Below are 57671 nucleotides of genomic sequence, written 5' to 3'. Positions count from 1 at the left end.
GTTCGCGGTGTAGCATTTATCACACTACTCAGTGTAATCGCACTCACACTGGGAAATTATGTGGGTGGATTGAGCCCGGTTGTTTGGGGATTAATCCTCGGGATGATAGGCGGAAATCTCGCGGTTCATCCGGATCTCGAGAATCTGAAGCCCGGTATTAAATTCGGTGAGAAAACAATTCTTGCCTATGCCATTATTCTCATGGGGATACCTACCGGCAAGAGCTTGAACTCTTCAGCTCCGTGGGATAGCGCTCTGATTGTCTTGTTGGTTATGGTAGTAACCATCTTCTCTGCCCTACTTCTCTATCGCCTCTTCAAATTGAATCGAGAGGATGGCCTCCTCATCGGTATAGGAAATGCCGTGTGTGGCGCATCTGCCATCGCCGCTATTTCCGGAATTACCAAGGCCGACGCAAAGTCTACCGGGATGGGAATCGCCGTAATAAACATACTCGGAATCATTGGTCTGTTCGCCGTGCCTCCCATTGTATTGGCATTGGATATGGATACTATTCCTGGCGCTTTGATGACCGGCGGAACGCTTCAAGCACTCGGACAGGCCGTTGCGGCGGGCGAGGCCGTGAATCCCGAAACTGGTCTATGGGCTACCACCATCAAGTTGTTCAGAGTATCCATGCTACTTCCAATCGCCATTGTTGTTGCGCTCTCCGTGGGACGCAAAAACGGCAATAAGCCGAGTTTGAAGCTGATTCCCACATTCTTATGGCTCTTTGTTCTTACCGCCGTTGTAGGCTACATCGAAGTTCTGCCCACAAACATCACCTCGGTTCTTCACGATATTGAGAAGTACCTTTTGACCATTGCCATGGTTGCAATAGGTTGGCAAATCCAATTCGGGAAGCTTAAAAATGAAGGGCCACGTCGACTCCTCTTCGGAACGCTTATCTTTATCATCCAACTCGTTGTGATGTATGGACTGATCAGTGTAATCCAACCGACTCTTGAAGCCTAATCCGAAAATTCTGCATCTCGCCAAATGGTATCCAAACGCACTGGATCCACAAAACGGCGTGTTTATTCAACAACAGATTCGAATTTGTAAGTCCTTCGCCCAACACGCTGTCCTGTACTGGGGCACCGATGAAGAGCATCATTGGACTTTCGACCGCGAAGAGGATATCCCGGTGATGAGAGCGTACTTCCCCAAGGGTAAGCGCATCCAAAACGTCAACAGGAAATGGGCCTCCATTCGGAAAATTATCGATGAAGCCTTTGCAGGCGAAAAGCCCGACTTGATTCACCTTCACATTGCCGACAACGACCAGTGGGTTATCGTTGAATATGCCGCAGCTCAGGGAATTCCATTCATTCTCACCGAACATTGGTCTGGCTATCTCGACGGACGATTCGACGCCAAAGGAGCCATCGCCAAGTCACTTTCTACAGCGCTTATCAAAAAGGCGAAAGCCGTAACGGCAGTAAGCGGATTCCTTGCAGATGCCATCATCCATACCACGGGACGTAAAGATGTCCATGTGATTTCAAATTCTGTGGATTTGGAAGGCATCGCCATGAGTACACCGAAGAACGATGCTTCCCATTTCGGAGTTCTGGCTGATTTAGACGATAAAATCAAGAATATCAGTGGAGTTTTGAAAGCCTTCAGAACCTTTTACGAAGAATCTCCAGGTTCGAAGCTTACGATTGTAGGAGGTGGAAAAGATGAAGAAAAGCTCAAGGGACTGGCCACCGAGTTCGGGCTACATGAATCCGTTCACTTTGCTGGGAGATTCGAGCATGCAGAGTCTCTCCGTCAATTATCGGCTGTCGATACGATGATTGTTAACAGCCGACGTGAAACCTTCTCCATAGTCTGCCTAGAAGCGGTAGCCCTGGGCAAGCACCTTATCTGCACGAAATGCGGTGGACCCGAAACCTTCATGCGCGATTCACTCGTACGCTGGACGAATGTAGATGACGATATTGATTTGCTGCACGCCATGCGCGAGGCAAAAGCAACACCCTACCCTTCCGCAGAACAAGTCATGTTGCAGATTGAACCTTTCCTACCAGAAGTTATCGCCTCGCAATGGCAGGAGTTGTATCGCGAAGTGATTAAATAAAGTCGGTGATTTCGTTTACCCCGATAGTGCGGTCAACGATAAACCCTTCGGCGTGATCTACTCCGATGATTCGGCCCCACTCTACCATTCGTCCCGTTATCGAATCGTGGAACTGTTTGGAGCTGATGACCGTTTTTGGTTCGTCAGAATTGGGGTCGTAAAACTGAGAAGCATGCGCGTGGATAGATTCCATCTTCTTCTCCACATACCCAGTTACATCTACACTAAAATCTGCTGGAAGATCTAGAAACTGAATGTAGTGGTACACCTTTTTTGGCCTCCATGCTTCCTGCTCCTCGCCATTTTCTTGCGTAGAAATCATTCTGAGCCCAGCGTAGAAGTTGCTTTCCACAACCAGTTCTGAAGCTCTACCGTGATCGGGGTGACGGTCCTTTGGTGCATTACAAATAACAACCTCTGGACGGTATTTTCGGATCATTCGAATGACCTCTCGTTGGTGCTCTTCGTCATTTTTGAAGAAGCCATCGCGGAATCCCAAATTCTCGCGAACATGAACACCCAAAACTGCTGCCGCATTCTGCGCTTCGACAAGGCGAATCTCAGGCGTACCGCGTGTACCGAGGTCGCCTTTTGTCAGGTCGACAATTCCAACCTTCTTACCACGGTCTACTGCCTTTGCGAGCGTGCCGCCAGCTCCGAGTTCAACATCGTCGGGATGCGCGCCAAATGCGAGAATATCAAGCTTCATGTCTTCGAATAAAAAAATTCCCAGCCGCAAAGGTGGGAATTCTTTTTAAAATAGATGTTCTAACATCGAGGATTACTCCCCTTTCGCGAATGAGGTAATCTTTTCGTCGAGTGGAGTTACACTAGAAGGATGGGATGCCACCCAATTGCCGTTTTCATCGATGAGAAACTTGTGGAAATTCCATTGAACGGTTGCATCGCTCACTCCATTCATATCTGATTGAGTAAGCCATTGATACACCTGGTGCATGTCGTCACCCTTCACTGAGATCTTGCTCATCATTGGAAAAGACACACCGTAGTTCTTGCTACAGAAGGATCTGATTTCGGCATCACTTCCAGGCTCTTGCCCGCCGAAGTTATTGGCTGGGAAACCAACAATGGTAAAGGATTCACCACCATACTCTTCGTACAACTCTTGAAGCTGCGCATACTGTGGCGTATAGCCACATTCACTTGCTGTGTTTACAATGAGGACACGTTTCCCTTTGAGTGATTCGAAATTGAAGGATTCGCCTTCGAGGTCAGTAACCTCAAAATCGTAAAAGCTCATAGTTGGAGTTTCTGGAGTTGATTCTGTGGTGGTATTCTCTGCAATCTGGGTCGATTGTTCACTTTGATTCGAGCATGCTACTGTAGCAGCAAGAAAGATGGGTACCAGGTATTTCATTGAATTGTTTTTACTGATAACCCCAAAGGTAGAAAATCGTTCACCTCAACATTCAGAATCGATAGCGCATACCAAACGACACTGGTATCTGAGCCTGACTCCATGCGGCCTTGCCGTATAGTGTGTTGGCTGTGGCATTCGTGCGATAAGAAGCTCTACCAAACAGGTCAAAATGATCCGTAATCCTGTATCCAACCTCGGCTCTAACAAGAAGATCCGTTCCAAATTCCGTGTAATTCGTTTGGAAAGATTCATTTGTGAAGAGGGTGGCACTGCGGAAGGTGAAAACCGGTCCAGCATGGATTCCCGTCGTAAAACGGCCAATATCCCATCGCTTACCAACTAATAGAGGAGCTGAGAGGCGGTATCCTGCCCAGCGGTAATTCGTTTGTGACGTAGTTGTCGTTTGAGAATACTGAAGGCGTTCATTCAACTCGTGGTTGATTACATTTCGAACCGTGGTATCCACCTGCCAATATCCCTGGTTGATTCCTTGAATAACCCATGTAGAATCAATGATGGTCACTTGTTGTGTATCTGCCTCATACCAATAGGCGGCACTGCGGTTCGTATCTAGGGAGAATGAGCTCGCACTATACGTCGCTGCCTCATCGTGATACATCACTCCGGAGCTTGCCGTCCACCCTTTCCAACTTGCCTCAACTTCGATTCCGTAGCCCAATGGCGCATTCCATTCGTAGCTTCTACCATTCTCGTTGGATTGCTCGCCGCCACCTAGGTCGTATGTTCCATAGGCAGCTAAAGAGAACTCAATTGCGTTTTCACTGCGCATGGAGCGAATCACTGGCGCTGCACTCGACGATTCTGGCTGTGCAGAATTGCTTTCCTCATTTGCAATTGCTGGTGTGCTGCTAGTTCCTTCATCCGGTGATTCATCCTCTGAAACCTCGGCGATAGATTCACTGCCTGTCTCGTTAGAAGATCCTTCTCTACCTTCACTTCCAACTGCATTCGAATTGCCTCCTGCTGAAGGGATTGTGGTATTTGACGACCCTGTATTTCCTCTATCTGACTGTGTTACAGGCGCCGAAGCCTCAGATGAAGTATTCATCTCGGTCCCAGAAACCATAGCAATACCTCCCACGGATGTACTACCATTGCTACCCGCTTCATCAGAGTTATTTGAATCAGACTCCGGTATATCGAAACTCGAGGATTGTGGTGCAGAAGTTGAGTTTTCCGCAACCGTAGACTCCTGCGAAACCTCGGGTGAAGTTTCAGTCACATCAGTCGGCACGACTTCCCTCAAGCCTTCAGTATTTTGAGTTGAAACGAGTGAAGTTGAGCTGCTATTCACAATGCTCGTATTCGATTCATCAAGATTACCTCCTGATGGATTATCTTCTTGGGTAGTGCCTTCTCCTATGTTCGCATCTGCAACAACTGACTCATCGGCTGGTGATGCTCCACGTGATGTTGAAGGGCTTGAAGGGCTTGAAGATGGTATCTGTGGTGTGAAAGCTTCTGAAGCCTGATCACTCGAAGTCGAACTCACATCTTCAATTTGAGGCTCCTCGTATACTTCGGCCGGAGCGTCATTTACGATGCTATTTTCGAGTGTCGGTACCATGTCGGATTCCTCCACAGGGAACATCACCCAAGTGGTCAAACCGATGAGGATAGCTGCCGCGGTAATCAGTCCGCCAATGCCGAGGTTTGTCTTATACCATGGCTTAGGTGCTGCTGCAAAGGAAGGATGTGCATTGAGCATTTCCTCCATGTTGGCCCAATCGGCCGAGGTTGCGCGATCATTGATTTGATCGAGCTTCCCTTTCATCCATGTGGCTAGGTTACTTCTCATCAAATCACGTCTTTAAGGTCATACCTGCGGATCAACATCTGGCGGAGGGTTTCGCGCGCCATGTGGAGTAATCGCTTGCTAGTTCTGACAGATATCTCGAGCATTTCGGCAATTTCCTCATGCTTATATCCTTCAAACTCAAACAAGTTGAACACCATCTTTTGTCTATCCGGAAGTTCATTCATTATCAAGTCTACCTCTTCAGAAGAGATAGTTTCGAGCACATCATTAGAGATAGAATCCTTGAAATCATCTCTAAAAGGGCGTTCCTCATCGCTGAGGAGAATTTGCTCGTTGTAGTTTCTATTCTTTCTCAACTCGTCGATACATGCACGTACGGCTACCGTCATCGCCCAAGGCAAAAATGGCTGCTCGACATCGTACTTATCTAGATTGAGAAGAATTTTGAGATAGCTCGCATTCGCGAGGGAGCGGGCGTCCTCGTCCTGACGACGATAACGTCTACACACTTTCATCAAAGCTGGAAAACACTGCTCATAAAGCGCAGCTTGAGCGCGTCGATTGTTTTTCAAACATTCGACCACCAACTCCTTGAATGTGTTTTTCTCCTTCATTCCGAGTGTGTAAGATAGCCCGTTAATATATACGCGCCATCCTACAATTATGGAGGATGTATTATCTGTTAATTTTAGCGCAGTATGCATTTTTTAACGACTATCCCAGACTCTGTTTCGATTCGCACGAGGTAGTAACCGGTCATTTCTGAGGAAACATCCAGTCGTACTGACGAATCATTTGGAGTCCATTTTTTCAACATTCGTCCATTGAGATCTACGAGTTCAACGGAGTTAATCTCTCTATCGGCTTCAATTTGAATCCATTCACCTGCTGGTTGAGGATAAATCCGAACCAGATCGGGAGTCAGCTCCTCCAAGCTGAAACCATTCGGATCTAAAACTCTGAGCAAGAATCCATTCTTGTAAATTATCTGTCCTGTGGAGTCCATTCCTAGTGTATCGACATGTGTATCTTCAAATACTAGAAACCCGTTCTTGTACATCGAATGTGTGAGGGATACTTGAAATGGACCACCGCTAGAATATTGGTGTGTCGGGAATTTTAAGTTCGATGTATTTCCATCTCCGAAGTTCCAGAAGAATGCTGAAGAATCTGCCCTGGATCCTGAAGTATCAATCGAAGTGTTCCACAGAACGACTTGACCACCAAAACTGTTAACTGTGTCTACAATAAACTCCGCGGTTCCAAATCCGGTATTTCCAACAGAAACCACAAGAGTATCTGATGCTATAACACACCCCTTATTTATCAACGTTGCATAGACGGGCGAACTATAAAAAGTTCGTGTGACTGAATCACTCGATGATGAATAATGGTTGCTGAAGTTCCATACATAAGAACCCGGTCTCCACTGCCCAGTACCATAATAGTGAAAAGTAAATGTATTGGGATTGTCCTGCGTCACTTGGGCATTGCCTACACAAGTATCCACACAAGGAAGTACAAGATTGGCATTGAGCGTGTCTTTCCCAGAGGTTGCATTATAGAATACGGTATCGGAAGTATAGAAATTACTCTGACAATCAACCGCCTTAACGACTATATAACCAATAGTGGTCATTGGCATTATGTCCATCGTTTTTTCTCCATTCACATCCGTCCAAGTGAACACTCCTTGGGTATGGTTTGTGTCGATTCCGATATCGTTAACTTGAACTGTATAATCTCCAATTGGGGCGCTATTAGGGTGTTCAAGCCGAATGCTCACGTGCACACTATCCTGCGCGCTTAGCGCAACGCCCAGTAAGAAGAATAAAGTGAGGATTATCGTTTTTTTCATAGGTCAATTTTTTGAGAGCGATTAAAGAGTCTGCATGATGTACGGGGTCTCTGTGTAGAAAGGGACAAAACCTCAGAAATATATTGCCATAGAGTGCTATGCTCTCATTCTGGCTTATCTTCGCAGCATGTGGAAAGAGGTTGTTGCACTCATTAAAAAGGACCTGACGCTAGACTTTCGTCAGCGATATGCGATTTTCGCCACTTTGCTCTACGTAGTGAGCACCACATACATTGCCTATCTTATTTTCAGGGACATTAATGATCGTCAGACCTGGGTAGCCCTCTACTGGATCATTACCATTTTCGCGGCAATAACCTCCTCTACCCGTTCTTTTTCGGCTGAATCTCAGCATAGGTTTTGGTACTACGCCCAGCTCGTTCGCCCTAATGCTGTGATACTTTCCAAACTGTTGTACAACGTTGTACAAATGCTGATCATCTCGCTTTTCACATTTGGATTGTTTAGGCTTCTCCTAGGCGACCCCATCGCAGATGATGGTCAGATGCTGCTTTTCGTACTACTCGGCGCCGTAGGATTCTCCACGACGCTCACATTAATGTCAGCCATAGCCTCAAAAACCAACAACAACACAACCCTAATGGCGATTTTGAGCATCCCGCTCCTCTTGCCATTAGCAGCAACGCTCATTGCGGGCTCTAAGAAGGCTGCATTGGGAACTCCTTTTGAAGAAAGCTTAAGTTTCTTTGGAGTGCTCTTGCTGCTGAATATCCTTACTGGGGTGTTGTCGGTGGTGTTGTATCCATATATGTGGAGGGAGTGATTGGTTCCGCCTAGGGGCGGAAAAGGATCCGCCTGCCGGCGGATAAGGATCGCGCTCCGCTGTCGCGGAGGCGAAAGATCGACGCCTGCGGCGGTCGAAAGGAATCGCTCCGCCCTTCGGCGGAGGATAAGGCGCCTGCCTTCGGCATGCGCAAGGCGTCCTTCGGCCGCAAGGATTGACGCCTCTGGCGGTCAATAAGGCCTCGTTCCTCGGCAAGATAGGCCTATCCATTCTACTTAAGCTATAGCCTCGGGCTCGACTTGAATCCAAGTACCACAGGGCTTCAGCGCGTGGTACGACCAAAGCTTGCTACAATTACCACAGGGCTTTAGCCCGTGGTGCCAAAAAGGCTTCTCCAACTACCACGTGGCTTTAGCCCGTGGTGCCTGAGCCAGTTGCATTGCCTTCTCTTTCGGGGATGAACTTCAAATGCCACGGGACTTCAGTCCGTGGCCCTTTGGACATAACTCTGCTGTCCAACCCTCGAACCCTCTAACCCTCTAAATCTCCAACTCCCGAATCAGCTTCGCCTCTCGGGATTCCTCCTTCCAGTCGGAACCTCCATTCATCCCATGAATCAAAAAAAAAAGAGAAGGCCTAAACCTCCTCTTCCTTGCAACCGCCCAGGTTGGAATCTTAGCCAGCGAACGATCTGGCAGTTCTCTGTAGATGATTGTAATCTCTGGGAATGAGATCACCTTCCAACCCAAGGTAATAGTAGTACGAAGCAGGGGGACGAAAAGGGGACACGAACACCGTTAATGTTCTCCGTTTGGAAAGTGAAAAAGGCAGATTTTGTGTACCTTTGGCCTGCAAAAATGTAGCGCTTTGGCAATCTCAAAACATTGGTGGAAAGGTCTGGGTATCGCCCTGATTTTCTACAGTCTATACGCCGGGCTCATGAACGATGTCCCTCGGCTACCGATCCTCAACGAGTCCATTCGGAATTTGTACTTCCACGTGTCTATGTGGTTTACCATGATTCCTCTCATGCTCATCTCCGTTATTTTCTCCGTCATGCATCTTTCGAATAGCTCGGCAAAGTCTGACATGAGAGCGACGGTTTTCGCAGAAACGGGTTTGTTTTTCTCTATCCTCGGATTAGTAACGGGCATGCTTTGGGCCAAATTCACTTGGGGAGACTACTTTCCACCCGATCCCAAATTGAACGGAACCGCCATTACCATGCTCATTTACGGGGCATATTTCATCCTTCGCGGATCACTAAAGAATCCCGATCAAAGAGGCCGAATTAGCGCTATCTACAACATCTTCGCATTCGTCCTCATGATTGTGTTCATCGGTATCCTACCGAGACTCACACAATCATTGCACCCAGGAAACGGAGGGAACCCGGGTTTTGGAACATACGATCTCGACAATAACATGCGCGCCGTTTTTTATCCTGCCGTAATCGGCTGGATTCTGTTCGGAGTATGGATTGCTCAAATCCGCTATCGCATTGGCATGCTTTCACAGTATAATGATTCAGAAGACATTACAAATGAAATACTTGACTAGTCTTTTTGCTCTTCTCTTGAGCTTTGTAACACTCGCTCAAGATGACGTTGAAATGGCCGACACCATGCGAAGCAACGGCAAAATCTACGTTGTTCTCGGTGTAGTGCTAATCATTTTCGTCGGTATTGTTGTTAACATGATTCGACTCGAACGCAAGTTGAACAGAATCGAAAAAGACCAGGCATGAAACAGTCGCACATCATCTTATTGATTGTTGTTGCAGTTTTGATCGGAGGTATCCTCTCTACGTTTGGCGATGCCAGCGTATACGTAAACTTCAAGCTGGCAGAAAACAACATGGGCGAAGAGTACACCGTAGTTGGAAGTCTAGATACCACAAGCGAAATTCATTTCACGCCAAAGACCACTATGCTTCGATTTACAGCAGTTGACGACAGTGGAATGTCTAGAACGGTTTACTACAACGAGCCGAAGCCTCAAGATTTTGAGCGAAGTGAGTCCATAACCATGACCGGATTCGCCACCGACACTGGATTCGTAGCTACTCGAATCCTCATGAAATGTCCATCTAAATACAACGATCAGAATCGAATGAATGGGAACGACAATTCCTACTCAGACGAAGCTCTCTAAAGCACCTATCTACCGTGGAATATATTGGTGAACACCTCTTTGCTGGAAACCTGGGACGATTTTTTGTAATCCTCAGCTTTACAGCCGCTCTCCTATCGGCCTTCTCTTACATCAAGTTTTGGGATCATGCCGACAGACCAGAATGGAAAAAGCTAGCAAGGGCATCATTCATCACCCACGGCCTAAGCGTTTTTGGCATCGTTGCCACGCTCTTCTACATGATGCTCAACCACTACTATGAGTATCATTATGTCTGGAGCCATACGTCCAACGACCTCCCTTTCAAGTACATGTTCTCCAGCTTCTGGGAAGGTCAGGAAGGTAGTTTCCTCCTTTGGATGTTCTGGCATGCCGTACTTGGTTTCTTCCTGATGTTCTCCGCTAAGAAATGGGAGTCGGGTACCATGCTCACCCTCGTGTTAGTGCAAGCTTTCTTGGCAACCATGATCATGGGAGTGTACCTGGGGGACTTTAAACTAGGTCAAAGTCCATTCGTCCTCATCCGTGAATTGCCAGAATATGTTGGCCTACCGTGGACAAAAGAGGCGAACTACCTCAATGTTATTCCAGCTTTTGCGGACGGAGAAGGGTTGAACCCACTCCTCAAAAACTATTGGATGACGATCCACCCGCCTACGCTTTTCTTAGGTTTTGCCTCAACGGTAATTCCATTCGCGTTTGCCATAGCGGGTCTACTTAAAAACAACCACAAAGAGTGGGTAAAGCCTGCCATTCCATGGGCATTCTTCTCAGTGGGAATTCTTGGAATTGGAATCTTGATGGGCGGTGCATGGGCCTACGAAGCACTTAGCTTTGGTGGTTTCTGGGCCTGGGACCCAGTCGAGAATGCTTCACTCGTACCGTGGCTCATCATGGTCGGTGCCGCACACGTGCTCCTCATTCAAAGGAACCGAGGTGGATCAATTCACACAGCGTACATCCTGACGTTACTGGCTTTCATCCTTATCCTCTACTCTACCTTCTTGACGAGAAGTGGAATCCTCGGAGATTCATCTGTACACAGTTTCGTGGACCTTGGTTTATCAGGGCAACTACTCGTTTACCTGCTCTCCTTTGTTGTGATTGCCTTCGGATTGTACTTTTTCCGATTTGGCAGTATCAAATCCGAATCAAAAGAAGACCACCTGTCTTCGCGAGAGTTCTGGATGTTTATTGGATCACTCGTACTCCTGTTGTCAGGTCTTCAAATCACCATCAGCACCTCCATGCCGGTTTGGGACGCCTTGTTTGGACCAGAAGGATGGATTCCAATCGCCGATGGTAAACTTGCTCCTCCTACCGATGCCATAGCACATTACAACCGCTGGCAACTGCCCTTCGCCATTGTGATTACTCTTTTGATTGCCTTCGGACAATTACTCAACTACCGCAATACCGCGGGTGCCATTTTCCGCAAGCGAATTTTGTTCTCCATTGGTTTGTCGATTGTATTCACCACCATTACTGTGATTCGCATGAATTGGGAGAATCCAATTTACATCCTCCTCATGTTTGTCTCGTTCTGGGCAATCATGTCGAACCTTGATTTCTGGCTGAGAATTGGAAAGCGTGCAAAGACAATCACGGGTTCATCTGTGGCTCACGTTGGATTTGGCCTCATCATGCTCGGAACGCTTATTTCTCAAGGGAAACAGCACATCATTTCGCAAAACGATAAGTTTATTGCTGAGGATTTCGATGTGAACGAAAACCTTGTTCTCGATCGCGGCGATACGCTCAACATGGCGGGGTATCGCGTGCAATGGTTCGACGAATACCGCGAGGGGGAAAATGTGTACTTCCCGCTTCGATTCTGGGAGCCAGGGGCCAGCGAAGTTTCCTTCATTCTAGAGCCTTTTGTACAGGAGAATGAAACTATGGGACAAGTAGTAGAGCCGTCTACAAAGCACTATCTCGATAAAGATATTTACACCCACCTCACGTATTACGACCCACGTGACTCCACAGAGCGGTACTCCGAATGGCAGCGCGAAGTGGAAGTGAATGCTACTCGTGGAATGGAGGAACTCCTCTACCGCAAGTACATGATGCGCATTGATTCGGTTATCATCTACCGAATCGACACCCTAGATCGTCAGATTAATGGTGCCAAGTTTGGTGTTCAGGTTGAAATCACCACCATGAACAACGAACAGTTCACGGCCATTCCAACGTATGAACTCACTCCGCAAGGCGAAGTAAAACTCGATGCTGAAATTGAGGAACTTGGATTGAGATTCCGTTTTGAACAACCCAATGCAGCAGCTGAAGGGATCACACTCAAGATTTGGGAGCGCGCGAGTGAAGTGGAAGACTTCATCATCATCAAATCCATTGTATTCCCATATATCAACCTACTTTGGCTAGGATGTATCACTATGGGAATCGGTTCGTTTATAGCCGTATACACAAGGGTTCGTCAGAAATAGACGCATAGGTTAGCACCTGTAGCAGCCTCTTTCATTGAAACGCTAATCCTATATTCGTAGAATGGTAAGCATCATCGGATCTGGAAATGCAGCTTGGGTATTGGGAACAGCCTTGAAAAAGGCGGGAATGACCGTTGATTATGTTGCCGCGCGAAATGAAGATGAAGGTCGAGAACTAGCCAATGCACTGGGTTCACAGTATATTCCGCTTTCCAATGTTGACACCATTTCATCCGGCATTGTGCTGTTAGGTGTTCGCGACGATGCCATAGAAAAAGTACTCGAAGACTGTCCTTTCAATAAGAGTGTCCTGATTGCACACGTGAGCGGACCTGCCTCTATCCAAACGCTTAACGCTCATTCTGGCCCCAAGGGAGTATTCTACCCTCTTCAATCCATGAAAAAAGGATTAGAAACAGATTTCACCAAAGTACCCATGTTGATTGAAGGCACTAGCGATGATGCGGTAGAGTCACTAAAAAATCTCGCCTCGAAAATAAGCCACGACGTGAGGGAACTTGATAGTCAGCAGCGCTTGGCACTTCACGCAGCTGCAGTCTGGGCGAACAACTTCGTGAATCATATCAATACTGAAACACAGCGCATTACGGAGAAGTATAATCTCCCGTACGACTTGCTAGTTCCTCTTATCAAAAAAACAGCCGACCTTGCGCTCGAATCGAAGTCGAAAAGTCATCAAACAGGCCCAGCCATGCGTAATGATGCATCGACCATGGACAAGCATCTGAGCTTAATGGATGAGGAACAAGCCACGCTCTACAAAGTACTGAGCAAAAGCATTCAAAATAGAAATGAAACAGAACTATAAGGAACTTCTCAATCATGTAACCACATTCGTTTTTGATGTGGATGGTGTACTCACGGATGGAAGCGTTTTGCTGATTCCTGGAGAGCAACCGTACCGCGCTTTCAACAGCAAGGATGGATATGCACTTCAACTCGCCATGAGGAAGGAATACCGAATAGCCATCATCACCGGCGGAAGAAGCGAAGCCGTTCGTGAACGCATGCAAGGGTTGGGCGTGAAAGACATTTGGATGGGCGCATCTGACAAGAAGGAGGCCATGGAAGAATTGTTCTTGATGTACGACCTAAAGCGTGAGGAAGTTCTCTACATGGGGGATGACATCCCAGATTTTGAAGTGCTACAAATGGCCGGAGTGGCTTGTACTCCTGCCGATGGAGCTCCTGAAATCAAAGCAATTTGCGATTATGTTTCTCAAAAAGCGGGTGGCAAGGGCTGTGTACGAGATATCATTGAACAAACGTTGAAGGTTCAAGACAACTGGATGAAAGACGGCGATCACACATGGTAACAGCTTGGTGGAAACTTATACGCGGCAGCAATGTACTCTTTGTCATTGCCATCCCTCTCATCCTGTACTTCGGGTTCTTGGATGTGTACAGAGACTACGTTTCTGGCATCGCCGAAGTGAAGGGAATCGAGTCGTCATATGTGCTCGCCCTTGATACCGTTCAGGTAATCATTCTCGCGCTTTCTCTCGGTCTAGTTGCGGCTGCAGGGTATATCATCAACGATGTATATGACCAGCAGGCTGATGAAATCAACAAGCCCGAAAGGAGAACCGTAGGCGTGAAAATCTCCGAAAAGCTGGCCATGCGCGCCTTCTACACGCTTGCCATACTGGGACTTGCCGCAGGCGCTTACGTGAGTTACGCCATAGATCATCTCAACTATATCTATCTACACGGACTGAGCCTTGCCGTTTTATGGCTTTACGCGATAGATTTCAAAGCTCGCTACCTCATCGGAAACTTGCTCATTTCATTATTAGCAGGTTTGAACGTTTGGGCAGTTGGCATGTTCGCCTTGCTACCAACTGCACTGCGCTTAAATGAATACGACATTGCCGTTCCTGTTGTAGACCATCCTATTTCTCAGCATTTTATATTGATATCTGTTCTTGCTGGCTTCGCCTTTATCAGTACCCTCTTGCGTGAACTGGTGAAGGATATGGAGGATATTGAAGGGGATAAACGCGTCGGGTACAAAACCGTTGCTACTCGCAGTACGGTGATGATGGCAAAGGTGATTATCGCGGTTGTGGCCGCTTTAGAAATCCTAGGATTGAGCTGGGTCATTTCTCAGTGGTCGGAAGATAAAACCGCCTTGTTCTACATCCTCGTATTCTTGGTCATTCCGCTTCTGGCCTTCCTATTCTACCTCCCGAAAGTGCACAAGAAGGAGCAATGGGGAATGATATCTACCGGGATGAAAATCCAGATGTTCATGGGCTTGCTCACACCCGTTGTCTTACTTCTCTTAGCCGCCTAAGTATGACCTCCTTAAAACTCATACTCGGATCTGGTTCACCTCGCAGAAGACAATTGCTGACCGATATGGGATTGCAGTTTGACATTCGCGTTAGTGATGCAGATGAAAGTGCACCCGCTACCCTTTCGCCGGCAGAAACCGTAGAATGGGTAGCGAAATCAAAAGCTAATGCGCTGAGAAATTCACTTGCTGAAGGGGAATTATTGCTCACTGCAGATACCGAAGTTTGGCAGGATAACCATCGTTTTGGAAAGCCAAAAAATGCCCGCGCTGCGCGTGAAATGCTGGAGAAACTCTCAGGTAAATCCCATCAAGTTATCAGTGGGTTTTGCTTGGCAGACAAAGATCACATCCGTACATATCACGTCATTACCAATCTAAGGTTCAAGGAATTGAGTGAAGACGAGATCTCATTCTACATCAACACATTTGAGCCGTTTGATAAAGCCGGGGCCTATGGGATTCAAGAATGGATAGGCATGATAGGCATCGAACAGATGGAAGGCTCGTATTACAACGTGGTAGGTCTGCCAACTAAAGAAGTTTGGGAAGCCCTTCGTGCTTGGCCTAACGAGGCTTAGCATCATTTACTATCTTGGCGGTAAATCTCACACAATAGTATGGTCGCCGCAAAACGCCCTTCCTTGGGAATGGCTCTAACGCCCGTTATTTTTCTGATTGTAGCGTTAGGCTTCAATGTTTTCATTTATTCAAACGTTCATCCTGACAACCCGGATGACCCACTAGCTGGTAGTAACCAAATCATCTTGATTATTTCGGGTCTGCTTGCTGGAATCATGGCCATACGATTTGGTAAAAATTGGCAGGACGTTTTTGAGGGTGTTGCGAAGAGCATCATGGAAACTTCGAAAGCGATTCTAATCCTCCTTGCCATTGGCGCATTGGCAGGAGGGTGGCTGATTTCAGGTGTGATTCCCGCATTCATCCATTATGGGGTTCAGATCATGGACGCCTCCTATTTTTTACCGGCTACGATTATCGTTTCAGCATTGATTTCAATGGGAACGGGAAGTAGTTGGAACACCACAGCGACAATTGGCTTGGCCCTGATGGGTATTGGGTCTGCCTTAGGCTTCGCTCCGCCCGTAACAGCGGGTGCTGTGATTAGCGGTGCGTATTTTGGCGATAAAATGTCACCACTCAGTGACACTACAAACCTCGCTCCGGCGATGGCTGGAACGGATTTGTTTACTCACATTCGGTATATGACCATCACGACGGTACCAAGCATCCTTATCACCATCGTGGTATTCACACTCATCGGAGTCTTCGGAGAAGTGAATGAATCTACTCAAAACCCGCAGGCCATCTCAGATGTAATTCTTGAGAATTTCCACATCACACCATGGTTGATGCTGGTCCCTGCCACCACAATTGCGCTCATACTCTTTAAAGTTGATGCAGTGATTGCCATACTTGTTGGTGCCATTTCTGGTGGCATCTTCGCCTTGATATTTCAACCCGAAATTGTGGCATCTGTAGCTGGAGTGAGTGAACTTGACTTCAGATCAGGTTACTTGGGCGTCATGAAAGGCCTTACTGAAGGTGCTGATTTAGGATCTGGCGAAAGTCAACTTGACGACCTTCTTTCTACCAGTGGTATGGCCGGGATGATGAACACGATTTGGCTCATTATTTCTGCCATGTTCTTTGGTGGGGCTATGCAATCGGCTGGGTTCCTTCGACGAATTTCTCAGGCGATCGTGTCGCTTGCAAAAAGTGCAGCTGGACTTATTTCTGCGACGGTTGGAACAGGATTATTCTTGAATCTGACGGCGTCCGACCAATACCTTGCTATTGTGATTCCAGGCAAGATGTACCGCGACATCTACAAGGAGCGAGGGCTTGCACCGGAGAATCTTTCAAGATCTCTAGAAGATAGCGGTACCGTAACCAGTGCGCTTATTCCATGGAATACATGCGGAGCTTATCAGAGTAGTGTACTTGGTGTCGCTACGGGTGAATACTTCATCTACGCCATGTTCAACTGGCTTAGTCCGTTGATGAGCATCGCTTTTGCCCTCTTTGGAATCAAAATTAGAAAGCTGGCTAAAACCAGTCCTTCTTCCGAAAGTACCGAATCATCACCAGAGTGATTGCAAGCATAATTGCCCAAAAGAGCGGGTAGCTATACTTCCATTCCAGTTCAGGCATATACTCGAAGTTCATTCCGTAAATACCTGCAACAAAGGTGAGGGGAATGAAAATCGTGGCGATGACCGTCAGGACTTTCATCGTATCGTTGTTCTTCTGCGAAAGTTGCGACATGTACAGATTCTCGACCGATTCGATCATTTGACGGTAGTATTCCACCGAGTCAATCACCTCAAGTGCACTGTCGCTCAAATCGCTGTAGAACTTGAGCCAGTCTTCACTAATGAATTGGATATCACCTTTGTTGAGCAGTCCAACAGCATCTTTAAGTGGGTTGACCGATTTGCGCAATAGCGCCAACGATCTTTTGAGATGATCCGTTCTTACAAGGGTATCTTCGGCTGGACGAGTAGCCACTTCTTCTTGAAGATCTTCAATGACATTCTCGAAGTTCTCCAAAAGCACGAAGTACTCATCGATTACGGCATCTAGCAATAAGAACAAGAGATAATCGGCGGTTCTCATTCGAACGAGCCCGATTTTGTTTCTCAATCGCTCACGAATACTTTCGAAGATATCTGCTGGTTTCTCTTGAAGCGAGATAACCGTGTTGTTGGTTAGGATGAAGCTAATTTGCTCGATTTCAAATTCAACGCCATCGATGTCAGCCAAACTCTTGAGAGTGAAGAACAAGCAGTTTGGAAACTCCTCTACTTTCGGACGCTGAGTTGTATCCAGCATATCCTCCAGAATGAGTTTATCGATGGAGTAATATCCACCGACGCGCTGTATCAAATCGACATCATGAATGCCGTGGAGATTGATCCAATGAACGTGCTTGTCATTGATCATATCGCCCATGTGTTGTGTCAGATCGAGTTCTTGATTCTCCTCGAAATCGTCTGTATCATACCGAATTAATTGGGCCTTGACCTTCTCGACACGCTTTTCACCAACGTAAATGAGACTACCTGGTGCGGTGCCGATTTTGACACTTCTTTTACCGCGTTTATTGCGCTTTCTTTTGGAGTTTGGCTTCTTCATCAGATTCAAGATACTTAAAGCTGTTGTCGATTCAATATGGAATGTCTAACTTTTATTCATGGCAGAAGAAAAAGTAAAGACGTATTCCAACGGTGAAGTTACCGTAGAATGGAGAGCTCATCTGTGTATTCATTCAGAAAATTGTTGGCGTGGATTGCCCGAGGTGTTCAAGCCAAAGGATCGTCCGTGGATACAGGTCGAAGGTGTTGATTCAGATAAAATCGTCAATCAGGTTCACAAATGTCCATCTGGCGCCCTGCGTATGGCGGGAGAAGAGGTGACGAAGAGTGAATCCAATGGCAGTGTTATCGCAAAAAAGCATCCAGCAGAAGTTGAGCTAGAAGGAGGAAAACCGTATTTGTGGTGTGCGTGTGGACGATCAGGGGAGCAGCCGTTCTGTGACAATACGCATCAAAAAACGGATGTAAAGCCTGTTGTCATCAAGAATGAGAAGCCTGAAAAGGCATGGCTATGTCAGTGTAAACAAACTTCAAATCCGCCGTATTGCGACGGCACGCATAACCGTTTATGAACTGATAGCCTCGTAGCCGCCGTAGAAAATGGCGAGCCAAATGAGGCCTTTGATGAGGAAGAAAAGAAAGAGGCTAATGGCCGCGACAGGTCCGAGCTCCTTGGCTAGCCCTTTCCAACCGGCGCGCTTATACACCGATTTGTATTGTGCGAGTTTGCTTCTCAATCCCATGTTTCAAAGATACACTGGAACGACTAGATAAAAGAAAAGCGCGAGAATTACTTCCCGCGCTTTGTTTTTGAAAGATACCGCTCATAAGCCGGATTCTGTTATTGCCGAAACAATCCACGTCATTTATCTAGGCCTCATGTCACCATGAGGCTCTATCTGCCTACCCCCCGACATTGAGCGAGCAGCTCTTATCCGTCTTGCGACGGCGCATCGGTATACGCGACATTTCAACCCACGAGGTTTACCTGGCTATGAATGTTGCCATCCATACCGGTGGGCTCTTACCCCACCCTTTCACCCTTACCTCAACGCGAAGTTGAGGCGGTCTACTCTCTGCTGCACTTGCTGTCTCCCGGAACCGGGATCCTTCCTGTTAGGAAGCGTGGTGCTCTGTGTTGTCCGGACTTTCCTCTCGTCGGCCTTAGCCAACCAGCGACATGGTCCGCGGTAAATCTTCAAAGAACTCGAGCTAACGAAAGACTACTTCCGTCGCTCCTTTTCCATACTTCTGAAGCGAAGCGTCGTAATACTCCACCTTTTCTATTCCTTCTAGCATCTCGAGAAGCTTCTCTTTAAGGACACCCTTGCCTACTCCATGAATCAAAATGACCTTTTTGTAGTGTCCCGAGCGTGCCTTGTCGACTTGGTGACGTGCAACCGTCAACTGATGCATGAGCTTCTCGTGATCCGACAAGTGAGAGTCAAATTCCAGAAGTTCATGAATGTGCAAATCTACTTCAAGAATTGCACTCTGCTTTTTCGGTTTGACATTATGTGTTCTAACACGTCGATCTTTATTCTCTGCTTCGGATTCTTCAAGTTGCTTCATGACATCTGAATCCATCAAGACAAGTAACTGTTTGGGGAACCATCTTTCGAACCCATCCTCATCTTCAACTAGATACCCTTTATCGCCCTCGCCAACGATGATACCGCCTCCAGGCTCATTCAGATAGCCAACTTTAGCACCAATCTCCCAATAGGCGGTTGAGCTTTCACTCTTTTCGGGCTTAACCTCTGGAACTACGTAAACATCCTCGGGCATTATCTCGCGTTGATCGACCCAAAGCTCTCGCCCGTCGTCGCACGCCACGAGAATTCTGCCTCGGTCGATCTCCAAAATTGTACCTCCACCGATATCGTCCAGAAATTGAAACCTATCGCCTATTTCCATGGGGGCAAAAGTAGGGGTTTTGGGGGATGGACATATAGTCCTTTGGACTTATGGACCGTCATACTTATGGACTTATGGACTGTTGGACTTTTAGAGTATTGGACTGAAGGAAGTCTGTCCGTAAAACTACAGGCATTGGGAATCAGGCGCTAGGCGGCAGGCGTTATCATTAGGCGATGGGCTTGAGGTAGAAAAGCAGTGGCTTGGGCATTGGTCGATAGAATTATGGCTGTGACATCTGGGGAAGCTGCGGGATATAGCTGAAGAAAAGCATCAATTAATTGCGCCATCATACATCCAACAAGCGCGTAACTTTAGTATGTGCTTCTAGAAATTTTAGGTGGAGGTTGAGGCTGGAAGGCGGAATCCAGAGAGGGAGAGTCAAGACGGGGAATGTAAGCTGGCCAAGTGCCGGAAGGATATTGACCAAGGGAGCCGTTCAGAGGGGCGTTCAGGGGTCCATACAGGGGAGTCCGTTCGGGGGGTTCCCACCCCGCCCCTCGTGGTGAAGTTCGGAAGAGTTCCAGACTTAATGCCATTTCTCATGGGGACAAATCGTTGACAACGGCTCTTTCGCGGTGGACAAACCGTGGACAGACACAATTGGTTAATATCTATCCGTTTGTAAACGTTTATTGCACGACTAAAGGCCAACGAAATCGTAGCTTGAGACCGGGGCGGGGCTGTTGGCCCCCTATTCCACCTCGTACAGAAGCCCACGCCATTCTCTCCCCTGCCGTCTCTGAATCCAACAAGATAGGTCCAGAGGCCCACTAGTCCAGAGGTCTATCAGTCCATAAGTCTGACAGTCCATGAGACCATGAGTCAATCGGTCCTGCAGTCAATCGGTCCTGCAGTCTATCGGTCCTGCAGTCTATCAGTCTATCAGTCCAAGAATCAAAAAAAAGCCCCGACGGAAATCCGCCGGGGCTAAAGTCTGAGAGATTCACCAAATTATTGCAACACGATGCGCTGCGTAGATGATGTATGCTCAGTAGTGATTCGAACAAAGTATACTCCCTTAGGCAAAGTGCTCAAGTCAAACTGACCGTTGAACGACTGAGTGCGACCAAGTGATTCTGTCATCACTGGCTGACCAAGTCCATTGATCAATGTAAACTCGATTTCAGATGCCTCTGGCATATCTAGCTGCATCGTTACAAATCCAGTTGATGGATTCGGGTAGATGGCCAAATTACCAAGGAAAGCAACCTCTTCAACAGAGATACCAGACACAACATACCAGTAAGTAGCCGTTGTATCACCACAATCGTTTGAAGCAGTAACCGTCACAGATACTGAGTCATTCGTATTGAAGGTCTGAGTGCTCACCATTCCAGTATCCGTTACTCCGTTACCGAAGTCCCAAGAAATAGAAGTAGCATTCGTAGCACCCGCATCAAAGGTGTAGATAGCAACTGTTGCGCCCACAGAATCCTGAACATCAGAAATGTTCAAAGTAGGAAGTGGACCATTGTCAGTAGTATCCATAACAACTGGAGCATAAAGCGTATCACCACCACACGTGTCGCCCACGTATACGTCGTAAGCCGTACCCGGAGTAAGGTTTGTGATGCTGTATGGAGATGCTGCGTATGCCGATGTACCAGAACCTGGAGTGAATCCAGCAGGACCATACTCGATGAATGAACCCGCCGCTGGAGAAGTCCAAGACACATCCATTGAAGTACAAGCTACATTGCCTGTAGCAAGTCCGGTCACGGTAACATTACAAGCTGAAACTTGACCGATGAAGATATCATCCAAGCTCACATCACCTGTATAGCTGCTACCACGAGCTGCGATAAATCTAACCTGAACTGTAGAACCAATTGAAGCTGGGAAGCTCACTTTGTGGTTCAACCAAGGGTCGGTTTGTGCAGTTTGCTGCTGACCAACAATTGTGTCAATAGTTACCCACTGAGATCCAGATGCGTTATCGCGAACCTGAACCTTCAATGATCCCATAGTTGCACCGTACATGAAGTACCAGTAGTCTACACCAGGATTAGTTACTGCAGATACATCAACCCATGGGCTTGAGAATACTGCAGTATCCCCTTGAGAACCTGAACTAGTTTCCATGAACACGTACATACCGCCAGCAACACCCGGTGTTGTGTGGTCGTACAATGGACCTGTAGCCGATGAGTTCTCGTTCACACCTTCCGCATCTTCAGTTTCCCAACGTGCAAAAGAAGGGTTGTTGAACGACCAGCAGTTATCCAACTGACCCGTTTGAGAAACACCCGGGGTCAAAATCTCAAGATCAGTGAAGTACGGTGCCAAATACCCATTGATAGGGCAATCTGTTACCATACATACTTGTCCAATTGTCGCTGAAGAGTCACCGCTGTTAGGGCAAATCTCAGTCACATAGAAACAGTACTCCGTTGCTGGAAGTAGACCAGTAATCGTAGCCGTATCGTTCGATACCTGAACTGAAGTACCGCTACCAGCTTGGAATCCAGCTGGACCGTACTCAACCCACCAAGTAGTAGCACCTGCGCTACCAGCTTCCCAAGTTACTGTAGCTGATGTATCAGAAGCAGCACTAGCAGCAAACGCGCTCGGAGCATCACATGCCGGACGTTCGTATACATTGATGTCGTCGATAAAGAGGTCTGGACCCCAGTCAGAGTGAGCAAAGAAACCAATCTGAACTGTGTCGCCCGCACCAAAGTCGATATCGAGGAATTCAGTAATACCCGAACCCGGAGCACCGTTGTTCGCACCGTCGAACGAGTTCAAGCTGTCGCCTGCACGTGACCAAAGCGTAGTCCAAGGACCGTTGATCTCACGCACACGTACCTGAACTGAATCGTACGGATAGAACGTCAACGCATGGCTTGACCATTTGAAGCTCAATTCAGCTGAATCGCTGAGAATGAGATAAGGTGTGGTCATGTCATAGTCAGCATCGTTGTTACTGTAGAAGTTAGCCTCAGCCCAACCGTTATAGCTCATCCATGGAGACTGACCTTGGTCAACGTCCATACAAGCCGGAGGCCATGCGCTAAATCCTTCGTAGTAAGGGATGTTGAGTGGCAAACACTTCGTTGTGAACTGAGTTGGACCTGTCCAAACAGATACATCACCAGGAGCACAACTGTCGCGAACCCAAACATTGTAGGTCGTCGCATCAAGTAGACCTGTAATCGTTACAGTATCGTTTGTGGCGTTCATCATCATACCCTGTGAAGGTGTAGTTGTTGAAGCAGCCGGACCGTAAGCAAGGTTGAAGTTGGCAGCACCACCATCAACGAACCATACCGTACCTGAAGCCGAAGTCTCGGTACCCGCATAGTTGCTTACAGAAATTGGCTCTGGACAAGAAGGAAGCGAATCGACAATGAAGTCATCGATGAACACGTGAGGACCCCAGTCAGAGAATCCGTCGAACTGGAATTCAACTTCTTGACCAATGTAGGATGCTGGAAGAACGAAGAGTTCTTGAACACCGCTACCTGGCTGGGTAGACGTTGCTCCGTCGTTTGAATTCAAGGTTGCACCTTTCGCATGCCAGATTGTATCCCAAGTTGCTTGACCTGTAGGGCGAGCAAGTAGGTTCATCTCGTCATTCGGGTAGAATGTAAAGTAGTGACTAGACCACTTGAATCGAACGCGAGCTTGGCCTGTGATGTTGACATTGCGCATCTTCATCGCCATGAAATCATCATTCACACTATAGAAGTTTGCCGTTGCCCAAGTGCCGTTAGACTGCTGCCAAGGACGACCTGTTACGTTGATGTCAACACAATTCGGTGGCCAGCTGTTGAAGTCTTCTGCGTAAGGCATGTTAGTAGCGTCGCACGGAGTACAGAATTGGAATGGACCAATCCAGTCGTTGTTTGAAGGGTTACAGCTTGCCTTCACATAGAATTGGTAGCAAGTGTTGCTCTGAAGCGTATCGATATTCAATGAATCGCCCGCTACAGACACAGTACCATAGGCATTACCCGTTCCAGGGTTGAATCCGATAGGACCCCATTCGACATCAACATTACCCGTATTGATAGCCGAAGCCCACTGGATATTCACCTCGTTTGAGTTCACAACTTGTGAAGATGGGAATGATGGAGCGGCACAAGCAGAAGTGTCTGCACGTAGACCGATGTCATCAATATTCACCTGCGAACCGCTACCAGACTGATCAACCAAGATTCCGAGGTTGTAAACACCGTCTGCCGGTGGAATGAACTGAGCTTCTACCAAAGTGTAGGTCGTAGCATTTGCTCCAGCGGTCGTGTACAAAGTGTACTGCATGTCAACAGGAGTCTGACCCTGACCAAGAGCCGCGCGAAGTTCAGTTACGTTACTTCCCGTAGCAGTTTGATACCAGAAGCTGAAAATGTAAGCTGAATCGCTGTACATCTGAACCTCAGGAGTAAACACCCATACGTCAGATCCCCAGCTGTTGTTGAAGTTGAGGTAATTCACACCCGTTCTTGATCCAGGGAATGCCCCAGAAGTACCGGTTGCAACGCTGAAGTAGTTTGCCGAGAACGACTGCTTACCCCAACATGGCATGAGATCAGGAGAAATTGCTGATTCGAAGCTTTCTACGAACGGAGTATTGAGCGTATCACACGCAGTGTAGATGGTGAATGGACCTGCCCATGCACTCTGTGAAGTTCCACAATCCGCTTGGATGTAGATATCATAACAGGTGCTCGCAGTTAGTCCGCCGATACCCATGCTCAATCCAGTAGAAATGGAATCGAACATTCCAGATCCTTGGGTGAATCCACAAGGACCATATTCGATCATGTGTGAAGCAGTTGAATCGCCGTTCCATGCAAATGAAACGCTGTCCAATCCACTGTAGTTACCCGAGAATGTATTTGGATTTGTACAAGCTGGAATGGTCTCGAATCGAATATTGTCGATTGTCAAGTACTCGGTAACTGGGTGAACCACCGTCTTCTTGAGATAGAAACCAACACGAACTACATTGGTATATGCACTTAAGTCAACCGCATACGTATTTGTAGAGTTACCTGGGTTGTTGCCATCGTGCATTGTGAATGCAACATTGGAGCGACTCCAAGTTTCTCCGGCATCAGTTGAAACCACTACGAACATCGTATCGGTAGGTTCGAAATCACCAGCTGTAGAACCTGTACCATCCGACATACCTGCGTCGAAGGTCATTTGGTAGGTCATAGAAGAGTCGAGGTCAATACGCGGAGTAACAAACCACTCATGAAGAGGGATTGACCAAGAACCCGTACCGAATGAAATACCTACTGCTCCACTGAAACCATTTTGCAAGAATCCGTCTTGATTCCAGTTAGACCATGTAGAGTTGAAAGTATGCACAGAATCTGTAAGCACACCGTCAAACTCATACCAACGGTTATCTGGAAGGAAGTTGTCGATTGTGAACAAGTGGTAAGGAGCGATAAGAGTGCGTGTTCCGAACGGACCAGCCAAATCAGATGTTCCATTAACGGAAGCCGAACAGTCAGCGTACACGTAGAAATCGTATTCTGTATCAGCTGCAAGTCCGGTGATTACCGCGAAGGTATCTGTCACTGTCAACTGAAGTCCGGTACCTTGAAGGTATCCTCTTGGTCCCCATTCAACCACGTAGTCAGAAGATGAATTTGACTTCCAGTGCATGGTAACTTCTGTAGCTCTGTGGCCACTAAATGAAGCTGCGAATGGCTTAGGACAAGCCGGTTGATCTTGAATAAGAACCTCATCAATAGCGATATCACCGGAGAAACCTCCGTACTCGCCACGGAAGCGAAGCATCGTAAAGCTAGTGTTCACAGAGCTTAGATCTACAAAAAGCTCCTGCCAGAAATCACTCTGTGAAGTTTGTTGCAAACCGATGATGCTATCTAGAACAACCCAAGTGTTACCCGTATCTACCGAAGCCTCAACGTACATTCCATTGATAGAAGTACCGTACATGAAGTACGCGAAAGAGAGTTCAGGAGTAGTCAAGCTCGAAAGATCTAAGTAAGGGAGTGTTAGATACGCTTGTTGCGGCGAGCTAGAACTGTTGTGTGTGTACACGTATTGTCCCGATCCAGAGGCATCCTGTGCAGGACCTCTTGTTGTGGATGGAGAGCTGATTTGAACTTGCCAAGAGTGACCACTTGTAGGGTTAGCTGTCCAGCAAGAATCATAAGAGCTGTTTGGTGACCAAGATGAGCCATTTTGCGCCCAAGTAGAACCATCAAAATTCTCAGCGAATGGATACGCGGTAACAGCAGAGCAAGGAGTGCGGAAGTTAACCGGCCCTACCCAAGCTGAAGTATCGGTAGCATTGCGTGAACGGTAGTAGAAATCGTGAAGCGTTCCAGAAGCAAGTCCAGTAGCTAGGATCGGTGAAGTTGTTGAAGTGTACGAAATACCACTACCCTGTGCAAATCCCGCAGTTCCAATCTCAAGGTCGAAATCCGTAGCCGTTCCGCGGAACGTTAGATCTACAGAAACCTCTGTTGGGAATGCAGTAAAGCCATCCAATGTTGGAGTCAATAGTGACGGACAAGTAACCTGATGTGCAAATACCACGGTTCCTGCTGTCATTAAGTTCCCCTGCGGAGATGAATAAATAACGTTACCATCGGCATTCACTACATTGAATGTTACCTCCGAGGTAAATGAACCACCTGCGTTCCAGGTAATTTTCAAACTGTCTCCTGTATTAACAGAAACAGTAAAGGATCCGAACGACCCACCCGAGAGTGTTTGGCTGGAAGTAGTACCGTTGTTATCTACGGTAATCGTATTTCCATTCCACCCATCTCCGTAGCTGTCGTACATGTCGACCGTATAATCACATTGCGCGAAGGCCGAAACCGTCGACAATATCATTACAGCGGCGAATTGTAAAATTCTCCTCATAAACGAAGTTTTTGTGTGAAGTAAATAATGTGCGCTTCCTCCCCAGAGGCCTTAATCGCTCACAGACAGACAGTATTCCCTACTTACTATCCTCTGAACTAGATTGTGGAATAAAGCCACAATCAACGTTTAAATTCTCACGGGTTGTTAGCAATCGCGGCAAGTTATCACGACCTATTGTCAAGCTTGTCAATATTTACTTACGACGTCCCAACTCGAACTCCGTTTTATACTTCTAAATAGTTAGTAAAGAAAAAGCCCCGACCAAATGGCCGGGGCTTCGTGCATTATCTACTCGTTATGCTTAGTGCAGCGTTACTCGTTGAGTAACCGTTGCCGCATCGGCATTTACTTGTAGTATGTAGACACCCTTAGGTAGGTGGCTAAGATCAATTTGTCCTTCGTAGGAGTTCACATCTCCAAGTTCAATCTCCATGATGTGCTGGCCAAGGGCATTCACAACATTCACAGAAACTTCTGCTTGGTTTCCTAACTCGAAGCTCAAAGTGATGACACCAGTGCTTGGGTTAGGGAAGATGTTCAACGAACTACCGAATGCTGACTCTTCAACCGAGATGCCTACTACAAGGAACCCGAAGGCTTGAGTAGTAGATCCACAATCGTTGTAGGCAGTCACATAAACAGTGTCGTATCCATTCGAAGAGAACATCTTGCTAACTGGATCTCCACTCATCACGCTTCCGTCACTGAACGACCAGCTCACGCTGTCCGCATTCGCAGCTCCAGAGTTGAATGAGTAGTAACCCGCAGTCAAGTTCACTGAATCCTGAGTTGCAGTTGGGTTCACGCTCGGAAGCGGACCGTTAGCAGTAGTCTCAGAGAACATGTTGTACAAGGTATCTCCATTACACTCGTCACCCACATAGATGTCGTACGCGGTATTCGCAGTAAGACCTGTGATGGTGTATGGTGCAGCGGTATTAACCATTGTACCTGAACCCGGAGTAAATCCTGCAGGACCGTACTCAAGTGTTGATGTTGATTGACTAGACGTCCAGTCTACTTCAATAGTAGTACAAGTCGTGTTCGAAGCCATCACCATACCTGGTACAGAACATACGCAGAAGTTATCTACGTAATAGTTCGGAGTTTGACCCGCATTGGCAGCTGAGTAGAAATTAACCGCATTGAAGCGATCAGCTTGGTTCACGCTACCCAATGAGAACTGCCATCCTACCGTAGTAGTCGTGCCGTTCACAACAATGTACGCAGTATCGTTGTCCAAATCAATCACGTGCTCAATAGTGTTCCAACCGGTAGTATTGATTGTATACGTACCTAGCACACCGGTACCATTTGTACCCTGATTAACAGTTGCGGTACCGTTGGCATCAACATACACTTCGATAGCCCAAACGTTTGCGATACCTGTGTAGTTGTGTAGGATGTTGTAGTAACCTCCTGCACCCGTACCCAACTGGAAGTCGAATGAGATGTTGTGTGTACCAGAAGTCATGGTGTCGAACACTGCAACTACGTCTGCAAATCCTGCAGGACCTGAATCGTAGATATGCATTGCTTGAGAACCACCTTGAGATACAATCTCAGCATCACCGCCGTCACCTGCCCAAGGAAGAACTAAGTAAGATGCATCACCGAGTGTACCGATGCTGTAATCTTCGAAGTCATCACATGGCTGAGCCATCTTCTCAATGATCGTAGGTCCAGACCAATATCCTGTATCGTTACCGCTACAAATTGGACGGATATACATTTCCTGAACAACGTTGTTATTCGGCAAGCCGGTAAACGTATGCGTGTTCGTTGGAACAGATATCAATGTACCTGAACCTGGAGTAAATCCAACTGGGCCATACTCAATCTGATAGGTCTGCGGCGAAGCCGTAGTATCCCAAGTTGCAGTAGAACCTGTCATTGTAGGGTTCGTGAAGGAAACAGGTCCAAGCGTAGGACAAGTTGGCGGCACCTGAACGAAGATATCATCGATGAGGATATCGTTGTAGAATGTACCTGACGCCGACTTATCTACATGGAACATGAATCTAGTTGTATCCGCGAGGCCATATCCACTGAGTGGAATCTTAACCTCGAACCATACAGAGCTATCACCTTGCCATGTGTACATGTTCACCCAGCTAGTACCAGTCCAACCCGCAACCGTAAATACGTTTCTAGGGTTTGTGTACTGGCTTGCATCAGAGAACATGTGGAAGCTGAGTTCCAAAGAGGTCTGACCAGTGATATCAATATAAGGTGAGAACAAGAGGACACTATCCATGGAAGCATCGTTCGGTACTGAGGCGTCAACACCTACAGCATATCCACCGTTGCCTGTATGGTCAGTTTGACCTTGTGCACCGTAGTTTGGCCAAGCCACATCTGTCAACTTCCAGAATGCGTTCGCAGAAATGTTATTCGCTGTATTGCTTGTAGACCAGCAAGGATCCAAAGGAGAACCGCTGAAGTCTTCAGAATAAGGAATACCATAAGGAACACATGCCGTACGGAAGCAAACTGGTCCGATTGTAGTACTTGAATCGGCACCACCTGGACAAAGTTCAGTGAGGTAAGCACAGTAGTCGGTGTTACCCATCAAACCAGTAATTGTGGTGGTATCGTTCGATACGATGGTAGCAGTACCACCGCCCGGCTGGAAGCCAGGAGCTCCTACTTCTACTACCCATCCTGCTGCACCTGCTGAACCTGCGGTCCAGTAAAGATCAGCCGTCGTAGCAGTAGACATCACGAAGTTGAAGTTCGATGGAGCAGCACAAGCTGGACGATCATAGATACTTACGTCATCTACATACCAGTTTGGACCCCATGCAGAAGCACTCCAGAATTGAACGATGATTGTATCACCCGCTCCATAGTTCGGAATACTGATGAATTCAGTTACACCTGAACCTGGAGATGTAGCTCCTGCACCGTCATTAGACTCGAATGCAGTTCCTTCTCTAGACCAAAGCGTATCCCAAACCATGCTGTTTACGTTGCGAACACGAACGTATCCTGCATCAGGATAGAATGAATTGTACTGGTGAGACCACTTGAAGCTCAATTCAGATGAATCACTCAAGATAACTTGAGGAGTATTCATCAAGAAGTCTGCTCCGTTGAAGCTCCAGTTCTGAGCCTGAGCCCATCCGTTGAAGCTAGTCCAAGTCTGAGTACCAGCGTTTACATCCCAACAAGTTGGTGGCCATGCGCCAAATCCTTCAATGAAAGGAGTAGTGTATGGCACACAAAGGGTTTGCATGCTAATTGGACCTGTCCACAATGACACATCACCCGCGCCACAGCTATCGCGAACCCAAATGTTGTAAAGCGTTGCTGGAGTTAAACCAGTAAGCGTTACGGTATCATTTGTCGCGTTTACCCATGTACCTGCACCAGGTGTAGGCGTAGTTGCAGCCGGACCATAAGCCACGTTGAAGTTCGCTGCACCACCAGGGTTAAAGTAGAACGACAATGTAGTTGTAGACTCACTCATTGGAGTCAGGAACAATGGCTGTGGACAAGTAGGCTGTTCTTGAACAGTCACTTCGTCAACAGAAATATCTCCGGTAAAGCTTGTACCTCTACTCGCTCTCCAACGGAATGTGGTTCTAGAACCAACTACCGAAGAAGGAATGGCAGTGATACGCTTCGCCCAAGGATCATTCGTAGAAGTTTGTTGCTGACCAACAATACTGTCAATCGCCATCCAAGTTTGTCCATTATCCATAGATGCATCTACATACAATGTTCCGATAGTCGCACCGTACATGTGGTAGTAGAAGTTCAACTCTGGCGTAGTTAGCACGGTTAGGTCGAAGGCCACACTTTGAAGCAAAGCTTCTGAACCTACTGCACCGGAACTAGCCTCACTATAGATGTAGTTACCAGATCCGCTCACGTCTCCTGTAGGACCGGTATTACCAGAACCAGTAGAGTTGTTATCGAGCAACCATGTGTAACCATTGGCCGCCGTCACTTCCCAACAAGGGTCGTAAGTGCTTGTAAGACCCCAGGTATTTCCATCGAAGTCTTCAGTGTACGGATAGGTATTAATCGCAGCACAAGGAGTACACCATTGTACTGGTCCAACCCACGCTCCCGGTCCAGATCCGCAGTCTGCGCGAACATAGAATTCGTAGCACGTGTTTGGACTAAGTGTATCGAGGTTCAATGTTGGGCTTGTAAGACCGTAGTACTGGTTACCAGCACCCGTTCCTACCACGAAGCCAACTGGACCCCACTCTACGTCAAATGACGTGTGAGCAGAAGTACCACCCCAAACTAGATCCACCTCGTTCTCACTTACAATCTGTGAAGCAAGTGAAGAAACGTTAGGACATGGACTTGGATCCAATTGAAGGTTCCAGTCATCGATATTCATTGCACCGCTGAAACCAGAAGTTCTAGTCATCAAACCAATGTGGTAGATACCACTCTGTGGTGGAATGAACGTTGCTACAAACTGAGTATACGTAGTAGAGCTCACACCTGTTTGAGAAGTAATCTGGTACGTCATATCCGCAGATGTCTGTCCCGGACCAAATGCAAGGCGAACTTCGTCAAACGCAGTTGTACCTTCTGTTTGATACCAGAAGCTCACTTGGTAAGATTGACCGGCTTGTAGGTTAAACTCTGGGGTAAACGACCACCATTCGTTATTGAAACTGTAGCGGTGTAGCAAATAATTTGTGCCACTATTCGCACCAGGGTTCGAACCACTTGTGCCCGTAACCGTATTCACATAGAATGAGTTACTGGTTTCAAGATCCCAACAAACTGGATGAGCTGGTACTGCCGCATTCTCAAAGTCCTCTGTCCATGGAAGTGGAAGAGTATCACAAGCTGTGAAGAATGAGAATGGACCCGCCCAAATACTTTGTCCTGAAGGTGAACAGAACGTTTGGATGTATAAATCATAGCATGTTGCTGCCATCAATCCACCCAAGCCGGCTGAATCATTGTAAATGGTATCAGTCATACCCGTACCCTGCGCATATCCACAAGGACCCCATTCGATAGCGTAAGAGCTAGCTGTTGTATCGGCTGTGAATGTGAAGAATACTGAATCTGGCTGGATGTTCAGTGTGCTGAAGCCGATCGGCTCAAGACAAGCCGGAACTGCCTCTACTGTGAAATCATTGATGTACGTGTTCGGACCCCAGTCGGAGTGAACGTTGATCTGGAACTGAGCAGTCTGACCCGTATAGTGTGATGGAAGGAGTACAATCTCATTTACACCACTACCTTTTGAAGTTGGTCCAGCACCGTCTTGAGAATCAAAAGAAACTCCCTTGCCGTACCACAATGTATCCCACGTAGTTGAATCACTTGGACGAGAAAGAATCGCCAAGTCGTCATCTGGATAAGATGCGTTGTACTGGTGAGACCAATCGAACACAACTCTTGCGTCCACAGAAATGACTACATCTTGCATATCCATGATGAAGTCGGCGTTGTTGAACGACCAGTTTTGAGCCTCAGCCCATCCTCCGTCGTTAATCCATGGAGATGTTCCAACCGCAGGGTCTTCACAATCCAAAGGCCATACGTCGAACGTCTCTTGGTAAGGCATAGCTGCCGCATTACAAGGAGTACAAATAGTAAACGGACCTTGAACGGTAGACACACCATTACCCGCTCCGGTACAGTCAGACTGAATGTAGAAGTCGAGACACGTGCCTGGAGGTAGACCTGTAACTGGTACAGTATCGTTCATTGCAGATACAGTAGTTCCTGTACCGCCACCATAACCTTGTGGACCCCATTCAACAATGCTCGTTGCACCAGCACCAATGAATGTGATATTTACAGAAGTAGGTGTCAAGTCAGATGACGCGAATCCAGTTGGATCTGGACAAGGTGGAGTCTGACGAATGCGAACCTCATCAAGTGAGATATCCCCAGTGAAGCTTGTTCCGCGTGTTGCAGAGAAGCGAATAAGAGTATAAGCTGAGTTTACGCTATCCAAATCAACGATAGCAGCTTCCCAAGCAGAACCGTTTGAAGTTTGCTGCTGACCAACAATGCTATCTACTACCATCCATGTAGTACCGCTATCGAGTGAAGCCTCAATATCGAGACGATCGATAGTAGCACCATACATGTGGTACATGAATGTCAATTCTGGTTGTGTAAGTGAAGTAAGGTCCATTGGTGGCATCTCTGCCCAAGCGAATGAACCTGTACCGCCTGAAGAAGCTTCAGTATAAATGTATTGGCCAACACCAGAGGCGTCAGAAGTAGGACCAGTAGATCCTGAACCTGTACCACCGCTGTTTACTTGCCAGCGATACGTAGAAGACTGAGTTATATTCCAGCACGGATCGTAAGTCGTTGTAGAAGACCAAGTTGATCCGTCGAAGTTCTCTAGATAAGGGAATGAGTTTACAGTAACACACGTAGTGATGAAGCTGTAAGGACCTACCCAGCTAGAGAAGTTACCACCTGAGCTAGAGCGAACGTAGAACTCGTATGAGGTCGCCGGAGAAAGACCCGTGAGAGTGTGAGCCGTTGTAGTGCTCATCGTTACGGTCGTTCCTGCGCCTTGTACGAAACCAGGAGATCCATACTCAATCTCACCACCGGTAGCAGTACCGAGGTCGTAGTTGATTGTAGCCGTAGATGAACCTGGAGTTACAGTCACATTCACCGGTGGAATCACAGCACCTGCGCCGTAATAAGTGAACTCATAATACTCGTTATCAGCATTACCAGAACCACCCGAGTTGAATGCCTCGTTTGGTGAATTACTTGTCTGGTACGAAGTCGTACCATCCACTTGAATACCTACTGTAGCCGTGTGCGGAGAACCGAAGAAGTAATTCATGTCCATGACATAAATCTTGTTCGTCGTCTCTTCCAAAACTAGTGCCCAATAACCGTAAGACAATGAACCCACCTTCATGGAGTAGTTCAATATCCAAAGCTGACGGTTTGGAGCGGTACCCTCCACAATAGCGTAAACATCATCTGAAGATGAAGTCACACCAGTGAAGTCCTCCCAGAAATACGCAACCGTCTTATCAGGAAGGTTGGCATCTGGTAGTGAGCCATTAGTATTAAGAGCGGTATTAACCGCCGCACCTGCATTTGTCGTATCAAACGACAAAAGCCCGTTGCTCGCCACAATATAGTGGGTCACCGGGCTACCGTAAAAATCGAATGCAAATGGGAGCGCTTGTGCCGCCGACCACGACTGGGCCGCCTGCGCGCCAGTCCAAATGCTCGTGCCACCGGTTGTGGTAAAGTCACCGGAAGTACGAACACCCCCAGGGTTACCAGCATCGGTCGCCGAAGGAGTGATGACGTAAGCTTGACTGAATGCCATCGGACTGAAAGCAATCATGGCAAGCAATGCCATGCACCAGCGTAGAGAATTTCTCATAGCGATGATTTTGTGTTGAAAATGAATAATTGCGCGACATCTACCATGTAGGCAGATACTCTCAAATATAGGTTTTTAATCGAGGAAATTACAATTGCAACCATTTTTCATGTAACTAAAAAAGCCCCGCCAGTTTCCTGACGGGGCTATATCTATATACTTAGTTAAGATTTAGTGCAGCGAAAGCGGCAATGTCTTAACTCCTGTATCTCCTGTTAGACGTACGAAGTACGCACCTTTAGGTAGGTTGCCGAGGTCGGCACTCCACTGGTACTCGCCCTCTACTCTACCGAGTTGCTCGGTGTAAAGAACTTGTCCCTGTAGATTCACTACTTCAAGAAGTACTTCTTGCGCGTCTACCAAGTTGAGGCTCAAAGTAACGGCCCCACTAGAAGGGTTAGGGAATAGACGGATATCGCTAACTCCTGAGAGCTCGTTCAATCCAATTCCACGAACCATAGCAGTATCAGTGATGGTATCAGAACCACAATCGTTGAATGCAATCATAGTAACTACGTAGTCACCATTATCTACATACGTGAAGGTCGTTGTAGTACCGTTACCCGTGCTGTTCGCAGGGTCACCGAATGACCAGTAGATTGAGTCAGCAGCAGTTGAAGCAGACGCGTCAAAGCTGTAGTCACCCGTACCGTTTCCACCTGTGTAAGTAGCAGTGAAAGATGCAGTTGGCTTAGGAGTAATTCCGTAAGTCACTGGAATCTTGTCTTGGCTACAAGCGTTAGATCCACGGTAAAGGATACGTCCGTTCCAGATACGACCGTTAATTGGCGAGCTGAATGCAGTACACAAACCTGCTCCCGTTGTGATAGTCATATCACCGTTGCTGAATACTTGCGAACCGTTCGTGTAACGTACGTTCGCTTGCATGTACATACCGTAGCTACCCGCAGGAAGAACCAATGGTGTTGTGAATTCTGCACGAGAAGGAACACCATTACCATTAGAAGTAAAGGTTACTGTTTCGTGCAATGTCCAGCTAGCCATGTTGGTTTCGTTACCTACGTAAGAACCTGACAAGTAGTACACATCTACTGTAGATGAAGTACCTGCAGCGTCACCGCTGTGAATAACCACACCTTCCATTACGATTTGCTTGTTCAACGATACATCGAACATGTTACCCGCGCCACAACCATTGTTCTGAGCGAATGTAGTTTCGATACTATCAAGACCGCTAGTCAAGTAACCCAAGTAGTACGTAGTCTGATTTGGATCAGCCGTTACACTAAGGGTGTCTCCAGTAGCAACTGCAACTGTATCATTCTGATTTGCAAACCATCCGTGTAGTACACCAGATTGTGCCTGAGCGTATAGTTCTACAGTAGCACCTTCACAAACGGTATCACCTGGAAGTGCAATCGGATCGAATGAAATGTAATCGAATGAGCTTGCTGGAAGTGTATCGTTGCTGCTATCACCATCCATGGCAAGTACCAAGTTAGCGTCGATGCTAACAGTACCACCATTGTAGATGTTGAATGTCCCAACAGTAATTGTATCCTGCATAGTTGAAGGCAAGCTACCTGCGTACGTCGTACTCAAGTTTGCTGTAGCAGCACCTGAAACGTTCGCGTTGATAGTCATGCTTGTGATCGTGTTCAAACCGAGGTTTCCAACAATCACAGATACAGTAACTGAAGAGTCGCCACAACCACCTGAAGATGGCTCGTACAATGCAATCATTTCAGCATCCCACTGTAGTGGAGTGTATTCGTCAGCACCCATATCTACAATAGTAGATCCGGTAGCTGGACGTGCATCTCCATCAATATCAACAGTAACACCTACTGAGTTGTCACCTACGTCATTCGCAACTGCACCGATAAGGTGAAGATCAGACGGGCCAACAAAGATTGGATCACCACTAATAGAGTTTTGGTTGTGGTTTGGCTGAGCCGCTTGCAATGCAGCAAGGTCAGCGTAGCCAGTGCTCCACTCTACCAAGTTACCCGCAGTAGTTCTGTAGTACAAGTTGTAGTCAAAGACATCGTTCGCAGAATCTGGTGCCGCGTTCATGTCCATCGCCAAGTTAGAACCTACAACAACGTTGTTACGGAAGTCGTAACCAGTCGTGTTGAAGTCTCTCCAACCGTAACCACCAATGTTAGAAATACTGTTGTGGTAAACATTTACGTCGTGGCTGTTACCAGTTACGTAAACGGCAGATGTTGTACTAGACGATGGGTGAAGTCCCATGAACATGTTGTTCACAATGTTCGCCACACCGTTCGCATCAGATACGTTCATACCTGGCATGTATGCAGCATACGTAGCACCAGTTACGAAGTTCTCTTCAACATCCATATTGTCGTTGTAGTACAAGTACATACCGTAGCAGAATGTTGGGTTACGGTGACCACTCACGTGGTTGTTGTTAACCTCTACTCCGTCGTAATAGTAAATACGAATACCGTAAGACTGGTGATTAGTAACCGTGTTACCTTCAACAGTGATTCCGTCAATCTTAGTAGTTGTGTTAGCACCACCGTAAGCAGTGATACCATAGTAACCACCTTGAATGTCGTTATCCTTGATAGTGATGTAGTTACAATCTGAATTCGTACCAGAAAGGCTAGTCGCAGAACCAGTAATTGCGATACCAGCAGACAATGTGCTTGTAGCAGTTGGGCTGATGATCATCGTGTTATTCTCGATGGTTACACTGTCCGTGTTCATCGACATGCGAATACCCACGTTAGAAGCAGAGCTATCAATCATTGTCAAATTCTTGATTGCGATATGCTTCGACCCTTCGAGGTTCCACATTGGACCAACATATCCGCTACCGTAAAGTGTTGCAGAACCCATACCATCGAATGTGATCGTATTGGTATTGCTCACACCACTTACGTCGCCGATTTGAAGTGTACTGAAGATGCTGTCGTTCGACATAATCTGGAAGGTAACCGGACCACTCACACCACAAATCAATTCTGCAATAGCAGTATCAAGGTTGGCGAAGTTGTTCGGACCTACAGGACCACCTACAGTATATGTTCCGCTCAACTGAGCCAAACAAGCAGTAAGGAATGAGTATGGTCCGTACTGTGTATTCGTAGGATCACAATTATTCGTTACGTAGAACTCGTAGCACGTGTTCGGTGCAAGACCGCTAAGTGTGTAACCTGGAGTTACATTGTTTACAACTGTACCGTTACCTGTACCTGGTGTGAATCCACAAGGACCCCACTCGATATCGTAATCAGAAGATGTAAATGCAGACCAGTTCAAGTCAGCTGCTGAAGAAGTAATGTTCTCAGCAAAACCACCTGATACAACTGAACAGCTAGGACCATCAGCAACTGATACGTCATCGATAGACATGTCAGAAGTAAACGAGGTAGTCTTATTACCTCTGAAACGAATCTGAATGGTATCACCTACGAAGGCTGCCAAAGGCACAGAAGCCATTGTCCATGGATCTGATCCAGCAGTTTGCTGCTGTCCAGAAAGTGTCCATGCGTCCATCACCCAAATAGAGCCGTTCCAAATATCAACAGACAACGTACCCATAGTTGCACCGTACATGTGGTAAGCGAAACTTAGAGTTGGGGTTGTAAGTGATGACATTTCGATCATTGGAGAATACAAGCCTGCATCTGTTGCAGTTGGTGAAGTCTCCATAAACATATATCCTCCACCAGCGGTAGATGGGGTCGTGTTATCGAAGAACGGACCTGTGCTAGACGAGTTCTCATTGGAACCTTCAGAATCTTCAGATTCCCAACGCATTCCCGTATTAAGATCTACTGTCCAACAGTTTTCAAATGAGTTGTTCGCATCGGCTGCACCGTAAGAACTCAAAGTGAAGTCCTCGTTATACGGAGCAGAGAAATAAACAGGACAAAGTGTACGGAATGCGAATGGACCGTTGTTTGCAGACATACTGCTACCACAATCTACCATGGCATAAATCTCGTACGAAGTGCTCGGATCAAGACCAGAGATGTAAACTGAATCACCCGTACCCGATACAATTGTACCTGTACCTTGAGCGAATCCAGACTCACCCCACTCAACTGTAGAAGTTGATGCAGAAGTATCGGCTGTCCATGTGATGGCAACTGAAGTATCAGTCAATGCAACAACTGTGAATCCAATTGGACCGAGACATGCAGGAACTTCTTCAACAACGAAGTTATCTACATAAGCTCGTGGCCCAAAGTCAGAGTGTCCATTGATCTGGAACTCAACTTCTTGTCCTGTGTAGTGAAGTGGAAGCAACATGATTTCACTCACACCTGAACCAGGTGAAGTTGTTGCTGCACCGTCTTGAGAGTCAAATGTAGCACCTACGCGGTACCAAAGTGTATCCCAAGTAGTTGAATCAACTGGACGAGAAAGAATCGCCAAGTCATCTTCTGGGTAGAATGTATTGTAAAGGTGAGACCAGTCAAACTTAACGCGAGCATCCGCAGAGATAATCACATTCTGCATTTGTAGAATGAAGTCATCTTCATTGTTCGACCAATAGTTAGCTTCCGCCCAACCATTACGACTTACCCAAGGCTCAGTACCTGCTGCCGGGTCTTCACAATCCAATGGCCAAACGTCAAATGTTTCAGTGTAAGGCAATGGAGCTGCATTACAAGGAGTACAAATAGTGAATGGACCAGCAATTACAGAAACTCCATTACCTGCTCCAGAACAGTCAGACTGAATGTAGAAGTCGAGACAAGTACCCGGAGGTAGACCTGTAACTGGCACGGTGTCGTTCATTGCAGATACAGTAGTACCTGTTCCGCCACCGAATCCTTGTGGACCCCATTCTACGATGCTCGTTGCACCTGCACCTACAAATGTGATGTTCACAGAAGTTGGTGTCAAGTCAGATGACGCGAATCCAGTTGGATCTGGACAAGGCGGAGTCTGACGAATGCGAACCTCATCAAGTGAGATATCCCCAGTGAAGCTTGTTCCGCGTGTTGCAGAGAAGCGAATAAGAGTATAAGCTGAGTTTACGCTATCCAAATCAACGATAGCAGCTTCCCAAGCAGAACCGTTTGAAGTTTGCTGTTGACCAACAATGCTATCCACTACCATCCATGTAGTACCGCTATCGAGTGAAGCCTCAATGTCGAGACGATCGATAGTTGCACCATACATGTGGTACATGAATGTCAATTCTGGTTGTGTAAGTGAAGTAAGGTCCATTGGTGGCATCTCTGCCCAAGCGAATGAACCTGTACCGCCTGAAGAAGCTTCAGTATAAATGTATTGGCCAACACCAGAGGCGTCAGAAGTAGGACCAGTAGATCCTGAACCTGTACCACCGCTGTTTACTTGCCAGCGATACGTAGAAGACTGAGTTATATTCCAGCACGGATCGTAAGTCGTTGTAGAAGACCAAGTTGATCCGTCGAAGTTCTCTAGATAAGGGAATGAGTTTACAGTAACACACGTAGTGATGAAGCTGTAAGGACCTACCCAGCTAGAGAAGTTACCACCTGAGCTAGAGCGAACGTAGAACTCGTATGAGGTCGCCGGAGAAAGACCCGTGAGAGTGTGAGCCGTTGTAGTGCTCATCGTTACGGTCGTTCCTGCGCCTTGTACGAAACCAGGAGATCCATACTCAATCTCACCACCGGTAGCAGTACCGAGGTCGTAGTTGATTGTAGCCGTAGATGAACCTGGAGTTACAGTCACATTCACCGGTGGAATCACAGCACCTGCGCCGTAATAAGTGAACTCATAATACTCGTTATCAGCATTACCAGAACCACCCGAGTTGAATGCCTCGTTTGGTGAATTACTTGTCTGGTACGAAGTCGTACCATCCACTTGAATACCTACTGTAGCCGTGTGCGGAGAACCGAAGAAGTAATTCATGTCCATGACATAAATCTTGTTCGTCGTCTCTTCCAAAACTAGTGCCCAATAACCGTAAGACAATGAACCCACCTTCATGGAGTAGTTCAATATCCAAAGCTGACGGTTTGGAGCGGTACCCTCCACAATAGCGTAAACATCATCTGAAGATGAAGTCACACCAGTGAAGTCCTCCCAGAAATACGCAACCGTCTTATCAGGAAGGTTGGCATCTGGTAGTGAGCCATTAGTATTAAGAGCGGTATTAACCGCCGCACCTGCATTTGTCGTATCAAACGACAAAAGCCCGTTGCTCGCCACAATATAGTGGGTCACCGGGCTACCGTAAAAATCGAATGCAAATGGGAGCGCTTGTGCCGCCGACCACGACTGGGCCGCCTGCGCGCCAGTCCAAATGCTCGTGCCACCGGTTGTGGTAAAGTCACCGGAAGTACGAACACCCCCAGGGTTACCAGCATCGGTCGCCGAAGGAGTAATAACGTAAGCTTGTCCGTGTGCGACACTACTAAATGCCAAACACGCCAACAACCCTACGCAACTGCGTAAAATTTTTCTCATGGCGAAGAATTTGTGTGAATAATTTAACAAAAATCGTCCTCTCAAAACGATTCGTGCATTCCAAATATAGTTGAATACTCAACGATTACAATAGAAACGAAGGATAAACCCTACATTTTTTTATCCCCAGGTTATGGAAACGTTATGCTTAGGCAGCAACAAAGCCCATAATTAGCGGCAATTCAAACTGTTTTCAGAAAAAATCCAATTTCCCCCCAACGCATCGTTCTTACTACACGTATAGATAGTATCAACAAAGACTTCTCAATAAAATGCAAATCCGGGACTTCATAGAAGATCATCATGCCTTTATAGAAAGGATTGAAGATCGACTTTCGGCCTTCCAGCGGACCTCTGACCCGTACTATCTGGAAGAAATGAAACAACTCATTCAGCGTAAGAAGCGTGCAACCTCCAGCTTCTACGTCGAATCTCAATTCTCAGAAATAACTGAGGAAAATTTTTTGCAAAAGTTGCAGCGTGCGTTCCCATCTCTAACCTCTCACGAATTGCGCATCTGTACTTTGCTCAAACTTGGACAAAGTTCCAAGTCCATCGCTACCAACCTGTCCATTAAGGCAGCTTCGGTAGACGTGGCTCGACATAGAATCAGAAAGAAACTTGAAATCCCTGCAGGAGAGTCTCTTTCTAGATTCTTGAAGAGTTTGGATTAAATAATCGATTATTGGAATTCCTTCGAGGATTATTCGCATTTCGTTGATTTTCAACTCATCGAAGAAATCCCAACATTCATAGAGGGAAATCGATAATTAGTCGAACTAAGGTTTCAATTTCTACCATTAAATGATTTCTTGGTACATTGGATTACTATCAATAGACCACAGAAACCATGTACAAGTTAATTCTAGCCGTCCTCGTTTTCGTAGGATTCACCGCGCGCGCTCAAGAGCCTGGAGATCTCGCTGTCGTAGGTATCTCAACGACCGAGATGATGTACATTTCACTCGCGTACATTCCCGAGGGAACAGTGCTGCACATCACAGAGCGTATATGGAACGGCTCTTCATGGGATCCAGGCGCTGACGGTGGTTCGGGCAATACCACCATTACTATAGGTGCCGGAGGAATGCCTGCCAACAGCTATATCCTCATCGAAAACTTAGCTACCACTCCATCCATAGCCACAGGGGGAAATTATTTCTCGAATGCGGTGGCTTCAAACGGCACTTCTTTCAGTTTCGACTTCCAAGGAAACAACACAGGAACCTGCACAATTCTCACGGTTCATTCAGCCTCTACTTTCAACAGTGATCCAACTGGAACCTATATATGGGTCATTGCGCTCGGAAACTTCAATGTTCTCGGCTCAACCTATGGGATTCCCGAGAACTGTGCTGTGAACCGATCTAACAATGCCAATATTACCACGACGTCACTCAGCCCGTCAGGAACTTCAGCTTCGAAAGATGAAGCATTGAACTACATTGATAGCGGATCAAACTGGACGAACGGAACCACCGCAAGTTCTTTATCCGTTCCAATCATCGCGTCTATTGACCTTGTGAACACCACTTGGAACGGTTCAAGTTGGGATAATGGAACACCTAACACCAGCACCGACGCCTTTATTGCAGGCGCTTACAACACGGCTACGGATGGAGCACTTACTGTCGGAGATAGCTTGACTATCCAAGACGGAGTCACCCTAACTGTTGACGACGCAACCAATTCGAGTCTCTTAGCCTATGGCGCGATTCACACTAATACTTCAGGGACCATTGTTCTCGAAGGCTCAAATTCTGGTTACGCAACCATCCCTTCAAGCGCTTCTTTTTCGGGCTCGGGCACAATTCAATATCAGATTCAAGTAAACGAGGCTGGATGGCACCACTTTTCTGCTCCTGGAACTGTTACGCTTAGCAATATTTCATTCAATAATGGCATGTCGCTTAGCTATAGCGGCGCTACCGCAAACATCTACGCATGGGACGCAACAACTAGCGGATGGGTACTCACGTCGTCCGGCGCCAACTTCGGTAGTGTAGGATATGCGATCTACTTCCCTTCTGCTCAATTAATGACTATTCCAATTACCGCGACCAACATGAATAATGCTCAAGAGACAGATGCCTTGAGTTATCACGACCCCGCTGGAAATCCTCCGGGTAATTCTGCTACGGGTTGGACGACCGGTGTGGAAGACGGTTGGAACCTTGTTAGAAATCCTTTTCCAGAATATTTAGATTGGGATCTACTAGACAACGATGGAGCCAATCTGTCCAATATGGATGCCGCCGTATACATTTGGGATCCAACGGCTGGCAGCGGCACGGGCGCCTACGTTTCTTACAGTTCTGCCGTAGGTGGCGCATTTGGAATCAGCCCAATCCAAGCATTCTTCGTACGTTCTTCCAATAGTTCTGGCTCATTGATTAAGCCTATTGATTCTAGAGCCACTTCAGGAAATGAATACTTGGGCAAAACGGAAACTTCAGATATCCCGCGCTTCCGCCTCACAGCTACGGTTGATGGATTTACAAAGACACACTCCTTTGCATTCCTAAAGGACGCTAGCACGAATAAAGACCGATTTGATACTTACGCTTTCCAAGGCGGGGGTAACATCCCTTTCTTTTACTCAACAACTGCAGACAGCATCAGAGTCGATAATCAAGCATGGCCAATCAATTTCTCCACAATTGAAACGTACTTGTCCTGCTTCAGCACCAAGGAAGGAGCCAATGCGACCATTACGCTAGACGATGATCAACTGACATACTTCCCTTTGAACATCTATCTCCTAGATCTTCACACTATGAATGTTGTCGACCTAACTGCGCAAAGGAGTTATGCTTTCGTCATCGATTCAACTGCGCCAGTTCAGAGATTTCGATTGATGACCTTCAGCACTGGAATAGAAATACCAGAGTTTCAAGTTTCTGAATTAGCCGCACACAATGCTCAAGACCAACTTGTACTTAGATTGAGCGAATCAAGCGAAACATTCACTTGCCAACTGCTTAACTGGAATGGTCAGCTCATTCACGAGACTGACGTCACATTTAGTCAAGGAGAAGCAAGACTTCCAACCTCCAAAAGATTTGAAGGGATAGTAATTCTTAAGAACGCCAAAGAATACTACGTTGTAAAAGTGCTTTAGTGCTATTTCATTGAAGCCGTGACCAAGTATTTTTCGATTAGTTCAGCTTGATCTGCAGAAATCGACTGCTGACGTTCGTTAGCCATCTCCACCATTTTAGGAGTGATTTCACGCATCTGCTCTGGACTAAAGGCGGTAGGATCCTTCAGTCCGTGGCATTTATCACATTTCTGCTCATAAAGTCCTTTACCTTCGTTCATTTGAGCCAAGGTATACCCAGGGTAAGCATCTGAAGCTTTATCCACATCTGCCTGAGTAGGAGCTGCAAGCTTTGCAGAGCCACAGGCTACTAAAGTGAGTACAGCAAGAATAGAAATTGTGCGTTTCATAAGGGATATCGTTTATTCATTTGGGAAGATAACCTTCCAGTCGTATTTCATATCAATAAGGGTCCAGCCTCGCGCAACGGCTTCATCCAACCCTGCATCAAGTCGACCAACATGACCATCACGGTCGTAGGCCCATTCTCGTACCGAGTCTGTATGATGCACATATAAGTTGAGGAATGGATGCGTGTTAGTGGCTGTATACTGGAGCATGGCAAGGTCACCATCGCTATTCCCTCCTGCAATCACAGGCTTGCCGCCTGTTACCAGATAAATAAACTCTGGCTTCGCCTCCTTATCGCGCACGGCATCTAACTGGTCAAGCTTTTCCAGGTGAGCACCGCCTTCGAGTGAAAACTGTGTTTTCATGGAGCTACCCATCACCTTTTCCTTGGGAATTCCATAGACTTCCGTGGCCCAAACTCGCATAAAATCGATTCCTCCGGCAGAGAAGATATAGACGTTAAAATCATTGTCTTGTAGGTAGTGAATCAGCTCAATCATGGGCTGATAAACCATCTCGGTGTAGGGACGATTTGTGGTGGGATGCACAGCGGTGTCTAGCCATGCCTTTACTTGCGAATGATACTCATCGGTGGTCATACCCCCTTGCGTTGCCCCAATAAGCTCGAATAACCCCGCATACCCTTGTGCGGCAATTCCGTGTAAGTCCTTGTTTATTCCAGAAGCGTATGGCTCTTCATTCTCCCATTCGGGATGATCTTTTGCCATGTAGGAAATTCTATCCAGCGCATAATAAAGCTGAAAGTAAACAGGCTTCTCTGCCCAAAGCGTTCCATCGTTATCAAAGGTCACCAATCGGTCTTCAACTGGAATAAAACTAGGTGAACCTTCATCGGTAACCGCTTGCACATATTCAAGTATGGTTGATTTGGTTTCGGTATCATTCCAAGAAGGCAGAGCATCAACAGGCTCGGCGGTCGGCTCAGGTGCGTTCTGCTCTTTGGAAGAACAGGCTACAACAAGCGCTACAAGGGCAGTAAGGGAAAGAAAACGTTTCATTGAAATGGAAGGGTTGAGTTTGATTTTGAAGATAGTAATTCCACCACAAATCAAATATCCACACCGCCTTACACGAAAATTCAAGTCACACCCCTTCTAAATGGACAAAACTTCTTAATTTCGCCGCTCACTTCGGTCCCGTAGCTCAGCTGGATAGAGCATCTGCCTTCTAAGCAGACGGTCACAGGTTCGAATCCTGTCGGGATCACAAAACTCAAAAGCCGGGCGTAGCCCTGGCTTTTTTTGATTGGTAATGTCACCGAGCTTGCTCGAGTGTAAATTGACAATTAAAAAAAGTCAGTTGCAGCGCGCAGCGATGCTGGCTTTTGAGTTTTGTGTGGGTATAAGACCAACCCAAGGATGCCGCGAGGCACGAGCGGAATCCTGTATACAACCGAAACCATAACTGAACCGACAGCCCCATCGAAGACAGAGCCGGCTTTTGAGTTTCGTGTGGGCAAAAAACCAACCCAAGGATGCCGCGAGGTACGAGCGGAATCCTGTATACAACCGAAACCATAACTGAACCGACAGCCCATCGCAGACAGAGCCGGCTTTTCAGTTTTGTGTGGGCTAAAAAACCAACCCAAGGATGCCGCGAGGTACGAGCGGAATCCTGTAGTAAACCGAAACCATAACTGAACCGACAACCCCATCGCAGACAGAGTCGGCTTTTGAGTTTTGTGCGGGCAAAATACCAACCCAAGGATGCCGCGAGGCACGAGCGGAATCCTATCCTCCTTTGACACTTCGCTGGAGACGAAAGTCTGTTGGCTTCTTAGCTTGAGTTTTGCAAGAGTACTCGATCCACACACATTGGATTCTTGCATGCAGCGGGCAAGAGAACGATATCACAACACACACACGGACTTACCAATGGGTTACATAAGAGTATACTGGAGCCCTAGGACAACCTGCACGTACTCTCCAACTTGTGTATTGCCTACTCTGTAATACGCAGGGCTTCCATTGTAATCTGGTTCAAATTCACCACTCATCAACATGTACCCAGTTGATAACACACCATCCCATTTGTTTGAAAATTGATATTCAAGATTCAAAGAAAATGTATTCAGCATATGGAATCCTGTTTCGACTTCACTTGAGAATCGACTCAACTGGGCATTAGTATAACTAGCACCTATACCGTACTCGGCAACTAGTGTAAATCTATTTTTCTGAATCAAGTCGTAACTCACCTGAAAGAGTGATGTCATGTGGGTGCGATTGTACCCAACTACAATACCGTTTGTAATCGTCTGTGAATTAATAAATCCAGCACCAATTCCCATTCTAACTTTGTCGAAAACATAGCTTGAAAAACTCATCTTCATTGAGTAAGCGAATTCAATGAGATGAGACTCGTGAATCGAGATTGGTGCACCCAAGTCAATCTTCATCTTACTCTGAGAGTATAACTTCGTAGAGAAACTCAGCAAGAATAAAAGCGGAATTGAGCATTTCAATAACTTCATGAAGTAATAATAAATCGATAGACCATAAACAACAATCAAAAAGAGAGCACCCCGAAGAACCGATTCTGGTTCACACTTGTTACAGCGTATCGAACGATTCACATTAGTTGAAATTTCTCCGAAAGGTTCATTTTTCTGAACCGTGATTGCGTATGGTATCGATTGATCGGTCCATTTTAACTTTCAGACATGGGCAGGGCAAGCTCCTTCATTGACCTGGAACAAGGCGGAGTGGCGAGCAAAGACACAATGAGCTCTATCGAACGTAATATCAAGGATAAGAACTGTTCGAGATTATACATAGCCGGTGAAGCTCCTTCTAGCATCGATACTGTTAAGCAAGCTGCAGCCCAGTTTGATGTTGTAGTAATCGACTCATGGCAAAAACTCGAGATACCCAATACACGATTTGATGAGCTGCGAAGTGAGTACCCGAACACAGTATTCATAGTGATCTTCCAACAGAATGGTGAAGGTGGAACTCGAGGCGGGGTTACAGCTGATTATGACGCCCCAGTCGCAATCAAAGTGCACAGGGTTGATTCAACTTTTCAGTATAATTACGCCTCGCTTCAAAAGAATAGAGGCAACAAAACAGACTTGAATTGGATTATCTCATCAAGTGAAGTCGTAAATGAAGAAGAGTTGGCTACCAGATTGGATTTGGTTCAACCCTAGTGAATGTTGTACAATTTGTTGTCAATTTTTTCTCCATGAACCATGTAACAACCTGAATTAAAGAGTGTTAATACCCTATCGATTCTACCTTCTAAGCAGACGGTCACAGGTTCGAATCCTGTCGGGATCACAAAAATCAAAAGCCATGGCTAACACATGGCTTTTGAGTTTTGTGTAGGTATAATGCAACCCGTCAATATGAACTAAGCCAAATCTTCTTTGTACCGATCTACGTTACTCACTTTTATTCATGTAGACTTAAAAACCTCCGTAAAAGTAGCTTCTAATTCTTTTCCCATTTTTCGTTCTACTAATGGTTCGGTAATTTTATAATGAACACCACTTGAGTCCCACGAAAGAAGATAGGATTTTGCAGGGTCAATCCTTTCATGTTCAAAAAAACTGCGATACTTACTGAATATCTCAGCTTGTTTTCTTTTAAAAAGCTCAAGCTTATCTTCGGCTTCTTCTCCATAAAGTAGCTTTCCTAGATCACTCATCTTGAAAGATTGTTAATACATTAAAAGTTACCAATATTAATTCGGTGTCCCAAAATCAACCACCTTGAGAAAATAATTTTTATCTGAGCTCAAGAAATGAGAAAAGCTGTGATGTCTTGAATTTGATATAAATCTAATCAACAAACAGCTTTTTGTTAATGGCCCCTTAGTGAGAAAACAAGACATGGAGATGTGAGTCACCTGATTGGTAAGCACGTTTCCCTCAATAGACTGCTATTTCGAGCGAATCCAGGCTAGTGTAGGAAAACGGATGTAGCATTTTTGCCCATTGTCTACAGGTAACTTCGCATCGAACTTCACAGTTACCTCTAGCACCGGCTGATCTAAAGCTCTCAAATACTCATTTTGTCTTTCAATAAAAACTAGAATATTTGATGTCACAATGGCTGTGAACTCAGTTGAATCTATCAACACTCCATTCGAATCCACCCATACCGTTACTGATTTATCCCATCGCATAGGTCCAGAGCTAACATCCCAGCCCTCATAAACAACCCTTCCTGTAGAATCCACAATTCTAACTAACAATTCTCTGTCGATTTCTATCGACAATAAGGCATTATACCCAGTTTCAGCCATTGTTGAATCTAAAACTGGCGTGATGCAATAGTAAAACGTGTCAATCTTCTCGGTTGGAAGCGACCTTCTTGCCTTTATCGATTTAGTCCATTCGACCTGTGCATAACCACCCAAAGAGATTAATAACCACGTAACAATTAGTAGAATTTTCTTCATAATGAAATGGGTTAATACAATTACTAGACTAACATCACTAACTCTTCCTTAGTTCCTTCAATTCTTCTATCGAGAGCGGATTACAATGTAAGTAGACTTCTGATTGGTAAGCAGCTTGAAGCAAACTTCATTTAGAAACAAAAAAGGGGTGCACATTGCACCCCTTGCTGAATTTTACTAGACATGTGAATCACTCACAAGTAACTAGAACAATATCACCCTCCTCCTCAGTAGTTTCAGTGATTCGATTCTCTATCCTCACATGGTATACATCTTGGTATCCGATGATATTATTCTCCTCATCGTAAATAGGTTCCTGTGTCACGTAATCAAGTTCCGCCGTAAATGTGTCCGTTCCCTGTGGATCTTCGACAGAATTACAAGGATCAGGAAGACCTGGGTGTGGACAATGCACAATCCAGTTACCACCTAAAATGACGTCGTCAGTTGTAATTAGGGGGGTGCCATTGTCGTCAAGAATAAAAACCAGATAAGCATTACACCCTCCAAATGATGCGAAATCTATGTACAAAGCGTAAGGAGCAGAATAAGCCGAAAAACTAGCAAACAATCCCAGAAGGACTGTGGTTAATATTCTTTTTCATGAGAGAGTAAGATTAGCGAATTGAAACTTTGATAACCAATTCCTCTGGAAATTCTTCATTGAGAGTAGATACTCTTGCAATATAGACGCCTTTCGTCAAGCCAATTGATGACAAATCATTGATTCCTGAGTTCAATTCGAGACTTCCAACAACTTGTCCTGCTGTGTTCACAAATTCACAAGTAGAGTTCTTGTTTACTCGGATGTAGGTTTGACCGTCGGGGTTGTATAGCGCCTCACATTCTAGCGTCTCTGACTCCACGGCGTTATCCGTTTCATGCTTACTTGATCCACATTGAGCCATTGTTGCAGTAGTCATTCCTTCTGCATAGCCAGAGCCAATCTTAGTCACCAAAACTTCGAAAATTCCATTCTCTTCATCGGCCTCGACAATTATTCCTCCATAGAACTGCCCATCAGAAAGCTCATCGGTGTCAACTAGCGAAACCCCAGTTGATGGAGGGCACCCAGCTTCCCAAACCGTGCCACAGGCGAGTAAAATGTCATCAGAAGGATCATTAGGCGTTCCATTGTCATTAAAAACGCGGACATTCCAATATCTGCACGACGAGCCATCAGAATAGTTGGCTATTTGTGTGTTACCAGTCACAGCATATGGATTTCCTGCTAAAGCAGCCAAAGGAGAGCAAACAGCAATTATTGCTGTCAATTTAAAGCAATTCATTGCGAGAGAATTAGGTAAATAATCCACAATGTACATCAAAAACAGTTACAAATGATATTTATTAAAATTTTATAGAATTAAAGAATGATTAAACTTAACCAGGCTCAACGAAGGCAAACTAAAGGTGACGGCATCATACGCCTGTGAAAACAGAATCGATGAAATAATGTCTTTTGGTAAACTTCCCCAAAAATGAAGCCTTCCCCGTTTTGAGACAGTTTAAAAGTATAATTTTAAATTGTTGATTATGAAGAAGTCAAAGTTTACTGAGCGCCAGATTGTGAACATCTTGAAGGAGTACGAGGCAGGTAAATCGACGATGGATATTTGTCGAGAACACGGTATTGCATCACCCACATTTTACTCCTGGAAGCGTATGTACGAAGGGATGGATGCCAAGCAGCTTCAAGAGTACAAGGCTTTACAGGAGGAGAACCGCAAGCTCAAGCAGATGTATGCTGATCTGAGTCTAGATCATCGGATCTTAAAGGACATCATTGAAAAAAAGCTCTAAAACCCTGTGATCGTAAGGCACTCGCGGAATCCTTAAATAAACAAAACCTTTAGCCCGAAGCATCATAGGTTGCATAACCACACAACTTCAAATCACTCGAAGAACTTGTAAGAAACTCCCAGATTGAATCCAATCTTTTCTCGAATTCCTAACTCGAAGTCTATTCCCCACCTATGATCAATCCAATATCGAGTACCTAGCATTATACTGAAGTCATAATAACCTGGAGCTTTTTCAAAAAAATAGGTATAAACTCCCCCTCCAATTCCGACATACGGGTCCCAGGTAGGATTAGATGACCAATGATAAGCAGGATGATAGTCTACACGAATGAAAGAGCCAGTAATCCACGCTATCTTCTCATCGAATTCACCCGTATTGAGGTCCCAAATTCCATAGTTCCTTCCAGCGTGTGATAACTCAGCACCTATTGTGATGTAACGAACTGATGGGTATTGCAAAGTCGCCTTTAAGGTAAATCTAGCCGATTGAAAATTGTATCCACCGGCTGCAGTCATCCAGAGCTGTTTCTCTTGTCCAAACAAACCCGTACTCAAGCACAAAGAAATCGAGACAATCAAAAAAGAAATAATTTCAGATCTTTTCATAGGTAATGTTTAAACCTCTGGAGAAAACTATCTCCAGAGGTAATCATGAGGGATACATGCTTCATTTAAGAACCTGCTTTCTTTTGAAATTCAATCCCACTATTCGAATAATTCGAATACTCTCCAAAACACCATTCAAACTTATCAACCTTCCATCTCATATAATCATGCTCATTTGACCTGAAAGTCACCCTTCCCACATGGTCATTGAAAGATGTTTCAAAGGTCCATTTCCCCGCAATCCAATCATAGTCATAATACACACCGTATACCGCTAAATCATTATTTGTTGTATATGCAGTTCCAAATTCACCAAATGAATACAGATTAGTAAAGGTTGTCGTATTCACATCATTCTTATGAATTGTCTTTACCCTTAACGCACGTGGCAAGTCTTCTATAAATGATGTAGTCGAACCGAATCTCTCAAAAGAAGTAAACGACATCTCTAACTCTGTATGATTAGAGATTATCTCCTTTCGCATCTTAATTCTCATTTTTGTATTCTCTAAATCCGCCCCATACTCTGCACAACTAGGCCAACTTAACCCAAAAGTTCCTGACCCTGACTCATACGAGCTAGGCGCGGCAACAGCTACCCCTCCTGTTCCAAACTGATTATTCAAAATAATTGGGACAGCAATCAACCCAATCACGATTAACACTGTTAGCAAATCTTGTGTTTTGGCCATCTGTTCAGGATCAAATGTGACTAAGACCTCATCTTCTCCCATGACCCCTGGATACATATCACCATATGTATCGTCCGCGTCGCCTTCAAAACCCAAGACACCGAGAATCTCCCCTTCCTCAGAAAGCCCGCCATCATTAGGCACAGATACGTAAGGGATTTGAACACTACCGTTGAATGTATACTCATTCTCTAAGAATTCGGCAAGTGTCAACCCTATATCATTATAGAGGTTGGTACTAACGGTTGATGAATAAGTTGAGTAATTTTGAAAAAAAATTTCAAGACTTACCGCTTCCGAAGCTCCAGCTGAAGCCAAGAGATCAATAACAAAGTTTGAATTGTTCTCGGCAAGGTCCACAAACGATAAGACAATCGAATGCATAGCGCCCCAGAACTCCTTTTCATCGGCAGTAATCATACTATTGATTCTCGTTGATATACTCGAGCCGATAGAATTTATACTCCAGCCGTTTGAATAGTTCGTCGTTTGAGAACTCAAAGATTCATTAGCATTTGACACATCATCCAAATGCAAATCTTTGGTACAAGACGATAGTGTTGTCGCAATCAAAAAAATTGCGATGGACATGAGAGATGATCCCACGTCAATACAGTTCTTTTTCATGAAAAGAAATTTTGAATAAAACATTAATTAGCTTTTTCAATGTAAAAATTCTTTTCAAATAGTCTTCACATCTCACTCATCAATTTCATTTCACTAGCGAATTCGTAACTTGCACCACGTTATATGAGACTGCCTTAATTCAGTTGAATAGAACGTTAATTAGCTTGAGGCCAGAGAGAAATCTTTGGCCTCTTCTAGTTTTGGTCCGTTTCGACAATAAGCCTTAACAATATCTGGAATCAGTACACCCAATTTTCCCCACTGCGCATGAAAATAGCTAGTCCACTGCCCTCCGCTAGAGACGTCATAAACAAATACTCCGGTAATCAACGGGCAACACCTCTCATCTTCTCTAAACCAATCATATAATTTTAAAGAACCGAACCAAAGGCGTCAATCTCAGTGTAATTCGAGACACCTGCCTTACTTAACAACGCCCTTGTGTAACCCATTCCGGAATTCTCGCGAAAGCTCGAATAGTATCGCACAGAAAAACGAGGAACACTGCCACATAACGCCCCGTACAACACGTACATACATTCGACAGTATTCCTCTACTTATTCATTAGTGACCAGGCTCCCAAATAAGCCTGATAAACGAGCTAAACCTCTCGTTCTCCCTATTGACCGGAATTCCTACCACAATCCCTATCATCACATCATCGGTTATCCCTAGTCGCATCTGCGGCCTGATGGTCATGTCAAAATCATTAGTCGACAACTCCTTGTTAAACTCAACACCTAGAAAATTTCTCGTCCCAGGTATCATGTAATGAAAGTTGGTATTTATGTCATACGTTGAATGCCAACTATTCGATTCGAAGTGTTGCTCTATTCGCGGCCCTGTGTAGATCAACGTGTGATAGTTGTTTCCCCATCTCTTGGCCACGACAAAAAATGGATTGTATACATTCCCAACAACAAAAGGGCTTTTGAACTGATTGAAACTGGAAAGCTCGAACTCATTTATGTATCCGATCGCCATGGAAGTGGAATACGCTTCACTCACGAAGAAGGACCACTGCGCAGCAAGCTTCACGCTATTCAATCTATTCGATGGTATAGAATCCCTACCATCACCACCCAGAGGGGCGTAGAACGTAAAGGGTAGTTCGATTTCCAAACCAAGCCTATCTACCGGAGCCCATTCATACTCAACTAGAGCTTCATACGTATCAAAACGCAGGTTGTCTGATATCCCAAATCCAACGTTCCACTCTCGCTCCCCCTTTCTTGCTCCAAGGTCTCGAATCAAATCAATGTAAAGCGGCTCCGCATGCAAAACCTTATCCGGCTGACCCGAATCTTCAACCTCAACTATAAAAAGACTATCCTTGCTCGCATCCGTAATTTGACTGTACACGGAAGCTGACGACAACCACAAAGTGGCAATCGTCAAGATTACTTTATATCTCATGTAAACTTGTTTAAAAAAAGCACTGTGAACCAGAGCGGTTCAACGAATAAAATGACTCTAAAAAACAAGCGGCATTTGGGGCGGTGGGGTTTCCGTACCTACTACCCAGTGGGATGAATGAAACTGGTACATCGAAGCGCCCTTCGACTGATTGTCTGTGGTGACAACTAATTGGTTCCGAGAATCAGTGGGGAAATAATCAAGCTTGAATACCTTGACAATTTCTGAATGATCAAAATCGGATTCATCATGCTCATCGATGGCCTCATCGAAACCCAATACAGTTTCTACGAAAAACTCAACAATGCTCTCTTGATCGTTGATACTGAGATCCTCCGGAATGTGATTCGGATATAGATCGGATGAGTCCACACTGAGGTTCAGCATATACAGCCCCATCAGGCCATACACCATCCTCATTACAGGACTGTTCCGAAACTTATTCATACGTTACGCGATGTGATTTCCCAAAAGTATATCACTCATTGAGATGAAGGGTGCTCTATGTGGCTTTTGCACTAAAGTTAACATGAGCAACAACTTATAGCTCAGCGATGCATACATAAATCTACCGCGACAAATCATGAAGAATTCCACCTTTATCCCTTCACCATCTCAACCAAATGCTCCTTTGTAATTGGCTTCACAATGTAATCACTCACCAGCTCGTACTGCTTCGCTTTCTCTACATCGGCTGGATCGATCGATGACGTAACGATGTATAAGGTCACTTGCTGCGCCGTAGGAATTAAAATCAGCTTGTCGAGGAATTGCCAGCCATCCATCACGGGCATGTTTAAGTCTAGCAAGATCACATCTGGAGCACCATCCCCCGAACGTAGAATAGGCTCCAAGGCTTGAATTGCGTCTAAACCATTGTGGTAAATCATGAAGCTCTTCGCGAAATCTGCAAGCTCCATAACTTTTTTAGCGCCAAAAACGAAGATCGGATCATCGTCTATTATACAAGCGACATCAACTTTATTCATCTCTTCAATGTAAGTGTAAATGTGGTGCCTTTTCCAACTTCGCTTTCAACGTCAATATCGCCACCCATAGTTTCAATTTGATTCTTTGATATAAACAACCCAATTCCGCGCGCCTCGGGATTCTTGTGGAAGGTTTTATACATCCCAAACATCTTGTGCCCATGGAGCTCTAGGTCGATTCCCAATCCATTATCCGCAACCGCCAGCCGAACATCCTCATCACCTGTAGTCACTGAGAATGTCAGCTTTAATCTTCTTTCTTTCGAACGGTACTTTATGGCATTCGTAATCAGATTGTTCAATATACTATCGAGATATGCGGGGATAACCAGCACTTCCAAGCTCTTATCAATCTGAACGTCAACTTCGGCAGTGACGTCAGTCAGCAACCCCTCCACATTCTTAAGCGCGGAAACGACAAACCCATAAAGCTCTTTCGATTGAAGCGCTTCTTGTGAGGTGGTTTGCATACTTACCACCTCGTTGAGGTTCGCTATGGTCTCCGATAGATTCTCGGATGCACTTTTAAACATCGAGTAGTATGGACTGTCCACAAACGCCGGTTCATCTTGAACAAACAGATCCAAGAGCATCGAAAGGTTCCCAGAGTGCGATCGTAGGTTGTGCGAAACGATGTGCGCGAAATTCATCAATCGCTCATTCTGATTGGAAGTCACGTTTAAAAGCTCCTTCTGCGCTGTAATATCTGTGATCTGTGAGATGAAGTGAAGCGGTTCGCCTTCTTCATTTTTAACCAATGAAACAGCCAGCAAGCCCCAAACAAGGTGGCCGTCTTTATGTATATACCTTTTTTCGAGCTGATAGTGCTCAATCTTCCCATCAACCAATTGTCCAAGAAGCTCAAGATCACTCCCTAAGTCTTCCACATGAGTGATCTCTTGAAACGTCAATTCCAGAAGCTCCTCTTGAGAATACCCCAGGAATTCGGCTACTCTTTTATTCACACGCATCCAAGTACCGTCGAGCCCAACGAGAGCCATTCCAATGGAGGCATATTCAAACGTATTTCTAAAGAGCTCCTCCTGAGCGGCAAGCACTTCAGCCGCTCTTTTTCGCTTGTCGATATCTTGAAAAATGCCATAAACCCTCACACACTGTCCTTCTGCCATTTCTGGAATCCCGACGGTACGTATCCATCTCTCCTCACCTTTTGCATCAACGATGATCAACTCTTCATCGAACCTCTCTCCTTTCGAAACCGCTGCGTTAAAAACCTCGGTTATTCTATCTCGACTTTCGCCTTCTTTGTAGAAATTTATACCTGTTTCAACGTTCGATTGATAATCACTTGGAACTCCGTGAATCTCTTTGGTGGTGTCACTCCACGTAGAGGTCATATCTTCGAGATTCACCTCCCAGGTTCCAATTCTAGCGACTTTATTTGAACTCTCAAGTAGGTTCTTATACTGAAGGAGCAACGCTTCTTCGTTCTTTCTCTTGGTGATATCCTCAGTGTACATGATGAGTCCGCCGATAACACCCCCTCTGCGCCAGGGACCTACCTCCCATCTGAGCCATTGCAACGCCCCATCTGCACGTTCGAATGGAGCCTCGTCGACTTTATCGATGTGTCCATTCAGACACTTCTTGTGAATCTCCTTCCAATCGTCGCCAATTTCAGGGAATACATCGTAGTGTGACTGACCGATGATATTTCTTCCAACAAGACCATAGTCCCTCATCCATTGATCCGACGCAGCGATGTAATGCATGTCATTGTCGAACATCGCAATCGCGCTCGGAGCATGCGAGATAAAGGCATAATACAGTTCGTTACTTTGTTGAGATTCAATCTCCTTGGATTTTTCGAGCGAGACATCTAGACAGATACCGAGCACCCAATCCTCGCCTTGCTCAAAATAGGGCTCACCTTGCGATTTGATCCAATGTATGTCACCATTGATTTCAAACCTCAACTCAACCGTAGTAGATTTTCCCTCTTTGAATGACGCTATGCAATCGTCAAAGAGAGCCACATCTTCTTCATGAACAAGCGCTTTCCAGTCAGAGATATTGATAACGCCATCTTCGGGGATGTACAGTCCGAAAGACTTCTCCCAAACCGAGTTGACATGCACCTCACCGGTATCCAACCTCAGTCGCCAGGTAGCGATTGAACTAGACTCCAAGATATTTGTGAACCATTGCAACTCTCTATCGAGTTTCAACTCTTGTTCCTTCTGCTCTGTGATATCTGTGTGAGCTCCAAGCATGCGAATTGGCGCACCCTTTTCATCACGAATGGCCATTCCACGGCAACGAATCCATACAGTAGACCCGTTGGCATGTTTATACCGTACCACTTGATCATAGGGTACAGAAGGATCTGCAAAATGCTGCTGAGCTAGTTTCAATGCGCTCTCACCGTCATCAGGATTGATCAAATCTTGCCAGGCGCTTGCCTTGTGTGGTTTTGTAGATGGATCATACCCCAAGGTGGTCCAGAAATTCTCGCTCATCCATTCATCTTCGGGACTGGACAAATCCCAGTACCAAAGTCCATCTAAAGCAGATTCTTGGATAAACTGAAATATGCCTTCGTCTTCCTTTAGAAGCTGTGTGAGCTCTTCGTGGAGGTAGTTCATGTGTGGTTCAGAATCGGAAATCTAACTTAAGAAATGAATCGCATTTTCTTCTTTCTTCAGGTGAAAAATGCCCCTCAAATGAATACTAGGCTAGAAACTTCGTTCAATTCCTCGCCAACGCACATATCAAACCACGGCAAAATGAAGAAAATGAATAGCTGTGTAAATCGTTCGCTATCCCACTAACTGCCTCACTTTCGACCACTTCTGAACATCGAGCTTACTAAGCGGAAAATTTCTTCTCACTTTTTTCATCAGACCGTTGCATGAGTCGGAAAATCTGTGCTATCTTGCGGCCCCGTTTGGGACGGGAAGTGGCGCAGTCCGGTAGCGCATCCGGTTTGGGACCGGAGGGTCGCAGGTTCGAATCCTGTCTTCCCGACAAAGAAGCCTCGCAGTTGTTGCGGGGCTTTTTTTTATGGAACCTCACACAGAGACACGGAGCTCACAGAGATGGCTCGCAGAGAAATTAAAGAATACTCTTGGTGGGCAGAGAACGCAGGGATGCGTGGTGGATGTTTCCAGCTTACGCGAAGCGTCTTGTGCGAAGCTCCCTTTCAGCCCAGCTGCCTTACGTGAAGCGTCTTGTGCGAAGCACCCTTGCAGCCCAGCTGCCTTGCGCGAAGCGC

The 57671-nt window shown here is 46.0% G+C and carries 40 protein-coding genes, 2 tRNA genes, 1 other RNA gene and 1 pseudogene (1 of these 44 running past the window's edge); 19 read left to right on the top strand and 25 right to left on the bottom strand.

What is annotated here, in order from left to right; genetic code table 11:
• Together F8C67_RS13510 and F8C67_RS13505 are read left to right on the top strand one after the other, a co-directional pair.
• A protein-coding gene (locus F8C67_RS13510) for a YeiH family protein (protein ID WP_151668394.1) crosses the window boundary here: on the top strand, positions 1-975 show its 3' portion. 24 nt of this gene lie to the left of the window's left edge; the window shows 975 of its 999 coding nt (coding positions 25-999); its start codon lies off the left edge, out of view; it ends in the stop codon at positions 973-975.
• The gene (locus tag F8C67_RS13505; protein WP_151668393.1) at positions 965-2086 is read left to right on the top strand and encodes a glycosyltransferase; all 1122 of its coding nucleotides are present in this window, start codon (positions 965-967) and stop codon (positions 2084-2086) included. The genes F8C67_RS13510 and F8C67_RS13505 overlap by 11 nt, the downstream gene beginning before the upstream one ends.
• On the opposite strand, the gene bshB1 is transcribed toward F8C67_RS13505, so the two are convergent.
• From bshB1 to F8C67_RS13480, 5 genes are all read right to left on the bottom strand, one after another.
• Positions 2079-2795 (bottom strand): bacillithiol biosynthesis deacetylase BshB1, encoded by a 717-nt coding sequence (gene bshB1, locus F8C67_RS13500; protein WP_151668392.1) that lies wholly within the window; start codon positions 2793-2795, stop codon positions 2079-2081. The two genes, F8C67_RS13505 and bshB1, sit on opposite strands and share 8 nt — an antisense overlap.
• A gap of 72 nt (positions 2796-2867) precedes the next feature.
• Entirely contained in the window at positions 2868-3464 is a 597-nt protein-coding gene (locus tag F8C67_RS13495; protein ID WP_151668391.1) for a glutathione peroxidase, read from the bottom strand.
• Between the two features lie 52 nt (positions 3465-3516).
• Entirely contained in the window at positions 3517-5286 is a 1770-nt protein-coding gene (locus F8C67_RS13490; protein WP_151668390.1) for a hypothetical protein, read from the bottom strand.
• Positions 5286-5861 (bottom strand): RNA polymerase sigma factor, encoded by a 576-nt coding sequence (locus F8C67_RS13485; protein ID WP_170266473.1) that lies wholly within the window; start codon positions 5859-5861, stop codon positions 5286-5288. Before F8C67_RS13485 ends, F8C67_RS13490 begins: the two co-directional genes overlap by 1 nt.
• A 74-nt stretch (positions 5862-5935) precedes the next feature.
• Positions 5936-7105, bottom strand: coding sequence for a PKD domain-containing protein (locus F8C67_RS13480; protein ID WP_151668388.1), 1170 nt, complete (start codon positions 7103-7105; stop codon positions 5936-5938).
• A 127-nt stretch (positions 7106-7232) separates the two neighbouring features.
• On the opposite strand from F8C67_RS13480, the gene F8C67_RS13475 reads away from it, so the two are divergent.
• The 10 genes from F8C67_RS13475 to F8C67_RS13430 all read left to right on the top strand — a co-directional run bounded on the left by F8C67_RS13475 (position 7233) and on the right by F8C67_RS13430 (position 16867).
• Positions 7233-7889 (top strand): heme exporter protein CcmB, encoded by a 657-nt coding sequence (locus F8C67_RS13475; protein ID WP_151668387.1) that lies wholly within the window; start codon positions 7233-7235, stop codon positions 7887-7889.
• Between the two features lie 828 nt (positions 7890-8717).
• On the top strand, positions 8718-9410 hold the full coding sequence (gene ccsA, locus F8C67_RS13470; protein WP_223277570.1) for a cytochrome c biogenesis protein CcsA: 693 nt from the start codon (positions 8718-8720) through the stop codon (positions 9408-9410).
• Positions 9394-9597, top strand: a complete 204-nt coding sequence (locus F8C67_RS13465) for a CcmD family protein (RefSeq protein ID WP_151668386.1) — start codon at positions 9394-9396, stop codon at positions 9595-9597. Before ccsA (F8C67_RS13470) ends, F8C67_RS13465 begins: the two co-directional genes overlap by 17 nt.
• A complete protein-coding gene (locus F8C67_RS13460) occupies positions 9594-10004 on the top strand; it encodes a cytochrome c maturation protein CcmE domain-containing protein (RefSeq protein ID WP_151668385.1) in 411 nt (136 codons plus the stop codon). Before F8C67_RS13465 ends, F8C67_RS13460 begins: the two co-directional genes overlap by 4 nt.
• A gap of 14 nt (positions 10005-10018) precedes the next feature.
• On the top strand, positions 10019-12433 hold the full coding sequence (ccsA, locus tag F8C67_RS13455; RefSeq protein WP_151668384.1) for a cytochrome c biogenesis protein CcsA: 2415 nt from the start codon (positions 10019-10021) through the stop codon (positions 12431-12433).
• Between the two features lie 61 nt (positions 12434-12494).
• Positions 12495-13262: a Rossmann-like and DUF2520 domain-containing protein gene (locus F8C67_RS13450; protein WP_151668383.1), complete on the top strand. Its 768-nt coding sequence runs from the start codon at positions 12495-12497 to the stop codon at positions 13260-13262.
• Positions 13246-13770 (top strand): KdsC family phosphatase, encoded by a 525-nt coding sequence (locus tag F8C67_RS13445; protein WP_151668382.1) that lies wholly within the window; start codon positions 13246-13248, stop codon positions 13768-13770. The genes F8C67_RS13450 and F8C67_RS13445 overlap by 17 nt, the downstream gene beginning before the upstream one ends.
• The gene (locus F8C67_RS13440) at positions 13764-14750 is read left to right on the top strand and encodes a geranylgeranylglycerol-phosphate geranylgeranyltransferase (RefSeq protein WP_151668381.1); all 987 of its coding nucleotides are present in this window, start codon (positions 13764-13766) and stop codon (positions 14748-14750) included. Before F8C67_RS13445 ends, F8C67_RS13440 begins: the two co-directional genes overlap by 7 nt.
• Positions 14751-14752: 2 nt before the next feature.
• Positions 14753-15331: a Maf family nucleotide pyrophosphatase gene (locus tag F8C67_RS13435; RefSeq protein ID WP_151668380.1), complete on the top strand. Its 579-nt coding sequence runs from the start codon at positions 14753-14755 to the stop codon at positions 15329-15331.
• A 69-nt stretch (positions 15332-15400) separates the two neighbouring features.
• A complete protein-coding gene (locus F8C67_RS13430; protein WP_223277569.1) occupies positions 15401-16867 on the top strand; it encodes a Na+/H+ antiporter NhaC family protein in 1467 nt (488 codons plus the stop codon).
• Here F8C67_RS13430 and corA read toward each other — a convergent pair.
• Complete coding sequence (gene corA / locus F8C67_RS13425) at positions 16821-17909, bottom strand: magnesium/cobalt transporter CorA (RefSeq protein WP_151668378.1); 1089 nt, start codon at positions 17907-17909, stop codon at positions 16821-16823. The two genes, F8C67_RS13430 and corA, sit on opposite strands and share 47 nt — an antisense overlap.
• A gap of 58 nt (positions 17910-17967) precedes the next feature.
• Here corA and F8C67_RS13420 point away from each other — a divergent pair, with 58 nt between their 5' ends.
• A complete protein-coding gene (locus F8C67_RS13420; protein WP_151668377.1) occupies positions 17968-18441 on the top strand; it encodes a (4Fe-4S)-binding protein in 474 nt (157 codons plus the stop codon).
• Here the strand turns inward: F8C67_RS13420 and F8C67_RS14350 are convergent.
• From F8C67_RS14350 to F8C67_RS13395, 6 genes are all read right to left on the bottom strand, one after another.
• On the bottom strand, positions 18436-18612 hold the full coding sequence (locus tag F8C67_RS14350) for a hypothetical protein (protein WP_170266472.1): 177 nt from the start codon (positions 18610-18612) through the stop codon (positions 18436-18438). The two genes, F8C67_RS13420 and F8C67_RS14350, sit on opposite strands and share 6 nt — an antisense overlap.
• 68 nt (positions 18613-18680) lie before the next feature.
• An RNA gene (gene rnpB, locus F8C67_RS13415) (RNase P RNA component class A) lies at positions 18681-19065 on the bottom strand.
• Positions 19066-19081: 16 nt separating this feature from the next.
• Positions 19082-19786, bottom strand: coding sequence for a Smr/MutS family protein (locus tag F8C67_RS13410; protein ID WP_151668376.1), 705 nt, complete (start codon positions 19784-19786; stop codon positions 19082-19084).
• A 954-nt stretch (positions 19787-20740) separates the two neighbouring features.
• Complete coding sequence (locus tag F8C67_RS13405) at positions 20741-26647, bottom strand: fibronectin type III domain-containing protein (RefSeq protein ID WP_151668375.1); 5907 nt, start codon at positions 26645-26647, stop codon at positions 20741-20743.
• A gap of 304 nt (positions 26648-26951) precedes the next feature.
• Entirely contained in the window at positions 26952-34013 is a 7062-nt protein-coding gene (locus F8C67_RS13400) for a T9SS type A sorting domain-containing protein (RefSeq protein ID WP_151668374.1), read from the bottom strand.
• A gap of 171 nt (positions 34014-34184) precedes the next feature.
• The gene (locus F8C67_RS13395) at positions 34185-40421 is read right to left on the bottom strand and encodes a right-handed parallel beta-helix repeat-containing protein (RefSeq protein ID WP_151668373.1); all 6237 of its coding nucleotides are present in this window, start codon (positions 40419-40421) and stop codon (positions 34185-34187) included.
• A 272-nt stretch (positions 40422-40693) separates the two neighbouring features.
• Between F8C67_RS13395 and F8C67_RS13390 the strand changes: the two genes are divergently transcribed.
• Positions 40694-41095, top strand: coding sequence for a helix-turn-helix transcriptional regulator (locus F8C67_RS13390; RefSeq protein WP_151668372.1), 402 nt, complete (start codon positions 40694-40696; stop codon positions 41093-41095).
• Between the two features lie 176 nt (positions 41096-41271).
• Positions 41272-43542, top strand: a complete 2271-nt coding sequence (locus F8C67_RS13385) for an autotransporter outer membrane beta-barrel domain-containing protein (RefSeq protein WP_151668371.1) — start codon at positions 41272-41274, stop codon at positions 43540-43542.
• A 2-nt stretch (positions 43543-43544) separates the two neighbouring features.
• Here the strand turns inward: F8C67_RS13385 and F8C67_RS13380 are convergent, their stop codons facing one another.
• Both F8C67_RS13380 and F8C67_RS13375 read right to left on the bottom strand, forming a co-directional pair.
• Positions 43545-43871, bottom strand: a complete 327-nt coding sequence (locus tag F8C67_RS13380; protein WP_151668370.1) for a cytochrome c — start codon at positions 43869-43871, stop codon at positions 43545-43547.
• 12 nt (positions 43872-43883) lie between these two features.
• Entirely contained in the window at positions 43884-44891 is a 1008-nt protein-coding gene (locus F8C67_RS13375; protein ID WP_151668369.1) for an HAD family hydrolase, read from the bottom strand.
• A gap of 134 nt (positions 44892-45025) precedes the next feature.
• Here F8C67_RS13375 and F8C67_RS13370 point away from each other — a divergent pair.
• Positions 45026-45099, top strand: a tRNA-Arg gene (locus F8C67_RS13370).
• 673 nt (positions 45100-45772) lie between these two features.
• On the opposite strand, the gene F8C67_RS13365 is transcribed toward F8C67_RS13370, so the two are convergent.
• The gene (locus F8C67_RS13365; protein WP_151668368.1) at positions 45773-46366 is read right to left on the bottom strand and encodes a hypothetical protein; all 594 of its coding nucleotides are present in this window, start codon (positions 46364-46366) and stop codon (positions 45773-45775) included.
• A 189-nt stretch (positions 46367-46555) separates the two neighbouring features.
• Here F8C67_RS13365 and F8C67_RS13360 point away from each other — a divergent pair, with 189 nt between their 5' ends.
• Positions 46556-47044: a hypothetical protein gene (locus F8C67_RS13360; RefSeq protein ID WP_151668367.1), complete on the top strand. Its 489-nt coding sequence runs from the start codon at positions 46556-46558 to the stop codon at positions 47042-47044.
• Between the two features lie 248 nt (positions 47045-47292).
• Here F8C67_RS13360 and F8C67_RS13355 read toward each other — a convergent pair whose 3' ends face one another.
• The 4 genes from F8C67_RS13355 to F8C67_RS13340 all read right to left on the bottom strand — a co-directional run bounded on the left by F8C67_RS13355 (position 47293) and on the right by F8C67_RS13340 (position 49514).
• Complete coding sequence (locus F8C67_RS13355) at positions 47293-47544, bottom strand: hypothetical protein (protein ID WP_151668366.1); 252 nt, start codon at positions 47542-47544, stop codon at positions 47293-47295.
• Between the two features lie 234 nt (positions 47545-47778).
• Entirely contained in the window at positions 47779-48300 is a 522-nt protein-coding gene (locus tag F8C67_RS13350) for a hypothetical protein (RefSeq protein WP_151668365.1), read from the bottom strand.
• Positions 48301-48490: 190 nt separating this feature from the next.
• The gene (locus tag F8C67_RS13345; RefSeq protein WP_170266471.1) at positions 48491-48871 is read right to left on the bottom strand and encodes a hypothetical protein; all 381 of its coding nucleotides are present in this window, start codon (positions 48869-48871) and stop codon (positions 48491-48493) included.
• A gap of 46 nt (positions 48872-48917) precedes the next feature.
• Positions 48918-49514, bottom strand: a complete 597-nt coding sequence (locus F8C67_RS13340; RefSeq protein WP_170266470.1) for a T9SS type A sorting domain-containing protein — start codon at positions 49512-49514, stop codon at positions 48918-48920.
• A gap of 322 nt (positions 49515-49836) precedes the next feature.
• Here F8C67_RS13340 and F8C67_RS13335 point away from each other — a divergent pair.
• Positions 49837-50097: pseudogene (locus F8C67_RS13335) on the top strand (transposase); the annotation flags it as partial.
• 98 nt (positions 50098-50195) lie between these two features.
• Here the strand turns inward: F8C67_RS13335 and F8C67_RS13330 are convergent.
• The 6 genes from F8C67_RS13330 to F8C67_RS13305 all read right to left on the bottom strand — a co-directional run bounded on the left by F8C67_RS13330 (position 50196) and on the right by F8C67_RS13305 (position 57042).
• Positions 50196-50711, bottom strand: a complete 516-nt coding sequence (locus F8C67_RS13330) for a hypothetical protein (protein ID WP_151668361.1) — start codon at positions 50709-50711, stop codon at positions 50196-50198.
• Positions 50712-50776: 65 nt separating this feature from the next.
• Positions 50777-52030, bottom strand: a complete 1254-nt coding sequence (locus F8C67_RS13325) for a hypothetical protein (RefSeq protein WP_151668360.1) — start codon at positions 52028-52030, stop codon at positions 50777-50779.
• Between the two features lie 565 nt (positions 52031-52595).
• Positions 52596-53447, bottom strand: a complete 852-nt coding sequence (locus tag F8C67_RS13320; RefSeq protein ID WP_151668359.1) for an HAEPLYID family protein — start codon at positions 53445-53447, stop codon at positions 52596-52598.
• A 57-nt stretch (positions 53448-53504) separates the two neighbouring features.
• On the bottom strand, positions 53505-53894 hold the full coding sequence (locus tag F8C67_RS13315; RefSeq protein WP_151668358.1) for a hypothetical protein: 390 nt from the start codon (positions 53892-53894) through the stop codon (positions 53505-53507).
• Between the two features lie 152 nt (positions 53895-54046).
• Complete coding sequence (locus F8C67_RS13310; protein ID WP_151668357.1) at positions 54047-54436, bottom strand: response regulator; 390 nt, start codon at positions 54434-54436, stop codon at positions 54047-54049.
• Complete coding sequence (locus F8C67_RS13305; RefSeq protein ID WP_151668356.1) at positions 54433-57042, bottom strand: PAS domain-containing sensor histidine kinase; 2610 nt, start codon at positions 57040-57042, stop codon at positions 54433-54435. Before F8C67_RS13305 ends, F8C67_RS13310 begins: the two co-directional genes overlap by 4 nt.
• 308 nt (positions 57043-57350) lie before the next feature.
• On the opposite strand from F8C67_RS13305, the gene F8C67_RS13300 reads away from it, so the two are divergent.
• Positions 57351-57424, top strand: a tRNA-Pro gene (locus tag F8C67_RS13300).
• Positions 57425-57671 lie beyond the last annotated feature (247 nt).

The sequence above is a fragment of the Phaeocystidibacter luteus genome (assembly GCF_008933115.1).
In the GTDB taxonomy this organism is placed as follows: domain Bacteria; phylum Bacteroidota; class Bacteroidia; order Flavobacteriales; family Schleiferiaceae; genus Phaeocystidibacter; species Phaeocystidibacter luteus.
This window is presented reverse-complemented; position numbering and strand designations above follow the sequence as displayed.

Excerpts from the sequence above, each read along its gene's own strand:
- bshB1 (WP_151668392.1), bottom strand. The coding sequence starts at position 2,795 with ATGAAGCTTGATATTCTCGCATTTGGCGCGCATCCCGACGATGTTGAA.
- F8C67_RS13495 (WP_151668391.1), bottom strand. The coding sequence starts at position 3,464 with ATGAAATACCTGGTACCCATCTTTCTTGCTGCTACAGTAGCATGCTCG.
- F8C67_RS13490 (WP_151668390.1), bottom strand. The coding sequence starts at position 5,286 with ATGAGAAGTAACCTAGCCACATGGATGAAAGGGAAGCTCGATCAAATC.
- F8C67_RS13485 (WP_170266473.1), bottom strand. The coding sequence starts at position 5,861 with ATGAAGGAGAAAAACACATTCAAGGAGTTGGTGGTCGAATGTTTGAAA.
- F8C67_RS13480 (WP_151668388.1), bottom strand. The coding sequence starts at position 7,105 with ATGAAAAAAACGATAATCCTCACTTTATTCTTCTTACTGGGCGTTGCG.
- F8C67_RS13475 (WP_151668387.1), top strand. The coding sequence starts at position 7,233 with ATGTGGAAAGAGGTTGTTGCACTCATTAAAAAGGACCTGACGCTAGAC.
- F8C67_RS13465 (WP_151668386.1), top strand. The coding sequence starts at position 9,394 with ATGAAATACTTGACTAGTCTTTTTGCTCTTCTCTTGAGCTTTGTAACA.
- F8C67_RS13460 (WP_151668385.1), top strand. The coding sequence starts at position 9,594 with ATGAAACAGTCGCACATCATCTTATTGATTGTTGTTGCAGTTTTGATC.
- F8C67_RS13450 (WP_151668383.1), top strand. The coding sequence starts at position 12,495 with ATGGTAAGCATCATCGGATCTGGAAATGCAGCTTGGGTATTGGGAACA.
- F8C67_RS13445 (WP_151668382.1), top strand. The coding sequence starts at position 13,246 with ATGAAACAGAACTATAAGGAACTTCTCAATCATGTAACCACATTCGTT.
- F8C67_RS13440 (WP_151668381.1), top strand. The coding sequence starts at position 13,764 with ATGGTAACAGCTTGGTGGAAACTTATACGCGGCAGCAATGTACTCTTT.
- F8C67_RS13435 (WP_151668380.1), top strand. The coding sequence starts at position 14,753 with ATGACCTCCTTAAAACTCATACTCGGATCTGGTTCACCTCGCAGAAGA.
- F8C67_RS13430 (WP_223277569.1), top strand. The coding sequence starts at position 15,401 with ATGGCTCTAACGCCCGTTATTTTTCTGATTGTAGCGTTAGGCTTCAAT.
- corA (WP_151668378.1), bottom strand. The coding sequence starts at position 17,909 with ATGAAGAAGCCAAACTCCAAAAGAAAGCGCAATAAACGCGGTAAAAGA.
- F8C67_RS13420 (WP_151668377.1), top strand. The coding sequence starts at position 17,968 with ATGGCAGAAGAAAAAGTAAAGACGTATTCCAACGGTGAAGTTACCGTA.
- F8C67_RS14350 (WP_170266472.1), bottom strand. The coding sequence starts at position 18,612 with ATGGGATTGAGAAGCAAACTCGCACAATACAAATCGGTGTATAAGCGC.
- F8C67_RS13410 (WP_151668376.1), bottom strand. The coding sequence starts at position 19,786 with ATGGAAATAGGCGATAGGTTTCAATTTCTGGACGATATCGGTGGAGGT.
- F8C67_RS13405 (WP_151668375.1), bottom strand. The coding sequence starts at position 26,647 with ATGAGGAGAATTTTACAATTCGCCGCTGTAATGATATTGTCGACGGTT.
- F8C67_RS13400 (WP_151668374.1), bottom strand. The coding sequence starts at position 34,013 with ATGAGAAATTCTCTACGCTGGTGCATGGCATTGCTTGCCATGATTGCT.
- F8C67_RS13395 (WP_151668373.1), bottom strand. The coding sequence starts at position 40,421 with ATGAGAAAAATTTTACGCAGTTGCGTAGGGTTGTTGGCGTGTTTGGCA.
- F8C67_RS13390 (WP_151668372.1), top strand. The coding sequence starts at position 40,694 with ATGCAAATCCGGGACTTCATAGAAGATCATCATGCCTTTATAGAAAGG.
- F8C67_RS13385 (WP_151668371.1), top strand. The coding sequence starts at position 41,272 with ATGTACAAGTTAATTCTAGCCGTCCTCGTTTTCGTAGGATTCACCGCG.
- F8C67_RS13380 (WP_151668370.1), bottom strand. The coding sequence starts at position 43,871 with ATGAAACGCACAATTTCTATTCTTGCTGTACTCACTTTAGTAGCCTGT.
- F8C67_RS13375 (WP_151668369.1), bottom strand. The coding sequence starts at position 44,891 with ATGAAACGTTTTCTTTCCCTTACTGCCCTTGTAGCGCTTGTTGTAGCC.
- F8C67_RS13365 (WP_151668368.1), bottom strand. The coding sequence starts at position 46,366 with ATGAAGTTATTGAAATGCTCAATTCCGCTTTTATTCTTGCTGAGTTTC.
- F8C67_RS13360 (WP_151668367.1), top strand. The coding sequence starts at position 46,556 with ATGGGCAGGGCAAGCTCCTTCATTGACCTGGAACAAGGCGGAGTGGCG.
- F8C67_RS13355 (WP_151668366.1), bottom strand. The coding sequence starts at position 47,544 with ATGAGTGATCTAGGAAAGCTACTTTATGGAGAAGAAGCCGAAGATAAG.
- F8C67_RS13350 (WP_151668365.1), bottom strand. The coding sequence starts at position 48,300 with ATGAAGAAAATTCTACTAATTGTTACGTGGTTATTAATCTCTTTGGGT.
- F8C67_RS13330 (WP_151668361.1), bottom strand. The coding sequence starts at position 50,711 with ATGAAAAGATCTGAAATTATTTCTTTTTTGATTGTCTCGATTTCTTTG.
- F8C67_RS13325 (WP_151668360.1), bottom strand. The coding sequence starts at position 52,030 with ATGAAAAAGAACTGTATTGACGTGGGATCATCTCTCATGTCCATCGCA.
- F8C67_RS13320 (WP_151668359.1), bottom strand. The coding sequence starts at position 53,447 with ATGAGATATAAAGTAATCTTGACGATTGCCACTTTGTGGTTGTCGTCA.
- F8C67_RS13315 (WP_151668358.1), bottom strand. The coding sequence starts at position 53,894 with ATGAATAAGTTTCGGAACAGTCCTGTAATGAGGATGGTGTATGGCCTG.
- F8C67_RS13310 (WP_151668357.1), bottom strand. The coding sequence starts at position 54,436 with ATGAATAAAGTTGATGTCGCTTGTATAATAGACGATGATCCGATCTTC.
- F8C67_RS13305 (WP_151668356.1), bottom strand. The coding sequence starts at position 57,042 with ATGAACTACCTCCACGAAGAGCTCACACAGCTTCTAAAGGAAGACGAA.